Origin of the sequence: Clostridium septicum, from assembly GCF_003606265.1 — a bacterium.
Classification (GTDB): domain Bacteria; phylum Bacillota; class Clostridia; order Clostridiales; family Clostridiaceae; genus Clostridium; species Clostridium septicum.
This window is the reverse complement of the sequence record NZ_CP023671.1, coordinates 3,114,260-3,171,930: the sequence shown is the minus strand read 5'-3', so window position 1 is coordinate 3,171,930 and position 57,671 is coordinate 3,114,260. Positions and strand designations below refer to the sequence as shown.

The following is a 57,671-nucleotide window of genomic DNA, read 5'->3' as shown; positions in this document are numbered from 1 at the left end:
TTCTTATAATAGTTCCTAAGTTACCTGGATCTTGAACCTTGTCACATAAAAGGTAGAAATCACCATTTATTTCCTTAGGCATTTCTCTATTCTTTACTACTGCAACAACACCTTGAGGATGCTCTGTAGAAGTAAGTTGTGATATTAGATTCCCACTAAGAACATATATTTTACTATTTTTATCAATATATTCACTTAAATATTCATTTAACTTATTTTGTGATTCTTCTGATAGAATAATATATTCAACCTGCATATTAGCTTTAAAAGCTTCTTCTATAAGCCTAAACCCTTCGATTATATATTTACCTTCTTTATTTCTATTTTTCTTTTCTTTTAACTTCTTAGTTGCTTTAAATAAAGCATTATCCTTACTTTCTATATAAATCAATTTGCACCTCGTTAATTTAATTTAACAATTACACCTTCTAATTTACTTAAGTCTTCAGCTGAACCAATAGCAACTATTACATCCTTAGCATTAACTTTATCTTGTGCTGATGGTGTTAAATTAATTTCATCACCATTTTTAATAGCCATTACATTTATTCCATATTTACTTCTAAGTCTTAATTCGTCAAGAGTTTTTCCGTCCCACTCATCTAATGCTTGTATTTCCATAATACTATAATCTGGTGAAAGCTCTATATAGTCTACTATACTTGCTGAAACTAAATTGTGTGCAACCCTTACTCCCATATCCTTTTCTGGAAGCACAACTCTGTCTGCACCTATTTTATATAAAACTTTAGCATGTAAATCACTATGACCCTTAGCTATTATATATTTAACACCTAACTCTTTAACTAATAAAGTTGCCATTACACTTGCTTGAATATTTGATCCTATAGTAACTACTGCAACATCAAAATTTCTTAATCCTAAAGATCTTAGGGCATTTTCATCTGTTGCATCCAATTGAACTGCATGAGTTACACTATCTGAGATTTCTTGTACTAAATCTCCATCCATATCTATTGCTAATACGTCATTTCCTAAAGCATATAGAGTTTTTGCTACTGAATGACCAAATCTTCCTAATCCTAATACTACAAATTGTTTATTTGCCATAGTTTTCTCTCCTAACCAATTAAAATCTTTCCTTCTGGATATTTATACCCTGATTTCTTTCTTCTTCTTGTTAATGCTAATGCTACTGTTAATGGACCAACTCTTCCGAAATACATCATTAACATAATTAATACTTTACCTATCTTACTTAAGTTAGGAGTCAACCCCGTAGTTAATCCTACTGTTCCAAAGGCAGAAGTTGTCTCATATAGTAAGTCCATAAATGTTGCTCCTACTTCTGTATAAGATAACATCATAGTTACTACTATTATTAATCCAACACCTATAAATAACAAAGCAAATGCTTTATATACTAACTCTTTAGAAAAGCGTCTTCCAAACACCTCAGTATCTTCTCTTCCCTTTATAACAGAAATTACAGTTAAGATTATTATACCAAATGTTGATGTTTTTAATCCCCCTGCTGTTGAGCCTGGTGATCCTCCAATAAACATAAGTAAAATAGTTAAGAATTTACCTGCCATTGTCATATCTGCAAGTGGAACACTATTAAAACCTGCTGTTCTCGGGCTTACAGATGCAAAAAAAGCGTTTAATACTTTATCTTTAAAATTCATACTTCCTAATGTAGCAGGATTTCTAATTTCAAATATAAACATTAATATTGTTCCGCCAAATATAAGTACTAAAGTCATTAATATTACAATCTTAGCATGTACTGTTAATTTTTTCCCACTTTTATAGTGATATATTTCAAGCCAAACAGTAAATCCTATACCACTGATAATTATTAATGCACTTATAACTAATATTATAACTACATTACTAGAATATCCAACTAGACTATTCCCAAATAAATCAAACCCAGCATTACAAAAGGCTGAAATGGAATGAAATATGCTATAAAATATCCCTGTCTTTAATCCATACTGTGGTATAAACTGTGTTGACATTAAAAGAGCTCCAAAAAGCTGAACTGCAAAAGTAAATCCAAATACATATCTAACCATACTAACAAGCCCTTGAAGGTTAAATGTATTCATAGCCTCTTGCATTACTAATCTTTCTCTTAATGTAATCTTTTTTCCTATCATAATTGCAATTAAAGTAGTAAAGGACATAAATCCTAAACCACCAATTTCAATTAACATCATTATAATAGTTTGACCAAAAGTACTCCAATGAGCGCTAGTATTTAATGTTACAAGACCAGTAACACAAACTGCTGAAGTTGATGTAAATAATGCATCAAGAAAATTAGTGCTTTCTTTACTAGCTGATGAAATTGGTAAGGATAAAATAATACCACCTAATAAAATAAAACTTAAAAAACCTAATGCTAAAATTTGTACTCCATTTAATTTTATCTTTTTCTTTAATTTAAACCGCATATACTCACCTCAAAGGTATTATGTAAATTATTATAGTTATAACTCTTTAACTATTATACACTATTTTGTATAAAGTATAAGGTGTTTTTTGAAATTTTTATAAATAAAAAATGCGACCTTTAGGTCGCATTATTATTACTTGTTTAATTGGCTTTTAGCTACTTCTACTAAGTCAGCAAATGCCTTTGGATCATTTATAGCTATTTCTGATAACATCTTTCTGTTCATATCAATTCCAGCTAATTTGATTCCGTTTATGAATTTTGAATATGAAAGACCATTCATTCTTGTAGCAGCATTTATTCTTGCTATCCAAAGTCTTCTAAAGTCTCTCTTCTTTAATCTTCTTCCAACGTAAGCATTTCTTAAAGCTCTGATTACTGATTCATTAGCAGTCTTAAATAATCTGCTTTTTCCACCGTAATATCCCTTTGCAAGCTTTAAAACTTTTTTATGATTCTTACGAGCGTTTACTGCTCTTTTAACTCTTGCCATATTTTAATCCTCCTGTAAACCTATATTATAGATATGGTAATAATTTCTTCATTGCTTTTTCTTGAGTTGTTGAAACATAAGCAGCTTTTCTTAAGTTTCTCTTTCTCTTAGCACTTTTCTTTGTTAAGATATGGCTCTTAAAAGCTTTAGCTCTCTTAAGTCTTCCAGTACCTGTCTTCTTAAATCTTTTTGCTGCACCTCTATGTGTCTTCATTTTTGGCATGATAAAAATCCTCCTCTCAGATTATGCTTTTTTAGGGCCTAAAATCATTGTCATATTTCTTCCTTCTTGCTTAGCTGACTTTTCAACTATGCAAACATCTTCTAGTTTTGAAGCAAAATTATCAAGGATTTTCTTGCCTAGATGTCCTAATTCTGCTTCTCTACCTCTAAATCTAACAGTAACTTTAACCTTATCCCCGTCTAATAGGAACTTTCTAGCATTTTTAGCTTTAATTGCTATATCGTGTTCTTCGATGTTAAGACTACATCTCACTTCTTTAACACTAGTAATTTTTTGTTTCTTTTTGGCTTCTTTTTCTTTTTTAGATTGCTCATATATAAACTTACCTAAATCCATTACTTTGCATACTGGTGGCTTAGCACTTGGAGAAATCATTACCAAATCTAATTCTCTCTCCTCAGCAATCTTAAGAGCTTCAGTAGTCGCTATAACTCCTAATTGACTTCCATCTGAATCTATAACTCTTACTTCTTTCTCTCTTATATTTTCATTAACAGAATAATTTTTATTAATATTATTCACCTCCGATAAAGTATACCAATGAAAAAACACTGTATAATAAAAAGGACGGCATTCGCCGTCCTCATTATCCTATATAAACTAGATTTATAACTAGTTATCACTCGATAGATAATTACCTTACTAAGCTTTGCCGTAAGGTGAGAAACGGCTGTGTTTCTTCTTGACAAAACTTATTCTATCACCAATTAGTTTTTCTGTCAATATATTTTAAAATTTTATTTTTTCTATACTGCAAAGATTACAACCTTCACAATATTTAACTCTATCAGTAAATACATTAACTATGGTATCTAAAAATTCATTATTAATACAATTTTCCTTACCATGTATAATAATCTTTTTAGGCGCATTGGTTATAAGTCCGCTAATTATAACATCTTCCATTTTTGCATCATTATCTATTTTACACTCTGCCAATTCTTTTAAAAACTCTTGAAATATGTTATTTCCCAAATGATCTGTTATTAAATAACCTCCTCCATCTTTTATAAATATATCTACCTCTTCTAATTTACTTTCTTGAATTTCTACAAAGTATTTTAATAATTTAACAAATTCTTTATACTCTTTTTCTACCATATAATTTTCTATTACTTTATCTATAATATTTTCAATATCCCCCCTTAACTCTTTCATCCTAAAAGTAATAAATCCATCTATGTTTATTTCAAAGTTTTCCTCTAAACATTCTTTAATCTTTTCTATTACCGAATTCATTTTATTCATACAATAAACAAGATTTTCATCATTTACAGCTTCTTCACACAACAATACTTTCATTATTTGATCTTCCACTTCTAATACCTCTTCCTGTTTTAAGAAAAAATAATTATCTATTAGAAAATCAAACATTTCCTTATCTTTATATTTTTCAATTACAATTTTATATAAAATATTACTTATATATAAATTAATAATGTTCTTTATTTTTTCATTATAATCATCGTCATCACAAAGAACCTTAACAATATGAGTATTTAATTCAACACTTTCAACAACTCCAATTGTTACGTCTTTTTTCTTAAGAATAGTCCTTAAATCCTGAATCTCTCTAATAAAATCTAGGTCATCATTATATACAAGCTTTAGTACGATCATGGATTACACTCCCTTCTTAATATTAGTATGTATTAATTTTTTTACTCTATTCAAAATTATTTTTATAAAATAGTTTTATTTCAATTATAAATAGATTAAAATCAAAATATAATATACGTAAGGGGTAATAACATGTTTTGCTTTATAGATTATAGAACTACGAAAATTGAACGTGAAAATCTTCAGCGCTTAGATTTTAATTGTATTGAAATACCTAAATGTAAAAACTTATATCCAGCTATAGATGGTCATGTAGATATACAATTAAATATTTTAAATATAAAATCCAAGGAAGTAATAATACATAAAGATATTGATGAGTCTTTTAAACTAAATCTTTTAAAACAAGGAATTAGCTATATAGAAACTAACAATTCACTTTCTCCTAAATATCCTAATGATGTACTTATAAATGCCTTAATTCTGGATAATTACTTTATACATAATTTAAAATTTACAGACTCTAATCTTTTAAAGACTCAAGATAATAAAATTAAAATACATGTAAAACAAGGTTACACCAAATGCTCATGTCTCCCTATAAATGAAAAAGCACTTATCACTAATGATACATCCATATATAAAGAGCTTACAAAAAATGATTTTGATGTTCTTTTACTTCCACCCGGTGATATCTCTTTGCCTGGTCTAAATTATGGTTTTATAGGTGGAACTGGTGGAATGATTTCTAAAAATACTATAGCCTTTTTTGGAAGCTTAGATAATTATTTATATGGTGAAAAAGTTAAAAGCTTTTTATATAAATATGATGTTTATCCAATATATCTATCAGAAGGAAAGCTTAATGATAGAGGTAGTCTCTTAATACTATAGCTATCTTATATAGTACGTTAATAAATAATAAATGTTGATAAGAAATATTAACTAAAATATTTCTTTTAAACTACATTCTTTTCTTTCTATATAAGATAAAATTTCTTTTATATCTTTATATTGACAATTAGCCTCTTTTTCTATTTTTCCTAATATTGATTTAAGTTCACAAAAGATATTTTTTCTATCTTTTGTGTCTTTATTACCTCTTCCTAATTTATCACAAGTAAATATAAGCATTAAATCTTTTATATTATTAGTATCAATAAGTCCTTTCATATCTCCAAAAGGTAAGTTCTTATCTATATAAATATGATGCATATGAAATTTAACTAACGTCTCTACCCTTAAATTAAACCTTTTATCACTTGATACTAATGAAAGTATATCTCTTACTATGTTAGCGCCTGCTGTATCATGATCATAAGATCTCCATCTTCCTCTAATCCATTTTGTGTTTGTTACCTTACCTACATCATGTAAAAGAGCTGCCCACATAAAACTCCTTTTATCATCAGCAAAATTTGAAACTTCTGCTGCTTTATCTGTAACCATACATGTATGATTCCATACATTTCCTTCTGGATGAAACCTTTTTTCTTGTTCTATCCCTTCTAACTTATTTAATATATTGAATTTGCTTTCTTTAAATTCTTTATCATTTCTAATTGAATTAATAAAATATGATGGAAATTCTTCACATTTTAAAATATTATCTAATTTTTTAAAAACTTCTTCATCATTCATTTTACTACCTCCTCATAAGTTATAATAATATTATTTCATTTAATTTAAAAAATTATTAAAAGTATGTATCAAAATTCTTTAAAAAGCATAAATATATAATATAAACAATTTAATAAATGATTATGGCGCTATAGCCAAGTGGTAAGGCAGAGGTCTGCAAAACCTTTATTCATCAGTTCAAATCTGATTGGCGCCTCCAAAGTAAAAATAGCTAGTGAACTTATCACTAGCTATTTTTCATATATACATCAGCACTTAATATTATATATGTGATGCCTTTCATAATTAATCTTTATTACAATATACTTTCACTATTTTAGTTTTCCTTGTTTAAATAAAGTCTTGCCTTTTTAACTGTATTTTCTGTATTTGTATATATCCACTCATAATCAACATCTGGTATAAATACATCTACTTTACAGGTACTATCATCTAACCACACAATAGCTTCCCCTGTATCTACAACTTTAAACTCTCCCATATCTTCTATATCTAGATAAGAACCATACGGCACGTCTTCTGGCATTGCTATAACATTTTCTCCATGATCCTTTAAAGGAACTCCTATTCTATCATTATGTCCACCTTGAAGTGAGTCATTAATATTTGTATAGTAAGTTATATAAACCGTTATGTCTTTATAATTAGCTTTCTTAGTTTCTTCCTTTACAGTTTCAACCTTTGCTGACATCTCTGATATTACTCTTGGATTTTTAGCTTCGATTTTTTTTGGTGTATTTTCTATAGTACCCGGTGATAAATTAAATAGAAACATTGCTAAAGTAAGTACACCTAAATTCTGTAACATATTATAATTACAACTCCTTTTTTAGTCTTATATATTTAAGAGGTTTATTATTTACATATTTTACTATATATTTCTTTGCTATTACAAACCTCTATATTTTGTATAAAAATAGTTTAAAATCTATATTGCTTATTTTTTACAGTTTTTCTATATTTTATACAATTTTATAAGATATATTTTAATTTAAAGTACATTGCTTTTATCTCTCCTAAGACTTTTTTCGACATCTTTTTTTTACGAGTTCAAATTATAACATATTACTTAGAATTGAAAAGTGGTTATTATAGCTATTAATTAAAATTAAATTTATAAAACTCCCTTTGTTAACGTTTTTTTGAGTTTTTTCTACTAAACTATTTTTATTAATTAAATTTTTTTGCTCTAAATTGTATATTTTCGCAAAATTCAAAGAGTTAGAATTATTTCAAAAAATTAATTCTAACCCTTTAAATATCTATTTTATTTAGTTTTTATTTTCTCTAAAAGATCTCCTATTTCTTCACTTGTAAATTTATAAGATTTATTACAAAAATGACATTTTAATTCTTCTTCTTTTCCATCATTATATATTTCACTTAGTTCCTTTTCACCTATAGATATTAGAGCCCTTTCAACTCTTTCTCTAGAACAATTACATGTGTATTTTGGTTCAATTTCCTCTAAAATCTTTAAATCCATTCCTTCAAAAATGAATTCAAGAACCTTTTTTATATCTCCATGCTCTTCTAACATTTTTGTTATTGATGGTATTTCTTCTAATCTATATGTAATTAAATCTGCTAATAATTCATCTGCATTAGGCATCATTTGAATTATGAATCCACCAGCTACCTTTATTGATAAGTCTCTATCTACCAAAACTCCTAAAGAAACAGCTGAAGGTGTTTGTTCTGATACAGTAAAATAATATGCTAAATCTTCCCCTATTTCTCCTGTTAATATAGGAACTTGCCCAACATATGGATCTTTCATCCCTAAATCTTTAATAACAATAAAATCTCCATCTTTTCCAATGTATCCACCAACATCTAATTTTCCTTTTTCATTTAATGGCAAATTACCATAAGGATTTCCTATAAACCCTTTAACCTTAGCGCCTTCATAAGCAGTTACAGTTATTCCCTTAGCTTCTCCACCACCATTTATTTTTAAAGACATTACTTCTTTTTCAGATTTTAATGTTATTCCCATTAAGGCTCCTGCTGTTAACATCCTTCCTAAAGCTGCTGAAGCAACAGGTGTACATTCGTGAATCTTACTTCCTTCATTTACTAAATTAGTAGTCTCTCCTGCTATAATTCTTACCATTCCATCTTTCGCTGTTGCTCTTATAATTTTATCCATAAAATTTACCTCCAAACATTTCTAATCTTAATTTGTAACTTTTTTTACTACATACATTATTCTTTCACTTTTATCTGATACATTCTCTTTAGAATATCCAGAACATTTCTCTAAAACTTGTAAACCTACCATACTTAATATAGATTCTAAATAAGATTCCTTATAAGCTCTTTCTAAATGCTCCTCTTCAAATCTTTCATAAAACTCTCCCTTTTTTACGAAAAAAGTTAAAAACATACTTAATAAATTATCTTCAAATGTATTTTCCCAAGTATAGAACACTTCTTCTTCACTATATGTATAAATATTATTCCCTAATATTTCTGATAATTTATAATAAGAATTTATATCAAATATAAAAATTCCTTCATCGCTTAAATGTTCTTTTACTCCTTTGAAATAATTTATTAAACTTTCTTCTTCTATTATATAGTTTGTTGAATCTAATACTGAAGTTATTAAATCGAACTTTCTATTTAAGCTAAGTTCAGCCATATCTTGACATATAACTTTGCACTTTACTCTTTTTTCTTTAAACTTGTCGAAAGCCTCTCTTAACATGTCTTCTGAAAGGTCTACTGCATAATTATCTTTAAAGTATTTTGCAAGTCTTACAGTAACATTCCCAGTTCCACATGCAATATCTAAATAATTAGTAAAATCTACATTATATTTAGAGCAAACCTCAATAATTCTATTAACCATTTCATCATAATTAATATCCTCATTAATTAGTTCATCATATATTTTAGCAAATTCTCCGTATGCCATATCTCTCCCCCGTGAACTATTTTTATTTCTATTTATATCAATTTCTACAATTATATTAAAGGTAAATTTTACTTTAGTCAAATAATTATTTTCTTCCTAATATTTCATCATTAGTTGGAATCTTTAATTCTTTTTTTCGTTTAGTCATAATTCCACCAATACGCCCTGTTTCTTCTGCTGTAAGGCTTCCCCATCCATATTCATCAACCTTATCCTTTAAACCAAGCTCATCTGCAATTTCATACTTTATCTTTTCTCTAAGTATCTCTGCTGCTGATAATTCTTTATTGGATTTTAATTTAGATTTTATTATTTTTTTTAATGGTGTTTTACTCATAATATATACCCCCTAAAAATTAATATTTATATTTTTCCCAAAAGAGCATCTATTATACATCCCATTAATTTTTATAACATTTAACAAAATCTTAGACTTTTTCTACTTTTTGTATATATTAATAGTAAAGTATTGAACTTTTTCAGATATTTATCTATAGTAATAGTATGGATAATTTGTAATATTAATACTATTAACACAATTAATGATTGGGGGAATTAATAATGTACAATGTTGCAATTGTAGGGGCTACAGGCAATGTAGGTAGAAAATTTTTAGAGATTCTAGAGGAAAGAAATTTTCCTATAAAAAATTTATATCTTTTTGCCTCAAAAAAATCTGCAGGATCAACACTTAAATTTAAAGATAAAAATTTACTAGTTGAAGAAACCTGTGATGAAAATATTAAAAATAAAAAAGTGGATTTTGCTTTATTTTCTGCTGGTGGCAGTGTCAGCTTAGAATTTGCTCCAAAATTCGCTTCTTACGGTGCTATAGTAATAGATAATTCCAGTGCTTGGAGAATGGACAATGATGTACCTTTAGTTGTTCCTGAAGTCAATCCCGAAGATGTTAAATGGCACAAAGGAATTATAGCAAACCCAAACTGCTCTACCATACAAGCTATGGTTCCATTAAAAGTACTTTTGGATAATTACGGAATAAAGAGAATTATTTACTCTACTTATCAAGCTGTATCAGGTGCTGGAGTACAAGGAATAGCTGATTTACAAGATGGTTTAAAAGGAACGCCACCTAAAAAATTTCCTTATACTATAGCTGGAAACTGTCTTCCTCATATAGACGTATTTTTAGATAATGGCTATACTAAAGAAGAAATTAAAATGATTGAAGAAACAAGAAAAATTTTTCATAATCCAAACTTAAAAATTACAGCTACTACAGTTAGAGTTCCTGTATTAAATAGTCATAGTGAAAGTATTAACATTGAACTAGATAAAGAATATCAATTAAAGGATGTTTTTAAATTATTTAAAAATACTAAAGGTCTTACCGTATATGATGATGCTAAAAACTTAAAATATCCTACACCTATTATGGTTTCAGGTAAAGATGAGGTCTTTGTTGGAAGAATTAGACGAGATTTTAGTGTTAATAATGGAATTAACCTTTGGGTAGTTGCTGATAATATCAGAAAAGGTGCTGCCCTTAATGCAGTTCAAATAGCTGAATTACTTATTAAAAACAGCTAAAATCTTCATATATATTAAGGAGGGTTTTTAATGACAATTTTTAAAGGATCTGCAGTAGCTATTATAACACCATTTAATAATAATGGTGATGTTAATTATAAAAAGCTTGAGGAATTATTAGAATGGCATATTTCTGAAAAAACAGATGCAATAGTTATTTGTGGTACTACAGGAGAAGCTACTACTATGTCAGATGAAGAAAAAAAAGAAGTTATTAAATTTACTGTTAATATCATCAATAAACGTATTCCTGTTATAGCTGGAACTGGTAGTAACAATACAAAAGCTGCTATAGAAATGACTAAATACGCTGAAAACGTTGGTGTTGATGGAGCTTTAATTATTACCCCATATTATAATAAAACCACTAACAAAGGGTTAATTAAACATTTTACAGCTATTAATAATGAAGTAAATATTCCTATTATACTTTATAATGTACCATCTAGAACTGGAGTAAATATTACTCCAAATCAACTTCTAGAACTTTCTAGGCTTAATAATGTCGTTGCTATAAAGGAAGCTAGTGGAAATATTAGCCAAGTAATTAAAATGAAATCATTATGTAAAGATAATATAGATATATATTCAGGAAATGATGATCAAATAATTCCTATATTATCAGTAGGTGGTTTAGGGGTAATTTCTGTATTAGCTAATATTATTCCTAATACAGTTCACAATATGACACACTCTTATCTTAATGGTGATGTAAAAAAAGCTTTAGAACTTCAATTAGATTCATTAGATTTATGTAATAGTTTATTTATAGAAACTAACCCTGTTCCTATCAAAACAGCTTTAAATCTAATAGGAATGGATGTTGGACAACTTAGACTCCCTTTATGTGAAATGGATTCTAGTAATGAAGAAACTCTAAAAAAATCACTAAAATTTTATAATTTATTATAAGGAGATTATATGATAGAAATTATTTTAAATGGTTGCTGTGGTAAAATGGGAAAAGTTATCACTGAATGTTCCAAAGAATTTGATAATTTGAAAATTATAGGGGGAATAGATAAATATCCTTCTAATGCTCCCTACCCAATTTTTAAATCAGTAGCTGATGTTAGTTTAAAATATGATGTTTTGCTAGACTTTTCTAGATCAGATGCTTTAAGAGACTTATTAGAGATAACAAAAAAGACTAAAAAACCTTTAATTTTGTGTTCAACTGGTTATGATGAAGAAGACTTAAAATTAATAAATGAAAAAAGTAAAACTCTTCCTATATTTAGATCTGCTAATATGTCTCTTGGAATAAACCTTATAAATTGTTTGTTAAGAAAAGTAACACCTTTATTGTACGAAAATTATGATATAGAAATTATCGAAAAACATCATAACCAAAAATTAGATTCACCAAGCGGTACTGCAATTTTACTTGCTAATACAATTAAAGAATCTATAAAAGAAGAAACATCTTTTATAAATGGAAGAAATGGTCATAAAAAAAGAGAAAAAAATGAAGTTGGAATCCATGCAGTAAGAGGTGGATCTATAGTTGGAGATCATGATGTTATTTTTGCAGGTACTGGAGAGGTTATAGAAATTAATCATAAAGCAATTTCAAGAGAAGTATTTGCAATAGGAGCCTTAAAAGCTTGCTCTTATATGGGAAACATCTCAAAACCTGGTCTTTATAACATGGATAATCTTTTAGGATTGTAATAGAAAACTAGAGTCTAAAAATAGACTCTAGTTTCAGATTGTAGACAAAAAGCATTTTCTCAAGTTGGAGAAAATGCTTTTTGTTATTATATTTAAAATTAAAGAGTATATTTTTATAATACAGTTACTAAGTTTTCTATCGGAGCGATAGCTAGCACGCCTTTTCCATAATCGATTTGCCATTTTCTTCAAATTAATGCATGCATAAATAAGCGTGACCTCCATAGTAATTTTAGCCAAGCTTCTTAAATGTGTATAACGCATACCATGCTTTTCTTTAGCATCTGCAAAAACTCTCTCTATTGTTTCTTTACGAGACTTATATACAGATTTTACATATTTATCATGTCTAAGATGATTTGCCTCATCTATAAACTCTTGCCAAATATGATGTGTAATAACCTTTTGATGATTTTTACTATTAGTACATTTGTTTAAATAAGGACATTTACTACATTCACATGGATTTGATTTATATTCTCTATATCCATCTCGGTTTGTAGTACAATATTTTAAGATTTTAAAATTGTGACATATATAACAATCATTAAATTCATCATATACATAGTCATGTTTTTTGAAAAAGCCTTCTTTAGTCATAGGACGTTTGTAAGGAAGTGATGGTAATATATTATCCTTGAATAACTGTCTACAAATATATGGCGTAATATATCCCGCATCCATAGCTATAGCTATGATCTCGTCAGTAGAAAATCTATCTTTTAAATTCTCATATAATTCAATAAAGCCAACACTATCATGAATATTACCAGCTGTAACATCAAACTCTAATATATAGTTATTTTTGTCGCAAGCTGTGTGAGCAGAGTAAGTAAAACATTTCTATTTTTCATTTTTAAAAAACATACCACTATCCGGGTCAGTATTACTTTCAGTAACACCTTTCGTTTCGGCCACTTTTGTTTCTTTTTTTAAGGGTTTTTTTCCATGTTTTTTTCTATCTTCATCTATTTCTTTTTCTAATTCTTCTTGGTACTTTTTTGCCTCAATATCAATCTCTTTTTTAGTATACTTTTTCTTATTTGCACTTGCTTTTATATGTGTAGAATCTATAAATATTTCTGATAAATCTATAAATCCATATTTATTAGCTTCTTCTAAGATTTTAGTGAATATGTTATTAAATAAATTAGTATTTTTAAATCTTCTTTCATAGTTCTTATTAAAAGTAGAGAAATGTGGTATCTTTTCTGTAAATGAATATCCTATAAACCACCTATAGGCTATATTTACTTCAATTTCTCTTATAGTTTGTCTCATCGACGGTATTCCAAATAAATATTGAATCAGAACAATTTTTATTAAAACCACTGGATCAATGCTTGGTGCTCCGGACGCAGAGTATAACTCTGCAACTTCATCATATATAAAATTAAAGTCTATAGCTCTATCAATTTTTCTAACTAGATACTCTTTTGGAACTAATGCATCTACACTATTAAATTCAATTTGTAATCTATTATCTACATCTTTTTTTTGTCATCATAAAATATCACCCATAATATTTTACCAAGAAAACGAAAGGGTGTCGACTTTGTCGACACCCTGAAACTAGAGTCTAAAAATAGACTCTAGTTTTTTAGTTATATTATAAGTATTATTGAGAATACTATTTTAGTAATATAAAATTTAAGGAGGTATTTTTATGCCAAAAGATAGTCAACCTGATAATAAAAAAGCTAGAATGGAAAAATGTAATTATCAAACTCCTATTACTGAAGAAGCTCAAAACCATAATAAAAATGCTAAGAAGCATTCTATTAAAAGAGAAGGGCATCAAAGTCAACATATTAATTAAATCTATTCTTTTTTATTTTATCTTCAGTTTGTTGAAAAACCTCTGTTAAAAAACAGAGGGTTTTTCTATTATTAATTATGAATAAAACTTATATTTAAAATATCATCCAAAATAATACGAATAAAATCTAAAAGTAGCAAAGATAGTCTTGTTGCTATCTTTTTCATATTCTGCATCTAAACCAAGATATTTTGGCTTTATACTAAATACTTATTTAATTCTATCTATTCTATTTAGTATTGGCTCGCTATCGCTGACATTACCAGGGGTAACATGTACATCCATAATAATATTATTTTTACTATCTACAGTTCTATGATCTAAATAAAAGAATCCTTCTGGTTTATTATCTCTCATCATATATCCACTATCAGGATCTGTAGTACTTTTCTTAATTTGCTTTGTTTCTTCTTTTTCTTTTCTTGGTTTTAAAGGTTTTTTATTATGATTTTCTCTATCTAAATTCACATCAATATCTAGTTGTTCTATATACTCTTTAGGTGTTACTTGTACTTCAATTTTTTCAAACTTACGCTTATTAGCATTAGCTTTTATATGTGTTGAATCAGAGTAAAGAATCTTACCACCAACTAATCCTTTTTCCATAGCTTGAAGAACTATATTATCAAATATTTTTTGTGGAATATCAGTACCTTTAAATCTTCTAATTCTATTTTGACTTATTGTAGATGAATCTGGAATTTTTTCAGTAATTGAATAACCTAAAAACCATCTATATGCTAAGTTTACTTCTATGTCTTTAACTAGTTGCCTTTCGGAGCGGATGCCATAAAGATATCCTATAAATAACATTTTAAATAGTACTACTGGATCAACAGCTGGTCGACCATTTGTATGGCAATACAAATCATTAGTTAACTCTCTAATAAATGAAAAATCTATGTATTTATCAATTTTTCTTAATAAATGGTCTTTCGGAACTAATTGTTCTAGCATAACCACTTCCATTTCATTTTGCGCTTGTCTTCTTTCGTTTATCATCACCAAAACCTCTATGTAATAAATTAATATATTTTAAATTATATTACATATTTGTATAAAATTAAAGACTGCTGACACTTTGTCAGCAGTCTGAGATAAAATAAAAAAGAGTCAAAATGACTCTTTTTTATTTTATCTTATTCTTCTATATATGCTTGATCAAAGAAAACTTGACCTAATGTTGAAACTCTAAATCCTTTAACCTTAGGATCAACACCTTTTACTTTAGTATAATAGTAAAGAGGAATTAATGCACCTTCATCCATAAGGATATCTTCAGCTTTTCTGAACAATTCAGCTCTCTTAGCTGGATCTGATTCACCTTTTGCTGCCTTTATAGTTGCATCATACTCATCATTCTTTAACCCAACATCATTACTTCCACTTACTGAAGTCCACATATCTAAGAATGTCATTGGATCAACATAGTCTCCTGACCAACCATGTCTTGCAATTTGGAAGTTACCTTCATTTCTTGTAGTTTGGAATACTTGCCATTCTTGGTTTTGTATCTCAACATCAACACCTATCTTTTTCCAAGTATCTTGAAGATATTGAGCTATATTTTTATGTCCAGTTCCTTCAGAATTTATTAATATAGTCATCTTAGGGAAACCTTCTCCATTTGGATATCCAGCTTCAGCAAGTAAAGCCTTCGCCTTTTCTAAATCACCATTTACATCATAGTACTTCTTATCAGCAAAATCTTTTCCTGCTACTACTTCAATACCTTGTGGAACAAAGCTATATGCAGGTACTTGACCAGCTTTAGTAATATTATCAACTATTGCTTGTCTATTAACAGCTATTGATAATGCTTGTCTTACCTTCTTATTTCCTAAAGCTTTCTTCACTTCTTGATTTTCTATCTTATCCACATTGTTTCCAACATTAAAGCAGAAGAAATAAGTAGCAAGATTTGAATATTGTTGATATAAACCATCCTTTTTAGCTTGTTCCATTTCTTCTACTGGAATTGTATCAGTCATATGGAAATTTCCTGCTTTAAGTTCAGCATAAGCTGATACTTCATCAGTTCCTAATCTTACATCAAGAGTATCTAATTTAACAGAATCCTTATTCCAATAATTTTCATTCTTTTCGAAAACTATCTTTTCTTTCATAGCCCATTCTTTCATTTTGAAAGGTCCATTTGATATATAAGTTTCTGGTGATTGAGTCCATGCATCACCACTTGCTTCAACAATGTCTTGTCTTATTGGCATATAAGTTGGGAAAGCCATAAGTTCTAAGAAATATGGAGTAACATTTTCTAAAGTTACTTCTAAAGTTTTTTCATCTACAACTTTAATTCCTAAATTTTCTACTTCTCCCTTTCCTGTATTATAAGCCTCTGCTCCTTTTATATAATATAATTGATAAGCATATGCTGCTGCTGTTTTTGGATCTAATGCTCTTTTCCAAGCATATTCAAAATCTTTAGCAGTTACAAGTTGACCATCTGACCATTTAGCATCATCCCTTAAAGTAAATGTATAAACTAAACCATCATCCGAAATTTTCCATTCCTTTGCAACTCCTGGAATTGCCTTTTCATTTTCATCTAATCTACATAACCCCTCAAAAGCATTACTTATAATTGTAGAACCATCAACAGCTTCATTTAAAGCTGGATCAATAGTTTTTGGATCTGCTCCTAAATTGTAGATTAATGTTTTACCTGTGTCGCCTTTATCACCGCCACAGCCAGCAAGTACTGTCATCCCTAACGCAAGTGTTAGAGCAACAGCGCAAATCTTTTTAAGTTTGCTTGATTTCATTGTATTATCCCCCTTTATTTCATTTATATATATATATCATTTGCTCATAGCAAAATATAACTAATCAAAAAGATGACATGCTACAAAGTGTCCTGGCTCTACTTCCTTAAGCTCTGGATCTACTTCACCACATATAGGTTTTGCATATCTACACCTTCCTTTAAATCTACACCCTGGTGGTGGATCTATAGGAGATGGAATATCACCTTCTAATACTATTCTCTTATTTGACTTTGCAACATCTGGATCTGGAATTGGCACAGCTGATAAAAGAGCTTTTGTATATGGATGCTGTGGATTTGTATAAACATCATTACTTGGCCCCTTTTCAACCATTCTACCAAGATACATAACCCCAATATGAGTTGATATATGCTTAACCATTGAAAGATCATGAGCTATAAATAGATAAGTTAACCCAAATTCTTCTTGTAATTCTTCTAGCATATTTATTACTTGTGCCTGAATCGAAACATCAAGTGCTGAAATAGGCTCATCACAAACTATAAAGTCTGGTTCAACAGCTAATGCTCTTGCTATACCTATTCTCTGTCTTTGACCACCTGAAAATTCATGAGCATATCTATTTATATGGTCTCCATTTAAACCAACTTTATTTAAGAGATATCTTATTCTCTCAGTTCTTTCTTTTCCCTTCATAATTCCATGAATATCTATAGCTTCTCCTATTATATCCCCTACAGTCATTCTTGGATTTAAAGATGCATATGGATCTTGAAATATCATTTGCATTCTTTTTCTTAAAGGAAGCATTTCCTTTGGAGAATATTTAGTAATATCTTTTCCCTCAAATATAATTTGTCCTGCTGTTGCTTCATATAAATTTAGTACAGTTCTTCCTGTTGTAGTTTTTCCGCAACCAGATTCTCCAACTAAACCTAATGTTTCTCCTTTATTTATAGTAAAAGATACCCTATCCACTGCTTTAACGTAACTTTTTTTACCTAACAATCCTTTATTTGCAGGGAAGTACTTACAAAGATCCTTTACTTCTAAAAGCACTTTCTTATCTTCCATTACTCTTCCCTCCTAATTGATGATTCTACTTTTGGAGCATTTTCATGACATAACCAACATGCTGCTTTATGTCCCTCCGCTATATCAAATAATGGTGGTTGTTTTTGTAAACATACCTTCATTGCATATTTACATCTTGCTGCAAATGGACATCCAACTGGTGGTTTTAAAAGATCTGGTGGTTGTCCTTCTATTGGTTGTAACTTTTCTTTAACATCACTTTTAGGATTTGGTACACTATTTAAAAGCCCCCAAGTATAAGGATGTCTTCCTCTATAAAAAATATCTTCTGTAGTTCCAGTTTCTACAACTATTCCTCCATACATAACGTTAATTCTAGTACAAAGATCTGCAACAACCCCCAGATCATGTGTTATTAATATTATAGAAGTATTTAATTTTTCTTTTAAATCCTTCATTAAATCTAATATTTGAGCTTGAATTGTAACATCAAGAGCTGTAGTTGGTTCATCGGCTATTATAAGCTTTGGTTCACATATTAAACTCATAGCTATCATAACTCTTTGTCTCATACCACCTGAAAACTCATGTGGATATTGCTTCATTCTATTTTCAGGGCTTGGAATTCCAACTAATTCAAGCATTTTTATAGCTTGATTCCAAGCTTCTTTTTTACTTACTTTTCTATGCTTCATAAGAGGTTCCACAAGTTGATCTCCAACAGTAAATACTGGATTTAAAGATGTCATAGGATCTTGGAATATCATTCCAATATCATTTCCTCTTATTGATTCCATTTCTTTTTCTTTAGCAGTAGAAAGATCCTTGCCATTAAAATAAATCTCTCCACTTACAAGTTTTCCGTTATCTGATAATAATCTCATTATAGACATCATAGTTACCGATTTACCGCAACCTGATTCTCCAACTATCCCTAAAGCTTCCCCTCTATCTAAGTGGAAAGTAACTCCCCTTACCGCTTGTACTTCTCCAGCATGTGTTGAAAAGGAGGTTCTTAAATCTTTAACTTCTAACAATTTACTCATTCTCTATTCCCCCTTATCTTTTATGTTTTGGATCTAAAGCTTCTGTTAATCCATCACCAAGCAAATTAAATGATAATATAATTAAACATATTGCTGCTGCTGGGAATATTAATTGATATGGATGAACATATATAGCTCCCATTGCATCATTTGCTAATGTTCCTAGTGATGCAAGTGGCGGATTAATTCCTAATCCTATAAAGCTTAAGAAAGCTTCTGTAAATACTGCTTGAGGAACTAATAATGTCATTGTAACTATAATTGATCCTATACAGTTTGGTATTAGATGTTTAAATAATATTCTAAACTTTGATGCTCCTAATGTTCTGGCTGCTAAAACAAATTCTTGTTGTTTTAGTTGAAGAATATCACCTCTAACTATTCTAGCCATTCCAACCCAATAAGATATTGAAAGAGCTAGTATAATAGTTGATATTCCACTCTTACCACTAGTAGGATCATAAAATGCAGCCATTATTAAAACTACATATATAAGAGTAGGTATTGAATAAAGAACATCAACTATTCTCATCATTAAGTTATCTACCCTTCCACCAACAAACCCTGCAACTCCACCATAAATTACACCTATTACTAAGTTAATTACTGTTGCTGCAAAAGCTATTATTAAAGAATATCTAGCTCCATACATTACTCTTACAAATAAATCTCTTCCTAAAGCATCTGTTCCAAACCAATGAATACTGTCCGGCTTCATATTAGTCTTTCCTAAATCTGTTGCATCATATGCAAACTTTGACATACTAGGTACTACAATTGCTGCTAAAATTATTAATACAATCACTATTAAAGAAACTAAAGCTACTTTATTTCTTTTAAGTCTTGTCCATGCATCTTTCCAATAACCAACACTCGGCCTTACTACCTGCTCAAAGTTCTTCTCATCTTCGCTTAAAGGAGTAAAAAGTGCTTTATCCATTTCAAAATTATTTTCCATAAATTTTACCCCCTTTTAGCCTTCTAATTTTATTCTTGGATCTATTATTACATATAATATATCTACAACTAAGTTTGCTACTACTATTAATGTACTATAAAATACTAACACCCCTAAAAGCGCACTATAATCTCTATTTATAACTGTTAGTGTAAATTCGTTTCCAAGTCCTGGAATAACAAATATCTTTTCTATAACGAAACTACCAGTTAATACACCTGCAACTAAAGGTCCTAAATAAGTAACAATTGGAATTAATGAGTTTCTTAAAGCATGTTTAAATATAACTGTTCTTCCACTTAAACCTTTAGCCTTAGCTGTTCTTATATAATCTGATTTTAAAACATCAATTAATTTACTTCTTGTTAATCTTGTTATAAATGCCATTGATGATAATGATAATGCAATAACTGGCATAATATAATTTTTCCAACTACTTAATCCAGTGGCTGGCAACAATCTTAATTTAACAGTGAAAATATATATTAACACTGCCCCTATTACGAAACTTGGTATTGTTATACCTAATGTTGCTAAAACCATACATAATCTATCTGGCCATTTACCAGCATTTAAAGCTGAAATAATTCCTAGAATAACTCCTGCTGCTAATGAAACAAGTATTGCTACTACTCCTACTTTTGCGGATTTAGGTGCTGAATACTTAATAGTATTCTTTACTTGCCTTCCTTTAAAAATCATAGACTCTCCTAAATCTCCTTTTAAAAGATTCTTCATATACATTGTGTATTGTTCACCTATTGGTTTGTCCAATCCATATTTAGCATTTAAGTTGGCCTTTATTTCTGGCGTCATTTTGTCAGTATTAAAAGGTCCCCCTGGCATCATACGAATTAGGAAAAAGGTTAAGGTAACAACTACCCATATTGTTAAAATACTAGTTAAAATTCTTTTACCTATGTACTTTACCATTTGTCGATAACCCCCATTCATCGTTTCCATCTAATTTGCATTTAATTGTTATTAATAATTATAGTATATAATTATTTTTTGTCAATTGACTCTATTAATTTTATATTCTATATTTTGATAAATCGTTAATCATCAAGGGATTTTTTTATATTTTATCAATTTTCCACCACTTTTTTAGTAAACGGTTACATTAGCATTTTTAGTAGCTTTATGCAGGAATATTTATTCATCTTGCATTTTTCTTATTATTATAATTTTTTTTTTTTGATAACTTATAAAATCAGTTATTTTTCTAAATATACGGACATTTTCGAAAATTTGTACGCATTAGATAGACATTCTTTTTTAATTTTTAGGTATAATTATTATAAAATCTTTGTATTTTATTTAGAAATGTTATGAATTTCTATGCTTTTTATTATACATAGTAAAAGTTATCTCAATATTATACATAAAAGAACTAATATTTGAATTCATTTTTTCTTAAACTTTCAATTTTCAATAAAAATAAATAAAGCTAAGGAATTTCCTTAGCTTTATTTATTAAAAATGCTTAATTTTAAACTGCACCTTCCTCACCAATAATTTCTTCTGAATCAACTTGTTCTTCATTTGCTACTCTTTCCATTTTAGAAATTGAAACTTCATAAGCAATTTTTCTAATTACTTCTGTATCACTAATCTTTTTTTGATATTCTCTACTTTGTAACCTTCCCCAAACTCTAATATTATCTCCAACTTCAAGAGTTTGACAGAATCTTGAATTTCTTCCCCATGCTATAGTAGGTATATAATCTGATTTATTATAAGCTCTATTAACAGCTAATAAAACATCTGCAATTTCCCTACCAAAAGGAGTTGTTCTATAAACAGGTTCCTTACAAATGTACCCATCCAAAAATATTTCATTTGGATTTTTACTTTTTTCAATACATGGCTCTATATTTCTTGCAAATACTGTTAGTATAAGCTTATTAGAACCATCTACAAACTTATTGTAAGATCTAAGTTGTCCTTCGATAATAATTTCTTTATCTATTGATAAATCCATATTTGATATTAATCTTTCTGAAACAGTTATATTTAAAATATCAACTGAATCACTTAACCTGGTTACCTCCACCGCAAATGTATAAAAACCCTCTCCATACATTTCATGACTAAATTCTAATTCCGAAATAACTTTTCCCTCTAAATAAATTTTGTTATTTAACATCAAGTTGTCCATCATAACCCCTCTCTCCCTTAGTATTTAAATTTTAATCGATTCCACCATATAATCCCCACACGGTATATTTCCATTATAATACAATACATGCTCTTTTTTCAATATTTTTTAATATTTTTATTTTTTTCTTTGCTCTCCCTGCTCATTTATATAATAATCTTCGTTATAAATCAGCTCTCCTACAGGCATAAATGTATATCCTGCTTTTTGTAATTCAGGAATTATTCTATCTAAATTATCTGATGTGTACTTTGCATTATTATGAAATAAGATAATTGACCCAGGCTTAACCTTTTTCATTACCCTATTATACTCTATTTCTGCACCACTTTCTTTCCAATCAACAGAATCTACATCCCATTGAATAGGTACATATCCTAAAGAGGATACTGTATTATAAGCTTTTTCATTAAAATCACCACTTGGGAATCTAAATACTTTCGGCTTTACACCTACTGTACCTTCTACTATTTTATCTGTCTTTTCTAATTCTTCTTTTATTCTGCCATCATTTATTTTAGAAAACATTGGATGTACATAGCTGTGGTTACCTATTTCATGCCCTCCTTCCTTTATTTTTATTAACTTTTCCTTGTTTCCTTCAGGATAATTAACCCATTTTCCCATAATAAAGAATGTAGCTTTTACATTATATTTATCTAGAACATTTAATATGTCTATTAAATGTTCTTCTTCTGCCCAATTTACATCAAATGTTATTGAAATTGCTTTATCCTCTCTATCTACTCTAAAAATTGGTTGTTCTTTAGTCATATATGAAAAAACTAATTTTTCATTATTTCTAAAAAATATTGACGTTATCATTGATACAACTAATAACCCCATTACTACAAGTATATGATTTCTTCTTCTCACTTTTTATTACCCCTTCTATATAATGTTATTAATTTATATTCCTTTATAACAATATTAATGACTATATTATTCCACTTTCTAAATTTTATGATATAATTATATAGACACTTTCTAAAATGGAGGTTTAAAAGATGTACGAAAACTCAACTGAATTAGCAGAAAACAAACTTCTAGTATTATATGTTATAAAATCTTTAAAGCAACCAATTACTAATACTCAATTAACGGAAATAATACTTGAAAACAATTTCATAAATTATTTTACACTTCAACAATATATAAGTGAACTTATATCATCCGAATTTTTAAAATATGTATTAGTTAATGATAAAAACCTTATTGATATTACTGAAAAAGGTATTAATGTACTTTCATTTTTTACTGATAGAATATCTCCAATAAAAAAGAAGATAATCGATGACTATCTTCTAACAATAATTGATTCAATAAAAAAAGAACTTACTATACATAGTGATTACACACTTGGAAAAAATGATTCATTTTTAGTAGATCTTCAAGCATTAGAAGATGAATCTCTTCTAATGGAACTTAAAGTATCTGTTCCATCAAAAAAGCAAGCTGTTTCTCTTTGTAATAGATGGAAAGAAAATCCTTCTGAAATTTATACAAAAATAATTAATACATTATTTACTGATGAAGATTAATATAAAGTCATGGCATTAGGTTCTTTTCCTACTGCTATGGCTTTTGTTTCTTTTGTTTTTAAATTTAATGAAAGAATCCTTCCCTTTAAATAATCTCCTATATATAATTTGTCTTTATAGCGAATTATTCCTTTTGGCATGCTACCTACATTTATTCTTTTTATTTCTTTTAGAGTATCTACATCTATAATACTTATAGTTCCATCACTAAAATTAGATACATATAAGAAATTACCATCATCCCACATGTCAACTGGCGATTTTCCAACTTTTATTCTTTTTAATGTACATAAATTCTTTATAGAAAATACTTCTACATATCCAAAAGTATCTTCTCCTATATAACTTTCACACACATAAATTTTACTTTTATCCTTTGATACTAATATTTTAGTTGGATATTCTAAAGTATCTATTTTTTTTATAACTTTGTTATCTATTCCATCAATAATTGATATGGAATTACCTTCTAAATTTGATACAAATATCATTTCTGCTTCTTTATAAATTTCTATGCTATGAGGCCATTTATCAATTGGAATTTCAAATAATATTTTTTTCTCTACTAAATCATAAACAATTATTGCATTTGATTCTCCGCATGAAATATAAAGTTTATTCTTTAATGTAGCAACATCGTTTGGATAAGGTCCTATATATATAGAATCTTCTTCTTTAAAGGTAACACCATTAATTATAGATACTGAATTACTATAATTATTAGCTGTGTATATTTTTTTATCACTTATATAGATCCCATGGGGCCCTATAGGTTTTTCTCCAAAATCTAAGGGCAAATTTTCTACAGTTAAATCTGAAATATTGACTTTTGAAATCGAATCACTTCCAGTATTGCATACTAATATAGAATTCATTTTGCACCTCCTTTTAGAAAAACCTTATTTTTAAAATTTAAGGGTCTAAAAATCACTTGATATATAATTATAATATATGCTTATTAGTATTAAATGGGACACTTTTTTATGTTTTAATTCAAAATTCCACATTTATGCTTCATTTATATTAATAAAGTATATATAATAAATAATGGAATATTTTTTGGAGGTATAGTTTATGTTTGTTTATAAAACAAAAGGAGTTTGTTCAACAGAGATTCATGTAGATGTTGAAGATAATAAAATAAAAAATGTAGAATTTGTAAAAGGTTGTCCAGGAAATCTATTTGGAATTTCAAGCTTAGTTAAGGGAATGGATATTGATTCTGCAATTGAAAAGTTGAAAGGGATAAAATGTGGAAATAAAGATACTTCTTGTCCTGATCAACTTGCTAAAGCATTAGAGGAAATTAAAAATTCATAATAATAATGCAAAATAAATAGACTCACAATATTGTGAGTCTATTTATTTTGCATCCATAAGCTTTCCATTATAAACTTTCATAGGATGTATTTTTATATTAAATTCTCTTTCATATACTCTAATACCTGCTAAATCCTTTCCAGTGGCAATTGATATTGCAACTCCTGAATTCTCTCCTCTAGCCGTTCTACCGGCTCTATGTAAGTAATCATTAGCATTAACAGGAAAATCTAAATTAAATATATGCGTAACATCAGGAACATCTAACCCTCTTGCTGAAAGATCTGATGAAACTAATATATTTATTTTACCATTTCTAAAATCTTGAAGAGATTTTTGTCTTGCTTCTTTTGATATATGAGAAGATATATTAAAGGCTGGTTTTCCATGATAATTTAACTTTTGAGTTATAATATCTATATCAGTATTATTGTTAACAAATACAATAGACTTATTAGGATTTATTGCAGCTATAAGTTTTCTTAATATTTCAAACTTATCCCTTCTATCTCCTTCTATATACATATGAGTTATTTTAGGATTTAAAGCTGGTTTTCCAGTAGCTTTAATTACAACTGGCTCTTTCATTAACTCTTTAGAAATCTTCATAGTATTATCACTTATTGTAGCTGAAAATACCATAAGCTGTCTATCTCTCATAGTTGTCTTTATTATATCTAATATTATTTTATAATTATTTTTATCTAACAAATTATCAGCCTCATCTATAACTATAGTTTTTATTGTATGAGCTGTAATCTTCTTTTTTCTTATAAGGTCTAATACTCTTCCTGGAGAACCAACTATTATATGTGGTTTCACTTCTTTAATCTTTTTTATTTGCCTATCAATATTTACATCACCAATTACAGTTAAAGAAGTTATATTAGATTTTGAATTCTTTGATAAAAGCTTAATTTCTTCCTCTATCTGCCTAACTAGCTCATGAGTTGGTGCTAAAATTATACTTTGCATTTCTCTTTTTTCACTATTTATTTTTTCAAATATAGGTAATAAATATGCTAAGGTTTTTCCACTGCCTGTATGAGATTCACCTATTAAATCTTTATTTTTAAGAAGTTCTGGTATAGCCTTACTTTGTATTTCTGTAGGTTCTGTAATACCTTGAATTTTTAAAGCTTCAACTATATTAGGTTTTAAACTAAGTTCATTAAAATTATTCATATTTTTCTCCTTTGCTTTTAACTCTACATTTCATTATATACTTTATATAAAGTTAATTCTAGTTAAATAAAATTCTAAATTAAATTACTAACTATTCTAACAATGGTGTAATCCTATTTTCTTCTATATTAAACTCCTTTATTCCTTTAATAACTTTCCTAGCCATAGACTCTATGGGAAAATTTTCTCCTGGACAAAGAGTATTCCACGCATCTTTATGACCAATTATTTTATATATGTCATATTTTAATGATATATAAACCGATAACTCATAAAGACTTTCAACCTGCTCTAATGTTAATCTATCCTCTTCAAAGTTCCCTTCTAAACATATACCAATAGATTCTTTATTTTGACCTTTTGTATGTGCTCCTTCAGCTTTTTCTGGGCGTCCTTTATATATTACACCATCTTTTCTAATATAATAGTGATATCCAATTCCATTCCACCCCTTATTCTTATGTGCCTCATGAATATTTTCAGATGTCCAACCATTATTTGCAGAATGATGATATATTATTTTTCTTGGGTTATTTATATACTCTAATTCACCGTCCCAATTATAATCTATTTCCTTAATATTAAGTTCATCTCTTATTTCATTTAACTTTTTTTCATCTAATTTTTTCCCATATATATTTCTATAACTAACTTTGTAAAAATTCATAATATCATACTTAAAATATGTTATACTACATGTAACACAGGTAATTATCATAGCTATGAATAAATAAAGCCATATTTTATCTTTAACTAATAAGTTTCTCTTTTTTTTAGCCACTCTTCCCTCCTATTTTCTCGTTCCATTTTTTACCATTATATCATAATAATATTTTTTTGAACAAGTACATACTATAGGGATTATTTAGATATTTATTTACATAAAAATTTAACTTTATTTATTATTATGCTATTAATTAGTTTACTCCTCAAATTTTAAGTTTATAATTAATCTATCTTTAGCTATAATTGTATTTTTAAATACTTCTTTTGCATTATTTATATATTCATCTGGATTCATCATTGCTGGAGTAAAGTGAGTTAATAATAAAGTTTTAACACTTCCATCTTTAGCTAAAGTTGCTGCCTCTCTAAAAGTCATATGTCTATTTTTTATAGCTTTTTCTATATCTTCATCTTTTCCATAAGTACCTTCACATATAAATAAATCGCTATATTTAACAAAATCCTTTATTGATTCTATAGGTCTTGTATCTGTTATCACACTTATATAAATCCCTTTTCTCTCTTCTCCTAACACCATATCACTTAAATACTCAATTCCATTTAAACATGCTTTCTCTTCCTTTTGTAATTTACTCCATAATATCTTTGGAACATTATTTTCAATTGCTTTCTCTACATTAAATTTTCTATTTCTTTTAAAATATATTTTATATCCTAAGCAAGGTGCTGAATGCTCTAAATCTAAAGTACTTAAAGTTATATCACCACTTTCTGATACCTCTAATCCATTATTAGTTAATTTAAAATTAACCTCTCTTGGATACTCTATTATTTCTAACTCATATGGTAAATATTCAACTATTACACGTAATCCATTTACTACTTTATTAATTCCTTTTGGTCCTATAATTGTAAGTTTTTCAGTTCTACCACTATTACCTATAGTTGATAATAATCCAGTTAATCCAATTATATGATCCCCATGTACATGTGTTATACATATTATATCTATAGATTTAAATCCCCAACCTATCATCCTCATAGACACTTGTGTGCCTTCACCACAATCTATTAATATTTTTCTTCCTTTATAACTTATTAAAGTTGCTGATAAGCCTCTAAAAGGCATTGGCATTCCGCCCCCAGTCCCTAATAAACATATATCCAACATCTAAATTCACCTCAAATTTCTATAACTATATAGTTATTTTATATTTTAGTTTCTACAAATAATAAAAAGCAGTTTTTAAAACTGCTTTTTTAAAATTAGTAATTATTTTGCTAATTCAAGTGCAATTTCCATCATATCCGTAAAACTTTCCTGCCTTTCTTCAGGTGTTGTCTCTATTCCTTTAAAGATATGATCTGAAATTGTTAAAATTGATAAAGCCTCTACTCCATATTTAGCAGCTACTGTATATAACTCTGCCGATTCCATCTCTACTGCTAAACATCCATAATCAGCCCAAAGATTAATTCCTACATCTGTATCATCATAAAAAAGATCTGATGATAATACATTTCCCACTTTTATGTTTACTCCTTTTTCTATACCTTTATTATATGCTTCTAATAAAAGTTCAAAGTTTGCAGTTGGTGCATAATCCATTCCTTTAAATCTTCTTTTATTTATACCTGAATTAGTTGAAACACTTTGTGCTAAAACTATATCTCTAACATTAACATTTTCGTTTATTGACCCTGCTGAACCTATCCTTATAAGTCTTTTAGCCCCATAAAATCTTATTAGTTCGTTTACATAAATAGAATGAGAAGGTAATCCCATTCCTGTACCTTGCACTGAAACCCTTTTCCCATTATATGTACCAGTATAACCGTACATACCTCTAACATTATTGTAACATACTGGATTTTCGAGATAAGTTTCTGCTATAAACTTTGCTCTTAGAGGATCTCCAGGAAGTAAAACCGTTTCTGCGATATCTCCTTCTTTTGCCATTATGTGTAAATGTTTTGCCATAAAAAAACCTCCCTTATATATACTAAATTAATATTATCATATTAATTTCTATAAATAAATAATTTATCTCAAGAATCGTCCTCCATATTTTAACCTTTTTTTACATATTTCTTTAAGATTATGTATAACACAACATTTTTTTATAATATTCTACTTAACTTTTATAAATTTATTTGTAATTATTTTTCTCATGTCAGCAATCATATATAAAGAACCTGATGCTATTATTAAATCTTCTTCTGTTGCATCTTTTAAAGAACTATTTAATGCTTCCTCATAATCCTCATATGCATAACAATTAGAATTATACTTTAAAATCTCTTTTTTTAAATCTTCACTTAACTCTGCTCTTAAAGAATTAGGTGTAACTGAATATACCTTTTTAGCCATAGGCGTAATTTCTTTTACCATTCTTTCCACATCTTTATCAGCCAATATTCCTAAGATTAAATATAAGTTTCTATATTCAAAATATTTTTTTATATTACTTTTCAGCGTTGTTATCCCTTGTATATTATGAGCTCCATCTATAACAACTAGTGGATTTACATTCATAACTTCTAATCTACCTTTCCAAACAACTGATTCTAATGATTTTTTTATTATCTCCTTGGAAATTTTTAGAAACCCATTTTTTTCTAATATCTCTATAGCTTTAAGAGCTACTGATAAATTTAATATTTGATGTTCTCCAAGTAAAGGAAAATTAACTTCTAATTCCTCTTTATTATACTTTACTCTAATCTTTTGATATATACCATCTTCTCTAACTACATCTATAAACTCCCAATCATTTTCGTCTATAACATATAACGATGCATTTTCCTCTTCACACTTTTTCTTTATTATATCAAAAGCGTCTTTCTTTTGTGGAAATATAACAACTGGAACTTTATTTTTTATTATTCCTGACTTTTCATTAGCTATTTCCTTCAATGAATTCCCTAAAATATTAACATGATCTAAACTAATTGATGTAATAACTGAAAGTATTGGCGTTATTACATTGGTAGAATCTAACCTTCCCCCAAGTCCAACTTCAATTACCCCGAAATCTACATTTTCAATATAAAAATACAAATACATTAAACATGTTATTATCTCAAACTCCGTTGGATGATTATACCCCTCTTCAATTACCTTATCTACAGCTTTTTTTACTTTTTCCATAAGATCAGCTAATTTTTCCTTTGGTATGTTCATACCATTTATTTGTATTCTTTCTTCAAATTCCTCTAAAAAAGGTGATGTGTACATTCCAACTTTATATCCATGCCCTTGAAGTATTCTACTAATTATAGCAGTTGTAGACCCCTTTCCATTTGTTCCTGCAATATGAATTAAATTTATTTTTTCTTGCGGATTATCTAAAAGCTCTAACAACCTATAAGTTCTCTCTAAACCATAATTTGAACCAAAATTACCTACTTCTGTTATGTATTTCATCGCATCTTCGTATTTCATTTTAAACTCCCCTTATTCTTCATAAGCATTTATATTTTCTTTATTATATAACAAATTTATGCTCATTGTCTAAATATAAAATTCTAATAATAGGTAAAGTAAAATATTTTATTTTACTACTTTTCATATCTATATACATACTTTTAAATATGTTATATTATCATTAAAAAAACTTTTAGGAGAATATATATGAATAATTTAAATGCTGCTTTAAACTTAAACTTAAATAATATTTCTATTATGGATATAAATGAAGAAAATCTAATATTATTAAAATCTGAAGATTACTATATTCAAAGTAATTTTTATTTTTGGCTTATTAATACTATAAATGAACTTGAAGAGATAAATAAAATAGAAGAATTAGCATATGCTAACTATTTAATGTCTTACTTTGTATTTATAATACTTACACCTTTATGTTACGAAGAAATAGCCTTTAATCATATAAAAAAATCTATTAAATTAAGTAAAAAAATTAAATTTAAAGAATGGCTATTAATTTTCTCAACTACTTCTAAACCATTTTTATCTACTTATGACTCAATAAAAATTGCTGAAGAAGTTCTTTCTGAAAATCCAAATAGTACATTAGCTAAAACAATTATTGAAATGTATTAATTTTTTTCTTATATACACTAAGGGCTCTAGTTAAAACTAGAGCCCTTAATGCCTTTTATCCTTTTATCCTTTTATCTTAAACATTATTTATATAATATCATAAAAACACATAAATGTATCTATTTTGTAAAAATATATTAATTTTAATTGCTCAAATAAATTTTTGTTTTATATCTATATCATTTAAATAACTTCTAAACTAAATATTTCACTAGCAACTTTTTTATTGTATAAAAAACTACTAATGATATTATTTAAAACTTTATTTTAAAGCCTCTATTCTTACTAAAACTGCATCAAGCATTTCTTGATATTTTACTCTCTTTTCTTTTTCTCCATTAATTACAGCTTCTGGAGCTTTTGATACAAAGCCTTGATTTGAAAGTTTCTTATCTATTCTTTCTACTTCACCTTGAAGCTTTTTCATTTCTTTATTTAATCTATCTAATTCTTTTTCCTTATCAACTAAGTCTAAAAGTGGCATAAATAATTCTCCACCTTTAACAACCAGAGATACTGCATTTTCTGGAACTAAAGATTTATCTTCTATAAACACAACTTCTAATGCTGATGCTAATTTTTCTATATAACTTGCACCTGATATAAAGGCATCCTTAGCTTCTTCAGTTATATAACTAATTACTTTAGCTTTTCTTGAAGGTGGTACATTCATTTCAGCTCTTACATTTCTTAATCCTTTAATTGCTTCTATAATATATGACATATCTTTTTCTGCATTTTCATTATTTAAAGCTTTATCAAATTCTGGCCAAGATGAAATTGTTATTGTTTCACCATCTGTTAAAGTAGTATAAATTTCTTCTGTAATAAATGGCATTACTGGATGAAGTAACTTAAGTCCTGTGCTAAGAACATTATAAATAACATTGTAAACTATTCCCTTTTGCTTTTCGTCATCACCATATAAAACCGGCTTAACAAGTTCTATATACCAATCACAGAATTCAGTCCACATAAAGTCATAAACCTTTTGAAGAGCAATTCCTAGTTCATACTTATCCATATTCTCTGTTACTTCTTTAACTAATGTATTTAAATGTGATAATATCCATTTATCAGCTAAACTGTAGTCTTTATCATCTTTGTATTTATCCATTAATTCTCTATCAAGATTCATCATAACAAATCTTGATGCATTCCAAATTTTATTTGCAAAGTTTCTTGCAGCTTCAACTCTTTCTGGGAAATATCTTATGTCATTTCCCGGAGCATTACCTGTAACTAACATAAATCTTAAAGCATCTGCGCCATAAGTGTCTATAACTTCTAAAGGATCTACTCCATTACCAAGAGATTTACTCATTTTTCTACCTTGTGAATCTCTTATAATTCCGTGAATTAAAACTGTATCAAATGGTGTTTTCTCCATATTATGAAGACCTGAGAATATCATTCTAGCTACCCAGAAGAATATAATATCATAACCTGTTACTAATACATTTGTTGGATAGAAGTATTCTAAATCCTCTGTTTTATTTGGCCAACCTAATGTTGAGAAAGGCCATAAAGCTGATGAGAACCATGTATCTAAAACATCAGTTTCTTGTCTTAAATTCTTTGATGAACATTTTGGGCAACTACATGGTGTTTTTTCTGAAACTATTATTTCTTGACATTCATTACAGTACCAAACTGGAATTCTATGTCCCCACCATAATTGTCTTGATATACACCAGTCTTGAATATTTTCCATCCAGTTAAAATATGTTTTTTCAAATCTTTCTGGAACAAATTTAGTTTCTTTGTTTCTTACAACATCAATAGCAGGTTTTGCTAAAGATTCCATTTTTACATACCATTGTTTAGATATTATTGGTTCTATAACAGTACCACATCTATCATGAGTTCCCACATTATGAACATGTGGTTTAACCTTAACTAATAACCCTTGTTCTTCTAAATCCTTAACCATTTCACGTCTAGCTTCATATCTATCTAAACCTTGATATTTTCCACCTAATTCGTTAATAACCCCATGATCATCCATTACTTTTATTTCTTTTAAACCATGTCTCTTACCAACTTCATAATCATTAGGATCATGAGCTGGTGTTATCTTAACAGCCCCTGTTCCAAATTCTATATCTACATAGTCATCTGCAACTATTGGAATTTCTCTATCTGTTAGTGGCAGTTTTAATGTTTTTCCAATTAAATGTTTAAATCTATCATCATTTGGATTAACTGCCACAGCTGTATCTCCAAGTAATGTTTCTGGTCTTGTTGTAGCTATTTCTAAATAGCCACTTCCATCAGTTAATGGATAATTTATATGCCAGAAGTTACCTTCTTGTTCTTGATATTCTATTTCTGCATCTGATAAAGCTGTTGTACATTTTGGACACCAGTTAGTTATTCTATTACCTTGATAAATAAGTCCTTCATTATATAGTTTGACAAATACATGTTTAACAGCTTTATCTAGATTTTCATCCATTGTAAAAGCTTCTCTAGTAAAGTCTGCAGAACATCCCATCTTTTTAAGCTGAGTTCTTATTCTATCCCTGTATTCATCAGTCCATTCCCATACTTTTTCTAGAAATGCTTCTCTTCCCATTTCCTTTTTAACTAATCCTTTTTTTAGAAGCTCATTTTCAACTTTAACTTCTGTAGCTATACTTGCATGGTCTTGTCCTGGAAGCCATAGTGTACAATAACCTTGCATTCTCTTAAATCTTATTAACATGTCTTGTAATGTATTATCTAAGGCATGCCCTAAGTGAAGCTTACCTGTTATATTTGGTGGTGGCATAACTATTGAAAAAGGTTTCTTATTTTTATCAACTACAGGAGTAAAATATTTTTTTTCTTCCCAAGTTTTATAAATTCTTTCTTCAAACTCTTTAGGATCATATGTTGTTGCTAAATTTTTCTTTTCAGTCATTTTATTCCTCCCTTTCTAAATTTAAAGCAATTACTAGTAACTTTATATATATTATAAAAGATTGGTGATATTTAATTTGAAGGTTTCATATAATTAACTTATAATTATGTAAATTAATAATATGGTTGAAGGTTCATATATTAATTTAAATCTTAATTTTAAATAAAATAAAAAAAGCCTTCATCACAAAAGGACGAAGACTCGCGGTACCACCTTTTTTCCTAAATTTATAATAAATTTAGGCTCTTTACATAATAACGACTAAGAAAGCCGCCTTTGCCTACTTAAGTTCAACAAAGATACTCAAAAGCTACCTTCAGGATATCCTGTATAGAAGGCTTTCAGCCAAGACCTTCTTCTCTTTTTATACTTAATATTCCCTACTCCTCTTTTTCACTGCTTTTAAAATATTAGATTTTGTAAGGATATAGTATAATATAATAGTTTATTTGTCAATATTCTATTAGTTATTTAGCCATTCATAAGTTTTATTTGGATTTTTAGAATGATCATAAGCGCCTATTTTTTCTCCATCTATAATACCTAAATCCGAATTATCTTTAGGGTGCATTTTCCTTTCTTTTGCCTTTGATTTAGGTCTATCTTTAAGTCTATTTTTATTATTATCCATTTTTATTTCACCCCTTTAAATTTTAAAGTCTTTTCTATCATGTTCCTTTGCCTTTGGTTCCCCAAAGCATGCTTTAACACTTTCTACTTGTGGATTATGATTTACATGTTTTTTATGACTATTTTTACTTTTAGAATTCATTTATTTCACCTCATCTACTAAGATTTATAATAATAAAACAATAAAATTGCTTCATTTATAGAATGTGCTAAAAGTTAATATTTATTTTATATAAAGTAACACAATAAAGTAAAAAAGTGGCTTAAGCCACTTTTTTAAAAATCTTCTCTCCATTTAATTGTTTTAATAAACTCTTTTACATATTCTTCACTCATATTAGGATTAATATTTTCTTCATGAGATATAGTAATTACAGACATTGCAATAGCATACTTTACTGTTTCCTTTAAAGAAATTCCATTCATATATCCATATCCGATTCCAGCTACAAATGAATCTCCTGCTCCTGTAACATTTTTAACTTCTACTTTAGATGATGCTATTCTGCCTTCTTCTTTAGAATTTTTATAATAAATTCCATCTTCATCAAGACTTATAAAGATATTTTCAACGCCTAATTTAGTAAAATATTCACCGGCTTTATGTAAATCTTCAGTACCTTCTATCTTAAAACCACATAACATTTCTGTTTCTAGTCTATTTGGTTTTATTGTATGAAAATATTTTATTAAATGCTTTATTTTAGCCGCTTTACTTGCTGATACTGGATCTAAAATAAATTTAGTTTTTCCATTAAATTTTTCTAAAATATATTTCATTAGCTCAGGATTATCAGCGTCTAATATAGTGTACTCTGAATTCATTATTATTTCTTCTTTAGAATCAATAAATGATGTATCCATCTTTTCAATACTTTCCATATCAACTATAGCTGATTCCATTTCTCCAGACTCATTTAAAATTGCCATATATGTAGGTGTATATTCATCTTTTAATATTAAAGAATGTTCCATGCTATATCCTATTTCTTTTGCATTGGTTAATATATTTCTTCCTTGTTCATCATCTCCTAATATAGAAATAAACTCAGTGTTAACATTAACCCTTGCTAAATTTTCTGAAATATTTCTGCACACACCGCCTAAAGATATCTTTATATTTCCTGGAATTGAATCTTTTGGGTTATACTTTTTTCTGCTAAACCCTATAATATCTACTATGGATGCTCCTAATACTAATATATAAGGACTATTTTTTATCATACTATCTCTCCCGCTCATTAAATTCCGTTACATTAATAGAAACATAAGTATATTATATTAGAGAACTGCTAAAAAATAAAGGGGAATTTAAAAACTTTGTCGAAAACCTTTACTTGAGGAGATATTTAAAGCTGTATAGATTTAAATTAAAGAATACATTATAATTTATTCTTTAATTTAAAAATATTTTACTGAATATATTTTTAATATATAGTCTATAATTAAAATATATAAAATATTTTTTCCTATATTTGGAGGTTTGTAGTGGATTATTTTAATGAAGGTAATAGATTTTATAACTTAAAAGAATATAAAAATGCTATAGATTGTTATAAATTATCTATTGATAAATATGAAAATGTAGCTTGCTCTTTATATAATTCTGGTGTTTGCTACATAAAATTAAAAGATTTTAATAATGCTATTTCTATGATAAAAAAAGCTCTTGAACTTCAAAAAGAAAGTAAATATTTTTTTAATTTAGCTTATTGTTATGCTATGCTTGAAGATACTAATAAAGCTTTAATTTATTTTAATATAGCATGGTCATTAGATGATAGTGATAACGACTGTGAAAAAGCAATTAAATTAATTATGTCTAAAAAAAAGAAAGCCCTATAATAAGGCTTTTTTTATTTCCATTCTCCTGCTATAGATTCCTTTATATGCTCTTTATCAAAATCTATGGTGTCAAAATAATCTCCTGATTTATAAAATGTTGGATCAACCTTTATCCATTTGCCCTCATCTTTCAAATAAACTTCATTCCATGCATGAGGACCAAAGTTTTTGCCATCAAATCCTTGACCTGTAACAAGCCTAACTCCTAGATTTGCTTTTTTTGCCATTGCTACATAAAGACATGCATAATCAAAACATATGCCTACTCTACTTTCAAAAGCCTCTTTAGCTCCACTTTTTGAAAGCTTTTCATTGTTTAAAGCCTTTTCTGCTTTATAAAAATCATACTCTATGTTGCTTCCAATCCAAGAATATATATTCTTTGCTTTTTCTCTATCTGTTTTAGCATTAGAAGTTAATTCAATAGCTTTATTATCAATTTCCTTTGTTGATTTTATTCCTTCCTCTAGGGTAACTCCATTATAGTAAACAATAAAATTTGAATTTACTGATGCATAATCTTTTATATCATTATTTAAAATTATTGGTCTATTTGCCGAAATAAGCTTTTCTAATTTGCAATACGCACTTATATCACTAAAAAGATTAAGCTTAATTCCTCTATTTATAGTATTATTAAAAGTTATTACTGCAACAAATAATATAAGTATAATTACAAAACCTTTCAAAATACCAAATATAAATGAGGATGCTATTACTTTAACTAATCCTCCTGAAAGTAACTTTGAATACCCTTTAACAAGAGGACTAGATAAAAACTTTAAAAATTGATATATTATAATCTGTATTAAGAAAAAAATCATTGCTAAAGCAACAATATTAAATAACTTATTATTAATATTACCTATATGTAGATAGTTATTTTGTATCTCTAATATTTTAATAATAAGTCTATCTAAATTTAACATCAATATTATAAGTGAAATAAATATTGAAAAATAATAAATCAGTCTATCTAAAGCATATTTAGAGTTTTTTTCTTGAAGTGATGCACTAGTACTCCCCTTAATTGCCCATATAATTATAAAAAGGCATAGCCCATAAGCTAAATAAGTACTCATGTATATCCTCCTTAATATATTTCTTCGTTATTTACAATTTTCTTAACTATTTCTGATACAATATCATATTCATATCCTTTTGAAATTAAAAATCTATATAATTTTTGAGATAATTTATACTTATCTCCTTCTCTTTTTTTTAATATACTGTATTTCTTTTCAGCAAGTAAATATGCAACTTCTTTTTCTGAATCCTTATCAATATTTGATATTTGATCTTTTATTAATTCTTCACTAACACCTTTTTTAGTAAGTTCATATTTTATTTTATTAGCACCTTGCTTTTTTATTTTATCACTTACATACATTCTTGTATAATTCTTATCATCTATAAAATTGTATTCCTCTAAAAATTCTATAGTTCTATCTATTGTATTTTCATCATAACCCTTTAAAAACAATTTATCTTTAATCTCTTTCTGAGTTTTATAAGTTTTTTCAACTATTCTAAGTGCTGCCTCCTTGCATTTAATATAACTATCTTCTTTTGCCACTTTTTTTATTTTATCTATATCTATTGTTTGTTTTAACTTTAAACCTTCTTTATATACTAGTTCTGAACTTAATGAAAAGGCATATTCTTCATTTATATATATATTTACTCTATCTTTATTTCTCTTTTGCACCTCAATTTTTGTTATAACATTCATAATTATTCCCACCTTATTAAGATTTTAAAATATGAATTGTTGGTTTTTCTAAAACTTTATTTGCAACATCATAAATTTTATTTATATCTAATTCATTAAGTTTATCCATATCATTAACAAATTCATATAAATCTTCTTCATCTAAAGCTTGATGTAACATGTAATTACAAAGTTCTGCTGGATCTTCAAGTGTAGTAATTACTGCAGTTTTATGAATCTTTTTCATAAGATTTAAGTCACGCTCACCAATTTCTATACTTCCATTTTTAACACCTAAAATAGTTTCATCAATTGCTTCTAAAGCACTTTCTATATCTTCTTCACTTACTGCTGTATATATAGAAAATGTTTTTACACCTTTTGTCATGTCTAAATTAGTATATATATCATATGCAAGTCCTCTTTTTTCTCTAACTTCTCTAAATAATAAAGAGTTTGCACTTTCACCTAATCTATGATTTAAAATTCTAAAAGGTAATTCTAGATTTCTATCTAGTCCATAAAAAGTATATAAATAAGTTATTGTACTTTGCTCAATATTTTCTTTATTTGTTACAAATTTTATTGGATTATTTTCTTCTTCTATTACCTTCAGTTTTTCTACATCTCCTTTTTTCCAATTACCAAATCTTTTTTTTACTTCTAAAAGAGCTTCTTCATGCTCAAATGAAGATACTATTGTAATTACTGAATTATTAGCCACATAATATTTATTATAATACTCTATTAAATCATTTCTTATAAACTTCTTAACTGTTTTATCTAATCCTGCAACATCATACCTCAAAGGACTTTTTTTAAAAGCAATTTCATTAGTTTTTTTAAAACTAAAATCTTCTACATCATCTTTTCCAGTCCTTATTTCAGCTAATATTACTCCTCTTTCTTTTTCAACTTCTTCTTCACTAAATGTTGATGCTACTATCATATCTCCTAATATTTCTATAGCATTCTTTATTTCTTCCTCTAAACAACTTATAGTATAAACTGTTACTGCATAATCTGTATATGCATTATACTCTCCACCTAAAAATTCTAATGCTTCATTAATTTCTTCATTACTTCTATTTTTAGTGCCCTTAAAAAGCATGTGTTCAATAAAATGAGATATTCCTTTCTCATCACCATTTTCATAAAGTGATCCCACTTTAATCCCTACATTTATTGCTGCTATTTTTGTATCCTTTTTTATTGTAATTACTTCTAACCCATTATCTAAAAGATGTCTTTTAACATCAAAATTCAGTTTTAACATATATCCTTGCACCTATTCCTTACTCTTTAACTAATATTATGATTATATATTATTTCTTATACTTTATAAACAGATTTCTTGTTATAAAACTTTATATGTTAAAATATATTCATAGATCCTAAAAGTAACATATCCTATCATGTATTGGATTCTGATTTTCTTCAAATACGCGAATACATTATTAAAATTTATTAAAAGACTGTCATTGAATAGAATTTCTATGGATTATAATAATTTCAACCTACAATCTTATTCAATAGATGAATTAAAATAATATTCATAATCCTAAAAATAGAAGTTTATTTCTATTTTTAGGATTATTTACTCTTTACCCTTTTTAATTTGGGAATTATAATTATAATAAATAAAATTTTAAAGGAGTATATCATGCAAAAAAACATTCTAATTGTTGAAGACGAATTAAGAATAAGATTTCTACTTAGAGATTATTTCCTTAAAGAAGGATTTCATATAATAGAAGCTAGCGATGGAGACGAAGGAATAAATGCTTTTTCTAATAATAAAATTGATTTAGTTATATTAGATATTATGATGCCTAAAGTTGATGGTATAACAGTCCTAGAAATTATAAGAAAGTCTTCTGATGTTCCTGTAATACTTCTTACTGCTAAAGGTCAAGAAGAAGATAAGCTTTTTGGATACGAAATGGGAGCTGATGATTATATAACTAAACCTTTCTCCCCTAAAGTTCTTATTGCTAAAGTTAAAGCATTACTTAAAAGAACTTCTGAAATATCAGATACAAACAATAAAAATTTTAGTGGATTAACAATAAATAGACTTTCCCATGAAGTTAAAATAAATGGAAACTTAGTTAACCTTTCTCCTAAAGAATTCGAACTTATAACATATCTTGCTGACAATGAAGGCATTGCTCTTTCGAGAGATAATATTTTAGATCATGTTTGGGGTATAGATTATTACGGTGATATACGAACTGTAGATACAAATGTCAAAAGACTTAGAGAAAAACTTGGAGATAAAGCTAATCTTATTGTTACTGTTAGAGGAAGTGGTTATCGTTTTGAAAGTAAACATGAATAAAACTATATCAAAAAAACTATTTACAATTACTTTCGGACTAATTCTTTTAGTTATACTCTCTAGTGTATTTTTTCAAGTAACATTTTTTGAACAATATTATTTAAAACATAAAACTAGAGATTTAGCTAATGAAGTAAATAAATTTAAAGAGTTATATTCATTTCAGATATATAGTGAAGAAACACTTAAATCTGCTTTATCTAGATATGAACAGGAAAATAACTCTAGAATAGCTATATTCTCTGTAAATGGTGAACTTAGCTATTTATCAGATTATAGAAAAGGAGTTGATGATTTAAGAACATTAACTCAATTCTGTGCTGAGCTTATTAATAATAAAGAACTTATTTATGATGTTATTTCTACTGGAGAAACTAAACAAACTATTTTTGAAAATGAAAGTAGTGGATCTAAAAAAATAGGTATAGTATCTCCTATGTCATTAAAATATAAAAATGATTCCATTATTATTTCTGTGTCTTCTATACAACCTATTCAAGAAGCTGGATTAGTTATAAAAGATTTTTATAAATATTTAGTTGTAGGCTTCAGTATAATAGGGATAATTTTATCCTCAATTTATGTAAATTTAATTACAAAGCCCCTTGTCAAAATTAATAAAGTAGCAAAGAAGATGTCTTCAATGGATTTTAGTGTTAAATGTGAGGTTAATTCAGAAGATGAAATTGGTAACCTTGCTAAAACATTAAATTTCTTATCCTCTAACCTTAATAATGCATTGGAAGACCTAAAACAAAAAAATAAACAATTAGAAAAAGATATAGAAAAAGAAAGAAAACTTGAGACTTTACGAAAGGACTTTGTAGCTGGAGTTTCTCATGAATTAAAGACTCCTATTGGTATTATTGAAGGATATGCTGAAGGATTAAAAGACGGTATTGTAGAAGGTGAAAATGCTATAGTATATTTAGATACAATAATAGATGAATCAAAAAAAATGAGTAAACTTGTTTCTAATATGCTTGAACTTTCTAAATTAGAGTCCGAAACTATTGAACTTCATTTAGAAGATTTTAATATAATAAGATTAATTAAAAAAGTTACAAAAAGTTTGTCTTTAGAATTCCAATCCAAATCTATAGATGTTATATTTGAAAACACTTTGCCTTACGCTTATGTAACTGGTGATATATTTCAATTAGAGCAGGTTTTTACCAACTTATTAACTAATGCTTTTAAGTATAGTCCAGCTAATGAAAAGGTAATTATTTCTCTTAATAAAAATGATAATAAATATATTATTTCTATAGAAAACACAGGTTCCCATATTCCAGAAGATGAACTTGAAAATATTTATGCAAAATTTTATAGGTTAGATAAAGCAAGAACAAGAACAGATAATAGCAATGGCCTTGGATTAGCCATTGTTAAAAGAATACTTATAAACCATAAAAGTAAATATTTAATAGAAAATACCCTTTCTGGAGTTAAATTTACTTTTTCTCTTAATGAATCTAAAGAAGAACTAGAAGATTTTTAATAAAAAAGTAGTAGATTTTTTAAATCTACTACTTTTTCTTATCCTTCCACATAATTAAAATTCTCCACTTTCTTTATATTTTTACACTCTGGACACATAACTAAACTATTTTTTTCTGTACTGTTTAAAATATGTCCACACTTATTACATTGAAAAGATAAATTATTTTTTGCCATTAATATCACTCTCCTAAATTATTTTTTATAGTAACAATTTCAATACTTATTCATTTTACCACATGTTTTGTAATTTTATACCATTTTTTTAGTTTTTATTAAATTTATTTCTAATTTTATTAATTAAATCATTTAGCCTTCTCTAAATACTTCTCTGCTGTTAGTTTAATCCCAATTGCTCCTATAGGTGCAGTTATTAAAACACTTAAAATTGCTATAGCCTGCATTACATCTCCTCCCAATACTCCCATTTGAAGAGGAATTCCAGCTTTTGCAGATTGAACCGTAGCCTTAGGTAAATATGCAATTATACAAAATAATTTTTCCTTTTTGTTAAGATTTGTGCCTATAAGTGATATTAATACACCTAATGATCTAATACTTAAAGAAAAGATTAACATTATAACTCCAATTATAAAAAAATTCCCTACTAATTTAGGGTTAATTGCCATTCCTACAAAAGTAAATAGATATATTTTCCCTATAGCCCATATTTTATTCATTATATTAAGTATCTCTTTTGAAATCTCTTCTACATAATTTCTTAGAAAAAATCCATAAATCATAATAGTCAATAAAGAATTAAAAATCTCTATTTTAAAATTTTGTTCAATAACTCTCATAATAATGCATATAAAATATGCTATCAAAACCTTTATAAAAGATTTACTTATATTTTTGAAAATATATGATGTTAATTTAGCTAATATCCATCCAATTAATATACTTAATATTATTGTAATAGGTATAAAACTTAATTGTTTCACTATAGAAATATTTTTTCCATTTATCCCTTGTAAATATACGCCTAAAAATGTTGTAAATAATGTAATTGCAATTGTATCATCTGCTGATGCACCAACTAATAACATTTGTGGAATTGATTTGTTTTCACCAAGTTTTCTATTTATAAGAGATATCATAGATGGTACTAATACTGCTGGACTTACTGCTGCAATTATAAAACCTAGAATTGCTCCTTGTATAAAAGTAAAATTTAGAAAATATCTTGATAATAAAGCTATTGTAATTCCCTCTAAAGTTGCCGGAATTATGCTTAATAAAATAGCTGGACGTCCTATTTCTTTCATTTGATTTAAACTTATTCCAAGACCCCCAATAAACAATACTGTTACTAATGCTATATCCTTTATTGCTGGTGAAATATTTATTACTTCTTTTGGTATTATATTTAAAAATGATGGTCCTAAAATCATTCCTGATATCATCATTCCTATTAACGAAGGTAATTTTATTTTCTCTATAATCTGTCCACTTAATGATGATAAAATACCAATAAATATTAAACTTAAAATAATAATTATAATTGTCATATCTCTACTCCTTTTTATTTATATTTCTTATATTTTGCAAAAAAATAGACTCCTACTCTTTAATAAAGAGTAGGAGTCATTAGCTTCTTAAGCATTTAAAGGCGAACTCCATCACCTATTTATAATAAATTAATTATACTATATTTATGTATCAATGTAAATTGTATAATATTTACATTAAATAACCAATAAATACTGTTGCTAAGCCTAGGAAGAAGAAAAATCCTAATACATCTGTAAATGTAGTAACAAACACTGATGATGCTAAGGCTGGGTCTACTTTAAGTTTCTTTAATATAACAGGTACTAGGAAACCTGAAATAGTTGCAATAATCATATTTAAAAGCATGGCAATTCCTATTACAACTCCAAATATAACTTTTCCTTCCCATATATATCCTAGAATTGCAATTAACAATCCTATTACTAGTCCAGTAATAACACCAATTCCAATTTCTTTAAATAAAACACGTTTTACATTTTTATAATTTAACTCTCCTAAAGCTAATCCTCTAACTATTATTGTTAAAGTTTGAGTACCAGCATTTCCTCCCATACCTGCAACTATAGGCATAAATGTTGCTAATGAAACAACTTTTTCAATAGTTCCTTCAAATATTCCAACTATTGAAGAAGCTAGTATAGCAGTTAAAAGATTTATAAATAACCATGGCAATCTACTTTTAACAGATTCTGATAATGTTCCATTAATTTTTTCACCTTCTGCTACGCCTCCAAGACGATGAATATCTTCTGTATTTTCATCCCTTAAAATTTGCATTACATCATCTACTGTTACTATACCTAAAAGTCTATTAAAAGTATCTACAACTGGAATTGTTAAATAACCATATTTTTCAAATATATGTCCAACTTCTTCTTGATCCATATCATAAGGAATACTTACTAAATTTTCTTGAACTATATCTGAAATTAAAGTGTCAAAATTACTAGTAACTATATCTCTTAGTGAAACTACACCTTTTAACTTATCTAAAGAATCAATTACATATAAATCATATATATTTTCTGCTTCTTTAGATGTTTCTTGCAAATATTTTAAAGTTTCTCTAACTGTCATATTATCTTTTACTGATATAAACTCTGTAGCCATTATACCTGCAGCTGTATCTGGATCATAGCTTAAAAGTTGGCGAACCATTCTTGCATCTTCTGCTGTCATTTTAGCTAAAATTTTATTTGCTTGACTTTCATCTAATATTCCAAGTAAATCAGTTAATTCATCTGATGACATTTCTTCAACAATATTTTTCTGCTTATTTTCTGAAAATTCCATAAGTATATGATATTTTTCTTCTGCATCAGCTTCATCTATAATAGATGCTATAAATTTCTCTGATAATCTATTTAATATATCTTTTCTTTCATCTATATTTTCTCTTAATACATCTAGTATATCTACTGGATGAGCACCTTCTATATATTTCATAACCTTATCTTGAGGTGCATGTAATAAAAATCTTCTTAATTCATTCTTATTCATTTCTAATTTCATAACTTTTCCCCTTTTTAGTATAGGGATATTAAATTATACGTGGTATAAATAGATTCTCCCCAATATTTAATTGTCTTTAAAATTTTCCCCAGATACGAATCCATTAATACCACCTCCTTAGAAATTCAAATAAAAAAAGACTTTTTGCTCTACACAAAAAGTCTTGTAACTTCTTTTTAACTCGTAGAGCTTTAGCACTATAAAGCGTAGACAAAATGTCAGTTACATTAAAAATCACCTTAGCGATGATTTCTGTTAACCCATTGGAATCTCTAGATTTTTCTGGGCAGCAACATATTTCCTTATAGGAGCCTCACCTAACAATTTTTATTTTATTGACTAACTAATCTTACACAACTAAATATAATATGTCAATATATTTTTTACTTTAAATTTTTTAAAAGATCTGCAAATGGATTATTTATATCCTCTTCTGCTTCCTTCTTCATTTTTCTCATTATATTATTAACTTCTCTTTTATTCATTTTATCTGATTTTTTATCAAATCGCTTATTAAATACTGATGCCTTTTCTCTAAACGTGCAATTAGTATTTGGACATACATATATTTGACCGTCTCCATGTCCTCTAAGTTCTAATTTCTTTTTACATTCAGGACATCTTGCATTAGTATTTCTACTTACACTTTCTCTATATCCACACTCTCTATCTTGGCAGACATTCATTATTCCATTTTTCCCTTTTACTTCAAGAAGGTATTTACCGCAATTTGGACATTTCTTTCCTGTTTTATTATCATGAACAAATTTGCTATTAGCTATTTTTACATCTTCAACTAAAGCTTTTGAATAATTTCTCATTTCTTTTATAAATTGATATGAATCAGCTTTTCCCTTACTTATTTCATCTAATCTTTTTTCCCATTTAGCTGTTAATAATGGTGATTTTAAGTCATTTGGAACTAATTCTATCAATTGCTTTCCTTTTGAAGTTGGATATATCTCCTTTCCTCTTTTCTCTATAACAAAAGAATTAAATAGCTTTTCTATTATGTCAGCTCTTGTTGCAACTGTTCCAAGTCCCCCTGTTTCGTTTAATGTTTTAGCTGAGGCTTTATCTACATTAACATACTTTTGTGGATTTTCCATTGCTGAAAGTAATGTAGCTTCATTAAATCTAGATGGTGCTGTTGTAAAGTTCTTTTTAACTTCTACATTTTTAATTTTTAAAACTTCTCCTTTATTTATAACAGGAAGAGTTTGCTCTTTTATATCATCTGAAGATTCATCTTCATCTACTTTATCATAAAGTCTCTTCCATCCCTTATCCTTTTCTACCTTTCCTTTAGCTAAAAGTCTTTCTCCATTAGCTTCACCTTCTAAAGTAGTTTCCACATAAACATAAGCTGACATAAGGTGGCTTAAAAATCTTTTTACTACTAATTCATAAACCTTTCTTTCTTCTGAGCTTAAAAGAGCTAAGTTTCCTCTTTCTTCTGTTGGAATTATAGCATGGTGATCAGACACTTTTGAATTATCTACAAAACTCTTATTTCCTTTGATATCTTTCTTTAAAAGATTTTCACAAATTCCTCTATATTCTCCAATCCCTACTGCTTTTATTCTATCTTTTAAGGTTCCTACTATATCTGTTGTAATATATCTTGAATCTGTTCTTGGATATGTTAAAACCTTATAATTTTCATATAACCTTTGCATTACATTTAAAGTTTGTTTTGCAGAAAATCCCCAAAGTCTATTACAATCTCTTTGAAGTTCTGTTAAATCATAAAGTGGTTTAGGATAAACTTTTTTATCCTTGCTATTAACATTTACTATATTTACATCTGCATCTTTAAGTTTAGCTTCAACCTTTTTACTAAATTCTAAGTCGAAAATTCTTCCATTATTATCTTTATTAACCCACGTAAATTTACATTTATCTGTTTTTACATTTATAGTATTATATTCTTTAGGTTTAAAGTTTTTTATTTCTTCTTCTCTTTGAACTATCATTGCTAAAGTAGGAGATTGTACTCTTCCTGCTGAAAGTTGTGCATTATATTTACATGTTAATGCTCTTGTTACATTAAGTCCTACAAACCAATCTGCTTCTGCTCTACATACTGCTGCTTTATAAAGATTTTCATATGCCTTTCCTGGCTTTAAATTTTTAAAGCCATCCAAAATAGCTTTATTAGTTTGTGATGATATCCATAATCTCTTAATTGGCTTTTTACATCCAACTTTCTCTATAATCCAACGTGCTACAAGTTCCCCTTCTCTTCCCGCATCTGTTGCTATAACAATTTCGTCAATATCACCTCTAGTCATTACCTTTTTTACTTCATGAAATTGCTTTGATGTTTTTTTTAGAATAGTTAATTTCATGTATTTCGGCAACATGGGTAATGTTTCCATACTCCAAGTTTTATATTTATTATCATAGCCTTCTGGGTCTTGAAGTCCAACTAAATGACCTAATGCCCATGTAATTATATATTTATTTCCTTCAATATATGAACCCTTATTTTGATTGCAATTTAAAACCTTAGCAATATCTCTACCAACACTTGGCTTCTCTGCTAAAACTAATGTCTTTCCCATAAAAATTCCTTTCTTATTTCAACTAGAAATACTCTTGTTTATATTTTATTAATTATATACTTCATAGTACTATGTAAAATCATTTTTATCAACTTTTTCTAATTTTATATAAAAAAGCCATAGCATTTTTTGGCTACAGCTTTTCTATTAATTATTCAATTTTCCTAATTTATCTTTTATATCTTGTAATTTATCTAAAGTTATCTTATTTTTGTCTATATCTTTAACCTTAGATACTACATCATCAACAGAGCTCTTTAAATTATCAATATTATCTTTTATAGAGCTATCTATTGCCCCTTCTTTCTTAGCCGTTTCTTTTAATGATTCAATAGTTTCGGTTATATTATTTATCTCATCTTCTATTTTCTCTTTGTCTTGTGAATCTTTAAAATCACCAACACTTTTTTTAACATCATCTAGTTTATTTTTTAACTCATCTATATTGTACCTATCTTTATAACTATTTAATTCATTTTCATTTTTATTATTTTCATTTTTAAGTTCTTCTTTTTTTTCTGATATTTTATCACTATCTATTATTTCATTTACTTTTTTAAATATATCATTATCACTTGATGATTCTTCCTTTTTAGATGTTTCTTCTGGTGCATTTATAGGACCTGTTGAACAAGAAACTAATCCAAATGAAACTAACGATATTATTGTTGAAATAACTATTACTTTTATATTCTTCATTTATGCTACTCCCCCTAGAATTACTATTTAATAGAATTATTATACTCTCTTAAACTAATTATTCAATCTAAAAGACTTCAATTATTCTACTATATATAACAATGTAAATGTTAATATTATTAAATCCCTCTATATTTCTCGTATTTTATATTAAAATTCTTTAGGCTTTACATATTCTCCATCATTTCTAGACCTTTTTAATTCATCTTCAGTATAAAGTTTATACTTTCCTAAATAATCTATTTTATATGTTCTAAATATTTTACTATTAATAATCTTCTCAATAATTTTTCCTCCCAAAATTCAACTTTTATACTATTTATTATCCCTGAAAAAATTTTTATTATTAATAAAAGACTGTAGACCTAAATAAAATTCTTGTCTACAGCCTTATTAAAAATTTAATCTTCATTATAAATATAATCAGTAACATCGTCATCTAAACCTAGTTTTTTCTCTATTAAATCCTCAATATCAACTTTATCATCTATATCATCAATACCTAACTTTTCTTCAATTATATCCTCTAATTCATCATATGTTTTCCATTCATTATCCTTTATTCCTAATTTATTTTTTGCTTGTTCTAAAATCTTTATTTCTATTTTATATTCTATTTCATCCTCTAAATCTTCTATATAATTTTTATTTAACTCACTATTATTTTTTTCATTTGATAAAGCATTTACTCCAACTACTCCTCCACCAATAATGATTGCTCCTAATAACAATGCTATTAATCCATTTTTCATAATGCTTCCTCCTAAATTAATATATTAATTTATAACTTTCTTAACTTTCACTATATAATACAAACTATTAAGTAGCTTTAGGTACTTTTTTATAATTTATCTGAAAATTTTTATTAAAATCTAAAAAAAGTCAAGAAGTAAACAAATTTACCTCCTGACTTTTCATTAATCTAAATCCTTCAAATCATCATCTTTATTATCATCATTACTTTGCTTTTCATTTTCTTCTAAATCGTCATCAGCTTTATCCTTTGAATCTTTATCTTCTTCAAATCTATCTTCTAGTTCATCCATCATTTCTTCTTGTAATTCTGCATTCCAAAAAATATATTTATCTTTATTTTTTATTGCATCTAATATTTCATCAACAGTTAAATTTTCAATGATTTCTTCTAGTTTATTATCATCAAAATCTAAAGATGCTGAATATCTTCCTAATGAAATTCCTTTTTTATCAGAATCACTTATACTATTACTATCTCCTTTAATAAAAGCAACGTCATTATCATTAAATGTATTTTTTATAACTCTTTTGACACGATCCTCATACTGAATATTTTCGGAAGTATCTACAAAAGCAAATCCAAATAACAATGATTTACCTCTTAAAATATAATTTTTCTCTACTAATCTTTGTTTTATTTCTAAAATTCCATCATTTATATTTTTACCCTTTATTCCTGTGAAATCAATACTACTACCATCCTTATTAATTCCTTTTATATCTATTATATTTTGATTTTCATCTAATTCTATTTTAATACTAGGATTAACATCTAAACTAACCTCTGCATATGGGGAGATAGATTTAAAATTAAAATATACCAATATTGATATCATAAGTAAAGCAACAATACCCATAAATGGTTTATAATTAAATTGTTTGACTTTTTTATTAATAATATCTTCTTTTAAATATATTATTTTATCCCCCACATTAATGCCATTTTTAAATCTAATTCTAACCATTGATCCATCATCATTCATTACTATAACTATGTTATCTTTTATTTCCATTACTAAACATTTAAACATAAATATCCCCCTTATTTTTTTATCCATAACTTTAAATTTCTAAAGTTTTTATAATAAATAATAATACCTGTAGTAATAAACTTTTTACTTCTTTTTATTACTTTTTCTGTTACAGTAAACCTTAAGGATATTTTTTTTATAGGTAATCTTTTCTTCTCAAATAAATGATCTGTCAATTCTTTTACTTTACTTACCTTTTCAGATAACTTTAAAGCATTCCTTCTAGTATCTTCATGTTTTGGTGCTTCCTCTACTAAATCATCTAGTGTAAACCCAAACTCCCCTATTTCACTTTTAAGAATATTTATTTCCCTTAAAAGCTCCTCTTTATCTTCTCCAACATTGGTGTGATCTTCTTTTATCTCTATACCTTGTGCAATTAATTCTTCGAAAGATACTTTATTATTTTCCTTGTTTTCTCTTTTTAAATAATTTTTTATTCTACTTGAAATAACTAATTTACAAAAAGATAAAAATCCACCTCTATTATCCTCATATTTTTCTACAGCTTCATTAAAGGCTAATAATCCAACACTTAATTCCTCACTATTTTCTAAAGAAACATATTTACCAGTAGTTTCCGATATAGATTTAATAATAAAAGGCATATATTCTTCAATTAAAAAATTAATATCTCCCCTATAGTCTTTGCCTAAACTTCTCTCTACATCATTAATCATTATAATAATATCCACCTTTTTGTTTTCTAATATAATGTACAACTGTAAATATTATTTTAGGGACTATATATAATACTATTTAAAATAAATTTATTAAATTGCTATAAAATTTATATTAATCCACCGTCAATTCTTATTATTTGACCAGTTAAATATTTACATTCATCATTACATAAAAATAATACTGCTTTTGCTATTTCAGATGTTTTTCCAAATCTTCCAGCAGGTATTTCCTCTTCTAATTGTCTTACATCATCATCTTCTAAAAAAGAATTCATTTCTGTATCAATTACTCCTGGAGCTATAGCATTTACTCTTATTCCCATTGGTGCTACTTCCTTTGCAAGTGATTTTGTAAATAAATTTATTCCTCCCTTACTTGTTGAATACATAACTTCACAGGAAGCTCCAACCTCTCCCCACATTGATGAAATATTTATTATGTTTCCCTGTCCTTTACTTATCATATGTGGAAGTGCAAACTTACTTAAATACATTGCTCCTAGCATATTAATTCCTATTAAATTATTTATTTCTTCACATGATGAATCCATAAATAATCCTATTTTAGATATTCCAGCATTATTTATAATAATATCTATTTTTCCAAAGTTTTTAATAATATCATCAATTATATTTTTACAAGTTTCAAAAGAAGAAATATCTCCTTTTGAAAGCTTGCCATAACCACCATTTGCTATTATTTCTGCTAAAGTTAATTCTGCTCCATTATCATCTTTTGAATAATTTACTATCACTGATGCTCCACTTTTAGCAAGCTGTAGTGCTATTTCCTTTCCAATTCCTCTTGATGCTCCTGTAACTAATGCTACTTTTCCTTGTAAGTTAATCATTTTATTCTCCTAATCTCTATAAACACTCTTTAATTACTCTTTTTACATTTCCAAAAAATATTTTATCTATTTCACTTTCTTTAAATCCTTCTTTTATTAAAGCTTGTGAAAGCTTTCCTATTTCACCTATATTTTTAATTTCAACTTCATTTTCTATTCCATCAAAATCAGTTCCTAATGCTAAAACATCTATTCCACCTACATTTTTAACATGTTTTAAATGAGCTATCATTTCAAGCATATCTGGAATTTCTTTATCTCCTAAAAATGGAGCACAAAAATTTAATCCCATTACTCCCCCTTTATTAGAAAGCTTAACTATCATATCATCAGTTAAATTTCTGGGGTGATTTGTTACAGCTCTTGCATTTGAATGTGTTGCTATAAAAGGTTTTTTACAAATATTAACCAAATCATAAAATCCCCCATCTGATAAATGTGAGCAATCTGGAATAATACCTAATCTTTCCATTTCATTAACTATTTCTTTTCCTTTTTCGGTTAATCCCTTATCTTTATATTTATAATCACCATTAGGATATCCTATACTATTTTTAAAATTCCATGTTAATGTTATAAACCTTATTCCTAGATTATACATTTCCTTAACTCTCTCTACTTTACCCTCTAGTACTTCACCTTCTTCAATGGCTAAAAATGCTCCTATTTTCCCATTAGCATTAGCATTTTCTAGCTCACTTAAATTTCTAACAATAACTATATTCTTTGCATTTTTATCTATTTCACCTATAAAATTGTTATACATTTTCTTAAATTCTTCATATGGATTATCTACTATATTAAGTTCTATAAAATTTGCAAAAACTTGTGCTAATGCTTTAGATTTCCTAAGCTTTTCTATATCTACTTTACATATACTTTTGTTTAAACTTAAATTTTCATATAATAATCTACTAGCTGTATCACAATGTAAATCAATGCTTGTCATTTCTAAAAACTCCTACTTTCTTTTATTATTTTTAATTTCTTCAGCTTCTCTAAGCATTCTATTTCTTTCTTCCCTAGTCCAAAGTAAATATTCCTCTATATTTAAAGGTCCGTAAATAACTTTTCTTCTTACCCATAAAACTCCAGCCTCTTGCACCTCTACACTCCATTTTATTAAAGATATTTTACCATTTTCAACTTCTATAGCTGTCATGGCATAAGGTAATACACAACACCCATCATTAAAATAAGGCGGATCTCCTTTTCCTGGTAATCTACTATTATGAGTATGACCACAAAGAATCATTTTCTTTCTTTCTTTTGCCCACCTTAAGAGTTCTCTATCAACTTTGCTTCCTCTAGTATTACTTCTAGCTGGACTTGTTGGATCTTTAAAACCAGCTATTCCATTTAAAAATTTCCATACATATCTTACTAAAAATCTAGAAATCATCCATAGCTGAGAATTAATAAAATCTACTTGATGTCCATGAATAACTAAAAATTTTTCATCTACTGGAGAGTATCTAAAATTTATAGCCTCATAAAATTTTAAATCTTTTATAAAATTTAAAAATTCTTTCCCATAATCATCTCCGCACTTTTTTAAAGATTTATATTGCTTAGAATAAAAGCTATCTCTTCCTTTTATTATATCATGATTTCCATAAAGCATAAAAAGCCTATTATTTTCTTTGAATTTATTTAATAATTTAAAAATATCTTCATAGCAGTATGCAATATCACTATAATTTTTATTTTTCCAAAGTTCATCACCATCTCCTACTTCAACATATGTAAAGCCTTTTTTATAGTAATGATATAATGCTGCTTTATATATATTTTTATTTGGTAATTGTGCATCATAATACGTTCCATCACCTCTATGAACATCTGATATAAAAACTAATTTAGAACTATTATCAAAATTTATCTCTTTTGCTTTATCATATAAAAAATCTAATTTTTTAAACATAAAAACCCCTTAAATATTTATATTATAATATTTTATTATCTAAGAAGTTTCATTGTGATTTATAAAAAATATTTTTTATTACATATAATCTAAATCATTTTGTACAAACTAACACTATAAAAAATTTTTTAAATAAAGGAGAGAATATTGTGGCTAAAAAGTTTAAACTATTACCATTTTTAATATTAATAACCTTAATTTCATCACCTGTTTCTAAAGTTATAGCTTATACAGAAAAAGAATCTTCTAGTTTTACTAAAGATGAAATTAAAACTTTAGAAAGCTCATCTGGAACTGGTACTTCTGAAAAGGTTAAAGCTGAATTTAAAGGATTACTTGAAAAATTATTTTCTGAAAGAAATGAAGCTGTAGTCTGTGGTGACTGTGAACTTCTAAAAAATTTTTATGACTTAAATATAAAAGTAAGTTTATGGGCATATGAAAGTGAAGCTAAAAAAACCCAGTATTTAATAAATTGGTCTGAAAAACAATATGTTCAATTTAAAGACTTAAAATCTAATGTTAAAATTAGAAAAGTTGTTGAAAAAGAACCTGGACTTTTTGGTATTATATGTGATGTGGCTACTGATTTTAATTATTATTATTTAGACTCCCCTGACGTAATAAATCATTTTAGGCTTGGAACCAATCATTATATAAATTTAAAGAAAAATGGAGATAAATATATAATAACAAAAGAATGGTACACAGATCCTTTTGCTGATTCCTTAGATATGGATAATATAAAATCTGATGAAATTAAAGACTATATTATATCAAGAAATGCTCCTGAGTTTAACCCTAATGAAAGACTTCAAAATGCAATAAACTATGCTCATAAATATTGCGGTGTTTCTGAAGATGAAGAATTTACTTTTAAATATAATTCTAAATATAAAAATCATAATCCTGATGGAGGTGATTGTGCAAATTTTGCATCTCAAATTCTTCATGAAGGTGGTAATTTTAAAAAAAATGGTGCTTGGAATTATGATGGAAAAGATGGAACTAAAGCTTGGCTTAACGCACAAGGATTTAAAAACTATATGTTAGGTAGTGGTAGAGCATCTTATATAGCTAAAGGAAATTACAATAAAGTATATAAAGCAGCATTTAATATGCGTCCTGGTGATTTTGTAGCTTATGAGAAAAAAGGAAGAATAACTCATATATCAACTGTAACAGGATTTGATTCTAAAGGATATCCCTTAGTAACTTGCCATAATACAGATAGATTGCTAGTTCCTTATGATTTAGGTTGGAGTAATTCCAATATTAAATTTCATTTAATACATGTACATTATTAATAAGAAAAGAGTAATAAAATTTTATTACTCTTTTCTTATTAATAGCTATTAATTTTTCTAAATTTAGCTATAAAAAATCCTTCAAATATTTCATTTGGAATAATTCTAATAGAATTTTTTAAATCTTTCCTATAAAACTTATCTTCATATCTTGTTATTCCTCTTATTACATTAGGTAAATCTAAATTTATCTTTTCAAGTTTTAAATCCTTATGCTTATTTAATATATACTCAACAATTTCTTCATTTTCAAATGGATTTAATGTACATGTAGAATATATCATAACACCATTTTCCTTTAACGCATTATAAGCACTTTCTATTAATTGCTTTTGTAACTTAACGCAATTCCTTACTCTTTTTTCTGTCCATCCATTAAATTTTCTAAAATTTCTTATATGAATTATTCCTTCGCCTGAACAAGGGGCATCTAAAAGTATTCTATCAAAATAATCATTTAAACGTTTACCTATAGTTCTACCATCTGTTCCTAAAATTATAATTGATTCTGCCCCCTGCTTTTCAGCATTATAATTTAGTCTTTCTCTTCTTATTTCATTTATATCATTTGCAAATATTGTTGCTTTATTAGATGTCATATCAGCCATAAGAAGACTTTTTCCACCTGGTGCAGCACACATATCTAATATAGTTTGTCCTTCTTTCACATCTAAAAATAAAGGAGGTAACATTGAAGAAATATTTTGAAGATATATCTTTCCCTCATTATATATCTTAAGTTTCTTTAAGCTACTCTCCTTACTCCCTTTTATAATAAAAGTATTATTTAATTTTGAATAATTAACAGCCTTTATTCTATGGCTACTTAACTCATCCATAACTTCTTTAGTATTTCCTTTAAGTTTATTAACTCTAAAGGTAGTACTTCTTCCATTTTCATAACTTTTGTAAATTGTATCTAACTGACATCTAGTAAATATTTTCTCTAAAATTTTTATAAAATCATCTGGTAACCTATATTGAATTTCTTTTATAGACACAACTTCACCCCTGTAGTTTAATTACATTCTAGTATACTAATCAGTATATGCTTTTATGCAACTTTAACTACTGTTTTATTTGTACTAAATAAAACTTTCATATCTTTAAAATAATTTTCACTATCTATATCAGAATATAATTTAGTTTTAATACTATTCATTTCTTCTAAAGAGATATTATTATTTTCATCATTTAAAATAAAATTAATTTCTATTTTTACACTTCTTCCTATTTTTAATACCTTTGTTACTGCTTGTATAAAATTATATTCTTTTTTTATAACTTGAACTTGTTTCTCCACTTCAACACTAATTTCTTCCGGAATTCTTGCTCCAATAATTTCTTTAAAACTACTTTTAAGTATTTTAATTGGTGCTTTTAAGAAAAATATTGATGTTACCATAACCATTAAAGGATCTATATAGTTAGCTAATGATGCCATTGGAGTTTTTAATATTATAATAGCAATAATAAATCCTATAAGTACTGCTGCACTTAATATTCCATCCATAAGCCATTGCATACTTTGAGTTTTTATAAGTTCTGAATTACTTTCATTTTCTACTTTTTTAATTAATAAATAAAACAATCCACATCCTACAACAGAAATAATAGAGTACATAATTGCTGAACCAGCATTTATTGGATTTCCTCCAGAAATTAAAGCATTATAAGCTTCATATAAAGAGTATAAACACATTATAATTAATACTATTGAATTAATGCATATAACTAATGGTTCTAATATATATTTACCAAAAGGAAAATCTTTATTATCTTTTTCTTTTATTATATTACATACAACTAAAGCTGCTAATGATAATATTACACTTATAAAAGAATATATTCCATCGAACATTATCATTTCAGATTTAATCAGTCAACCCCACGTAACTCCTAAAACAGCAAAAAACATTGTACTTATTACCGATAATTTTAATATTTTACTTTCTTTATTATTATTCTTCATAATTTCACCTCAAAAATTCTTTCTCGTTCACTTTACTAATATGATAATATATAAAGCTCTCTTTTGTAATTTCTATTAATGTTGTAATTTAAAGCACATTAACTGCTTTCTTATATAAAGTTAAATTTATCCAATAACATAAATGTGCATTTTTATTTCAATATTAGTACAAAAAAATAGAGTTTTAAAAACTCTATTCTAAAAATAATATTATTTTAATTGTAATTCAACAGGACAATGATCTGATCCTAACACACTTGTATGTATATCAGCACCAACTAGTCTATCTTTAAGTTTATTTGATACTAAAAAATAATCAATTCTCCATCCTGCATTATTTTTTCTTGCATTAAATCTATAAGACCACCAAGAATATATTCCTTCAACATCTGGGTTAAAATGTCTAAATGAATCTATGAATCCTACGTTTAATAGTTCAGTAAGTTTACTTCTTTCTTCATCTGTAAAACCTGCATTTCTTCTATTATTTTTAGGATTTTTAAGATCAATTTCATTATGTGCAACATTTAGGTCTCCGCATACAATAACAGGTTTAATTAAATCTAATTGTTTTAAATATTCTCTAAAAGCATCTTCCCATTCCATTCTATAATTTAATCTTGCAAGTTCATTTTGTGAGTTTGGTGTATAAACTGTTATCATATAAAAATCTTCAAACTCTAATGTGATTACTCTTCCTTCATTATCATGTTCCTCAATTCCTAGCCCATATTTAACATTTAATGGTCTTTTCTTAGTAAATATTGCAGTTCCTGAATATCCCTTTTTCTTAGCATAATTCCAATATTGATAATATCCTTTTAAATCTAAGTCTATTTGTCCTTC

At 27.3% G+C, this 57,671-nt stretch carries 59 protein-coding genes, 1 tRNA gene, 2 pseudogenes, 2 riboswitches and 1 other annotated feature (2 of these 65 running past the window's edge); of the genes and pseudogenes, 13 read left to right on the top strand and 49 right to left on the bottom strand.

Annotated features, from left to right (window positions below; genetic code table 11):
• The 7 genes from CP523_RS14625 to ytxC form a co-directional block, all read right to left on the bottom strand.
• Window positions 1-391, bottom strand: partial view of a TrmH family RNA methyltransferase gene (locus CP523_RS14625; protein ID WP_066678668.1) — the beginning only. It extends 392 nt beyond the left edge of the window; the window shows 391 of its 783 coding nt (coding positions 1-391); its start codon is at window positions 389-391; its stop codon lies off the left edge, out of view.
• A gap of 11 nt (window positions 392-402) precedes the next feature.
• Entirely contained in the window at window positions 403-1,071 is a 669-nt protein-coding gene (locus CP523_RS14620) for a potassium channel family protein (RefSeq protein ID WP_066678669.1), read from the bottom strand.
• Window positions 1,072-1,082: 11 nt separating this feature from the next.
• Window positions 1,083-2,423, bottom strand: coding sequence for a TrkH family potassium uptake protein (locus CP523_RS14615; protein WP_066678670.1), 1,341 nt, complete (start codon window positions 2,421-2,423; stop codon window positions 1,083-1,085).
• A 135-nt stretch (window positions 2,424-2,558) separates the two neighbouring features.
• Window positions 2,559-2,918 carry a 50S ribosomal protein L20 gene (gene rplT, locus CP523_RS14610; protein ID WP_021875897.1) on the bottom strand — a complete coding sequence of 120 codons (360 nt, stop codon included), beginning with the start codon at window positions 2,916-2,918 and terminating at the stop codon, window positions 2,559-2,561.
• A gap of 25 nt (window positions 2,919-2,943) precedes the next feature.
• Window positions 2,944-3,141 (bottom strand): 50S ribosomal protein L35, encoded by a 198-nt coding sequence (gene rpmI, locus CP523_RS14605; RefSeq protein WP_066678671.1) that lies wholly within the window; start codon window positions 3,139-3,141, stop codon window positions 2,944-2,946.
• 21 nt (window positions 3,142-3,162) lie between these two features.
• The gene (infC, locus tag CP523_RS14600; RefSeq protein ID WP_066678684.1) at window positions 3,163-3,684 is read right to left on the bottom strand and encodes a translation initiation factor IF-3; all 522 of its coding nucleotides are present in this window, start codon (window positions 3,682-3,684) and stop codon (window positions 3,163-3,165) included.
• Between the two features lie 207 nt (window positions 3,685-3,891).
• Window positions 3,892-4,782, bottom strand: coding sequence for a putative sporulation protein YtxC (gene ytxC, locus CP523_RS14595; RefSeq protein ID WP_066678672.1), 891 nt, complete (start codon window positions 4,780-4,782; stop codon window positions 3,892-3,894).
• Between the two features lie 132 nt (window positions 4,783-4,914).
• Here ytxC and CP523_RS14590 point away from each other — a divergent pair, with 132 nt between their 5' ends.
• The gene (locus tag CP523_RS14590; RefSeq protein ID WP_066678674.1) at window positions 4,915-5,616 is read left to right on the top strand and encodes a DUF6873 family GME fold protein; all 702 of its coding nucleotides are present in this window, start codon (window positions 4,915-4,917) and stop codon (window positions 5,614-5,616) included.
• A 51-nt stretch (window positions 5,617-5,667) separates the two neighbouring features.
• On the opposite strand, the gene CP523_RS14585 is transcribed toward CP523_RS14590, so the two are convergent.
• Window positions 5,668-6,363, bottom strand: a complete 696-nt coding sequence (locus CP523_RS14585; RefSeq protein WP_066678676.1) for an HDIG domain-containing metalloprotein — start codon at window positions 6,361-6,363, stop codon at window positions 5,668-5,670.
• 124 nt (window positions 6,364-6,487) lie between these two features.
• Here CP523_RS14585 and CP523_RS14580 point away from each other — a divergent pair.
• Window positions 6,488-6,562 (top strand) — tRNA-Cys (locus CP523_RS14580).
• A gap of 117 nt (window positions 6,563-6,679) precedes the next feature.
• On the opposite strand, the gene CP523_RS14575 is transcribed toward CP523_RS14580, so the two are convergent.
• From CP523_RS14575 to CP523_RS14560, 4 genes are all read right to left on the bottom strand, one after another.
• Complete coding sequence (locus tag CP523_RS14575; protein ID WP_066678677.1) at window positions 6,680-7,171, bottom strand: hypothetical protein; 492 nt, start codon at window positions 7,169-7,171, stop codon at window positions 6,680-6,682.
• Between the two features lie 459 nt (window positions 7,172-7,630).
• The gene (gene hslO, locus CP523_RS14570; protein WP_066678678.1) at window positions 7,631-8,515 is read right to left on the bottom strand and encodes an Hsp33 family molecular chaperone HslO; all 885 of its coding nucleotides are present in this window, start codon (window positions 8,513-8,515) and stop codon (window positions 7,631-7,633) included.
• A gap of 27 nt (window positions 8,516-8,542) precedes the next feature.
• On the bottom strand, window positions 8,543-9,286 hold the full coding sequence (locus CP523_RS14565; protein ID WP_066678686.1) for a class I SAM-dependent DNA methyltransferase: 744 nt from the start codon (window positions 9,284-9,286) through the stop codon (window positions 8,543-8,545).
• Window positions 9,287-9,371: 85 nt separating this feature from the next.
• On the bottom strand, window positions 9,372-9,623 hold the full coding sequence (locus CP523_RS14560) for an alpha/beta-type small acid-soluble spore protein (RefSeq protein ID WP_066678679.1): 252 nt from the start codon (window positions 9,621-9,623) through the stop codon (window positions 9,372-9,374).
• Window positions 9,624-9,847: 224 nt separating this feature from the next.
• On the opposite strand from CP523_RS14560, the gene CP523_RS14555 reads away from it, so the two are divergent.
• The 3 genes from CP523_RS14555 to dapB are packed head-to-tail and all read left to right on the top strand — an operon-like array spanning window position 9,848 to window position 12,511.
• Complete coding sequence (locus tag CP523_RS14555) at window positions 9,848-10,837, top strand: aspartate-semialdehyde dehydrogenase (RefSeq protein WP_066678680.1); 990 nt, start codon at window positions 9,848-9,850, stop codon at window positions 10,835-10,837.
• 30 nt (window positions 10,838-10,867) lie between these two features.
• Complete coding sequence (gene dapA, locus CP523_RS14550) at window positions 10,868-11,749, top strand: 4-hydroxy-tetrahydrodipicolinate synthase (protein ID WP_120140995.1); 882 nt, start codon at window positions 10,868-10,870, stop codon at window positions 11,747-11,749.
• Window positions 11,750-11,758: 9 nt separating this feature from the next.
• Entirely contained in the window at window positions 11,759-12,511 is a 753-nt protein-coding gene (gene dapB, locus CP523_RS14545; RefSeq protein WP_120140994.1) for a 4-hydroxy-tetrahydrodipicolinate reductase, read from the top strand.
• Window positions 12,512-12,544: 33 nt separating this feature from the next.
• Here the strand turns inward: dapB and CP523_RS14540 are convergent.
• A pseudogene (locus CP523_RS14540) lies at window positions 12,545-13,981 on the bottom strand (IS1182 family transposase).
• A gap of 196 nt (window positions 13,982-14,177) precedes the next feature.
• Here CP523_RS14540 and CP523_RS16080 point away from each other — a divergent pair.
• Entirely contained in the window at window positions 14,178-14,330 is a 153-nt protein-coding gene (locus CP523_RS16080) for a hypothetical protein (protein WP_162926002.1), read from the top strand.
• A 213-nt stretch (window positions 14,331-14,543) separates the two neighbouring features.
• Here the strand turns inward: CP523_RS16080 and CP523_RS14535 are convergent.
• The 8 genes and pseudogenes from CP523_RS14535 to CP523_RS14500 all read right to left on the bottom strand — a co-directional run.
• Window positions 14,544-15,332: pseudogene (locus CP523_RS14535) on the bottom strand (IS1182 family transposase); the annotation flags it as partial.
• Between the two features lie 137 nt (window positions 15,333-15,469).
• Entirely contained in the window at window positions 15,470-17,113 is a 1,644-nt protein-coding gene (locus CP523_RS14530; protein WP_120140993.1) for a peptide ABC transporter substrate-binding protein, read from the bottom strand.
• Window positions 17,114-17,173: 60 nt separating this feature from the next.
• Window positions 17,174-18,151, bottom strand: coding sequence for an ABC transporter ATP-binding protein (locus tag CP523_RS14525; protein WP_066676844.1), 978 nt, complete (start codon window positions 18,149-18,151; stop codon window positions 17,174-17,176).
• Window positions 18,151-19,158 (bottom strand): ABC transporter ATP-binding protein, encoded by a 1,008-nt coding sequence (locus CP523_RS14520; protein WP_066676842.1) that lies wholly within the window; start codon window positions 19,156-19,158, stop codon window positions 18,151-18,153. The genes CP523_RS14525 and CP523_RS14520 overlap by 1 nt, the downstream gene beginning before the upstream one ends.
• A gap of 13 nt (window positions 19,159-19,171) precedes the next feature.
• Window positions 19,172-20,116, bottom strand: coding sequence for an ABC transporter permease (locus CP523_RS14515; protein ID WP_066676840.1), 945 nt, complete (start codon window positions 20,114-20,116; stop codon window positions 19,172-19,174).
• Window positions 20,117-20,131: 15 nt separating this feature from the next.
• On the bottom strand, window positions 20,132-21,049 hold the full coding sequence (locus CP523_RS14510; protein ID WP_066676837.1) for an ABC transporter permease: 918 nt from the start codon (window positions 21,047-21,049) through the stop codon (window positions 20,132-20,134).
• Between the two features lie 559 nt (window positions 21,050-21,608).
• Window positions 21,609-22,277 (bottom strand): single-stranded DNA-binding protein, encoded by a 669-nt coding sequence (locus CP523_RS14505; RefSeq protein WP_066676835.1) that lies wholly within the window; start codon window positions 22,275-22,277, stop codon window positions 21,609-21,611.
• Window positions 22,278-22,394: 117 nt separating this feature from the next.
• Entirely contained in the window at window positions 22,395-23,102 is a 708-nt protein-coding gene (locus CP523_RS14500) for a polysaccharide deacetylase family protein (protein WP_227909609.1), read from the bottom strand.
• A 182-nt stretch (window positions 23,103-23,284) separates the two neighbouring features.
• Between CP523_RS14500 and CP523_RS14495 the strand changes: the two genes are divergently transcribed.
• A complete protein-coding gene (locus CP523_RS14495) occupies window positions 23,285-23,818 on the top strand; it encodes a DUF4364 family protein (RefSeq protein WP_066676834.1) in 534 nt (177 codons plus the stop codon).
• On the opposite strand, the gene CP523_RS14490 is transcribed toward CP523_RS14495, so the two are convergent.
• Window positions 23,815-24,693, bottom strand: a complete 879-nt coding sequence (locus tag CP523_RS14490) for a YncE family protein (RefSeq protein ID WP_066676828.1) — start codon at window positions 24,691-24,693, stop codon at window positions 23,815-23,817. The two genes, CP523_RS14495 and CP523_RS14490, sit on opposite strands and share 4 nt — an antisense overlap.
• Before the next feature lie 199 nt (window positions 24,694-24,892).
• On the opposite strand from CP523_RS14490, the gene CP523_RS14485 reads away from it, so the two are divergent.
• Window positions 24,893-25,138 carry a TIGR03905 family TSCPD domain-containing protein gene (locus tag CP523_RS14485; protein ID WP_066676826.1) on the top strand — a complete coding sequence of 82 codons (246 nt, stop codon included), beginning with the start codon at window positions 24,893-24,895 and terminating at the stop codon, window positions 25,136-25,138.
• Window positions 25,139-25,180: 42 nt separating this feature from the next.
• On the opposite strand, the gene CP523_RS14480 is transcribed toward CP523_RS14485, so the two are convergent.
• The 5 genes from CP523_RS14480 to CP523_RS14460 all read right to left on the bottom strand — a co-directional run bounded on the left by CP523_RS14480 (window position 25,181) and on the right by CP523_RS14460 (window position 30,455).
• The gene (locus tag CP523_RS14480) at window positions 25,181-26,323 is read right to left on the bottom strand and encodes a DEAD/DEAH box helicase (RefSeq protein ID WP_066676824.1); all 1,143 of its coding nucleotides are present in this window, start codon (window positions 26,321-26,323) and stop codon (window positions 25,181-25,183) included.
• A gap of 91 nt (window positions 26,324-26,414) precedes the next feature.
• Window positions 26,415-27,104: an N-acetylmuramoyl-L-alanine amidase gene (locus CP523_RS14475; protein WP_066676822.1), complete on the bottom strand. Its 690-nt coding sequence runs from the start codon at window positions 27,102-27,104 to the stop codon at window positions 26,415-26,417.
• A 141-nt stretch (window positions 27,105-27,245) separates the two neighbouring features.
• Window positions 27,246-28,181, bottom strand: coding sequence for a ribonuclease Z (locus CP523_RS14470; RefSeq protein WP_066676821.1), 936 nt, complete (start codon window positions 28,179-28,181; stop codon window positions 27,246-27,248).
• Window positions 28,182-28,283: 102 nt separating this feature from the next.
• Entirely contained in the window at window positions 28,284-28,991 is a 708-nt protein-coding gene (gene deoD / locus CP523_RS14465; protein WP_066676820.1) for a purine-nucleoside phosphorylase, read from the bottom strand.
• Between the two features lie 150 nt (window positions 28,992-29,141).
• On the bottom strand, window positions 29,142-30,455 hold the full coding sequence (locus CP523_RS14460; RefSeq protein ID WP_066676818.1) for a bifunctional folylpolyglutamate synthase/dihydrofolate synthase: 1,314 nt from the start codon (window positions 30,453-30,455) through the stop codon (window positions 29,142-29,144).
• A gap of 189 nt (window positions 30,456-30,644) precedes the next feature.
• On the opposite strand from CP523_RS14460, the gene CP523_RS14455 reads away from it, so the two are divergent.
• On the top strand, window positions 30,645-31,076 hold the full coding sequence (locus tag CP523_RS14455; protein ID WP_066676817.1) for a hypothetical protein: 432 nt from the start codon (window positions 30,645-30,647) through the stop codon (window positions 31,074-31,076).
• Window positions 31,077-31,338: 262 nt separating this feature from the next.
• On the opposite strand, the gene CP523_RS14450 is transcribed toward CP523_RS14455, so the two are convergent.
• From CP523_RS14450 to CP523_RS14445, 4 genes are all read right to left on the bottom strand, one after another.
• Window positions 31,339-33,981, bottom strand: a complete 2,643-nt coding sequence (locus tag CP523_RS14450; protein ID WP_066676815.1) for a valine--tRNA ligase — start codon at window positions 33,979-33,981, stop codon at window positions 31,339-31,341.
• Between the two features lie 186 nt (window positions 33,982-34,167).
• Window positions 34,168-34,387 (bottom strand) — a binding site (T-box leader).
• A 57-nt stretch (window positions 34,388-34,444) separates the two neighbouring features.
• The gene (locus CP523_RS16075) at window positions 34,445-34,612 is read right to left on the bottom strand and encodes a hypothetical protein (protein WP_162926001.1); all 168 of its coding nucleotides are present in this window, start codon (window positions 34,610-34,612) and stop codon (window positions 34,445-34,447) included.
• A gap of 15 nt (window positions 34,613-34,627) precedes the next feature.
• The gene (locus tag CP523_RS16550; protein WP_252655308.1) at window positions 34,628-34,753 is read right to left on the bottom strand and encodes a CPC_1213 family protein; all 126 of its coding nucleotides are present in this window, start codon (window positions 34,751-34,753) and stop codon (window positions 34,628-34,630) included.
• Between the two features lie 134 nt (window positions 34,754-34,887).
• On the bottom strand, window positions 34,888-35,835 hold the full coding sequence (locus tag CP523_RS14445) for a carbohydrate kinase family protein (RefSeq protein ID WP_066676813.1): 948 nt from the start codon (window positions 35,833-35,835) through the stop codon (window positions 34,888-34,890).
• A 264-nt stretch (window positions 35,836-36,099) separates the two neighbouring features.
• Here CP523_RS14445 and CP523_RS14440 point away from each other — a divergent pair, with 264 nt between their 5' ends.
• Entirely contained in the window at window positions 36,100-36,456 is a 357-nt protein-coding gene (locus tag CP523_RS14440) for a tetratricopeptide repeat protein (RefSeq protein WP_066676811.1), read from the top strand.
• An 11-nt stretch (window positions 36,457-36,467) separates the two neighbouring features.
• On the opposite strand, the gene CP523_RS14435 is transcribed toward CP523_RS14440, so the two are convergent.
• The 3 genes from CP523_RS14435 to CP523_RS14425 are packed head-to-tail and all read right to left on the bottom strand — an operon-like array spanning window position 36,468 to window position 39,443.
• Window positions 36,468-37,538: a transglutaminase-like domain-containing protein gene (locus tag CP523_RS14435; RefSeq protein ID WP_066676809.1), complete on the bottom strand. Its 1,071-nt coding sequence runs from the start codon at window positions 37,536-37,538 to the stop codon at window positions 36,468-36,470.
• 11 nt (window positions 37,539-37,549) lie between these two features.
• Window positions 37,550-38,188, bottom strand: coding sequence for a recombination regulator RecX (gene recX / locus CP523_RS14430; RefSeq protein ID WP_066676807.1), 639 nt, complete (start codon window positions 38,186-38,188; stop codon window positions 37,550-37,552).
• Window positions 38,189-38,204: 16 nt separating this feature from the next.
• The gene (locus CP523_RS14425; RefSeq protein WP_066676805.1) at window positions 38,205-39,443 is read right to left on the bottom strand and encodes a M16 family metallopeptidase; all 1,239 of its coding nucleotides are present in this window, start codon (window positions 39,441-39,443) and stop codon (window positions 38,205-38,207) included.
• A 387-nt stretch (window positions 39,444-39,830) separates the two neighbouring features.
• Between CP523_RS14425 and CP523_RS14420 the strand changes: the two genes are divergently transcribed.
• Together CP523_RS14420 and CP523_RS14415 are read left to right on the top strand one after the other, a co-directional pair.
• A complete protein-coding gene (locus tag CP523_RS14420) occupies window positions 39,831-40,508 on the top strand; it encodes a response regulator transcription factor (protein WP_066676803.1) in 678 nt (225 codons plus the stop codon).
• Complete coding sequence (locus CP523_RS14415; RefSeq protein ID WP_066676850.1) at window positions 40,501-42,009, top strand: HAMP domain-containing sensor histidine kinase; 1,509 nt, start codon at window positions 40,501-40,503, stop codon at window positions 42,007-42,009. Before CP523_RS14420 ends, CP523_RS14415 begins: the two co-directional genes overlap by 8 nt.
• Window positions 42,010-42,047: 38 nt before the next feature.
• Here CP523_RS14415 and CP523_RS16070 read toward each other — a convergent pair whose 3' ends face one another.
• The 12 genes from CP523_RS16070 to CP523_RS14365 all read right to left on the bottom strand — a co-directional run bounded on the left by CP523_RS16070 (window position 42,048) and on the right by CP523_RS14365 (window position 53,546).
• Window positions 42,048-42,185 carry a hypothetical protein gene (locus CP523_RS16070; protein WP_162926000.1) on the bottom strand — a complete coding sequence of 46 codons (138 nt, stop codon included), beginning with the start codon at window positions 42,183-42,185 and terminating at the stop codon, window positions 42,048-42,050.
• Window positions 42,186-42,313: 128 nt separating this feature from the next.
• The gene (locus CP523_RS14410; protein WP_066676801.1) at window positions 42,314-43,519 is read right to left on the bottom strand and encodes a cation:proton antiporter domain-containing protein; all 1,206 of its coding nucleotides are present in this window, start codon (window positions 43,517-43,519) and stop codon (window positions 42,314-42,316) included.
• A 63-nt stretch (window positions 43,520-43,582) separates the two neighbouring features.
• A riboswitch (Fluoride riboswitch) is annotated at window positions 43,583-43,644 on the bottom strand.
• A gap of 47 nt (window positions 43,645-43,691) precedes the next feature.
• The gene (gene mgtE / locus CP523_RS14405) at window positions 43,692-45,035 is read right to left on the bottom strand and encodes a magnesium transporter (RefSeq protein WP_066676799.1); all 1,344 of its coding nucleotides are present in this window, start codon (window positions 45,033-45,035) and stop codon (window positions 43,692-43,694) included.
• Between the two features lie 172 nt (window positions 45,036-45,207).
• A riboswitch (M-box (ykoK) riboswitch) is annotated at window positions 45,208-45,367 on the bottom strand.
• Between the two features lie 51 nt (window positions 45,368-45,418).
• A complete protein-coding gene (locus CP523_RS14400) occupies window positions 45,419-47,602 on the bottom strand; it encodes a DNA topoisomerase III (RefSeq protein WP_066676797.1) in 2,184 nt (727 codons plus the stop codon).
• Between the two features lie 147 nt (window positions 47,603-47,749).
• Entirely contained in the window at window positions 47,750-48,301 is a 552-nt protein-coding gene (locus CP523_RS14395) for a hypothetical protein (RefSeq protein ID WP_066676795.1), read from the bottom strand.
• Window positions 48,302-48,451: 150 nt separating this feature from the next.
• Window positions 48,452-48,601: a hypothetical protein gene (locus CP523_RS16065; protein WP_162925999.1), complete on the bottom strand. Its 150-nt coding sequence runs from the start codon at window positions 48,599-48,601 to the stop codon at window positions 48,452-48,454.
• 101 nt (window positions 48,602-48,702) lie between these two features.
• Window positions 48,703-49,053 (bottom strand): hypothetical protein, encoded by a 351-nt coding sequence (locus tag CP523_RS14390; protein ID WP_120140992.1) that lies wholly within the window; start codon window positions 49,051-49,053, stop codon window positions 48,703-48,705.
• A 165-nt stretch (window positions 49,054-49,218) separates the two neighbouring features.
• Window positions 49,219-50,088: an anti-sigma factor domain-containing protein gene (locus CP523_RS14385; protein ID WP_162925998.1), complete on the bottom strand. Its 870-nt coding sequence runs from the start codon at window positions 50,086-50,088 to the stop codon at window positions 49,219-49,221.
• Between the two features lie 11 nt (window positions 50,089-50,099).
• On the bottom strand, window positions 50,100-50,768 hold the full coding sequence (locus CP523_RS14380) for an RNA polymerase subunit sigma (protein ID WP_120140990.1): 669 nt from the start codon (window positions 50,766-50,768) through the stop codon (window positions 50,100-50,102).
• Window positions 50,769-50,878: 110 nt separating this feature from the next.
• Window positions 50,879-51,622 (bottom strand): elongation factor P 5-aminopentanone reductase, encoded by a 744-nt coding sequence (gene ymfI / locus CP523_RS14375; RefSeq protein ID WP_120140989.1) that lies wholly within the window; start codon window positions 51,620-51,622, stop codon window positions 50,879-50,881.
• A 16-nt stretch (window positions 51,623-51,638) separates the two neighbouring features.
• A complete protein-coding gene (locus CP523_RS14370; RefSeq protein WP_066676788.1) occupies window positions 51,639-52,571 on the bottom strand; it encodes a dipeptidase in 933 nt (310 codons plus the stop codon).
• 12 nt (window positions 52,572-52,583) lie between these two features.
• Window positions 52,584-53,546: a metallophosphoesterase gene (locus CP523_RS14365; protein WP_066676786.1), complete on the bottom strand. Its 963-nt coding sequence runs from the start codon at window positions 53,544-53,546 to the stop codon at window positions 52,584-52,586.
• Window positions 53,547-53,695: 149 nt separating this feature from the next.
• On the opposite strand from CP523_RS14365, the gene CP523_RS14360 reads away from it, so the two are divergent.
• Window positions 53,696-54,853, top strand: coding sequence for an amidase domain-containing protein (locus CP523_RS14360; protein ID WP_066676784.1), 1,158 nt, complete (start codon window positions 53,696-53,698; stop codon window positions 54,851-54,853).
• 38 nt (window positions 54,854-54,891) lie between these two features.
• On the opposite strand, the gene CP523_RS14355 is transcribed toward CP523_RS14360, so the two are convergent.
• The 3 genes from CP523_RS14355 to CP523_RS14345 all read right to left on the bottom strand — a co-directional run.
• Window positions 54,892-55,854 (bottom strand): RsmB/NOP family class I SAM-dependent RNA methyltransferase, encoded by a 963-nt coding sequence (locus CP523_RS14355; protein ID WP_066676782.1) that lies wholly within the window; start codon window positions 55,852-55,854, stop codon window positions 54,892-54,894.
• A gap of 53 nt (window positions 55,855-55,907) precedes the next feature.
• Window positions 55,908-56,720: a cation diffusion facilitator family transporter gene (locus CP523_RS14350; protein WP_066676780.1), complete on the bottom strand. Its 813-nt coding sequence runs from the start codon at window positions 56,718-56,720 to the stop codon at window positions 55,908-55,910.
• Window positions 56,721-57,035: 315 nt separating this feature from the next.
• Window positions 57,036-57,671: the 3' portion of an exodeoxyribonuclease III gene (locus CP523_RS14345; RefSeq protein ID WP_066676779.1), read on the bottom strand. Its footprint extends 117 nt past the window's final position; the window shows 636 of its 753 coding nt (coding positions 118-753); its start codon lies off the right edge, out of view; the stop codon is at window positions 57,036-57,038.

Coding starts and splice junctions, on each gene's coding strand:
- CP523_RS14515 (WP_066676840.1), bottom strand. CDS start 20,116: ATGGAAAATAATTTTGAAATGGATAAAGCACTTTTTACTCCTTTAAGC.
- CP523_RS14490 (WP_066676828.1), bottom strand. CDS start 24,693: ATGAATTCTATATTAGTATGCAATACTGGAAGTGATTCGATTTCAAAA.
- CP523_RS14530 (WP_120140993.1), bottom strand. CDS start 17,113: ATGAAATCAAGCAAACTTAAAAAGATTTGCGCTGTTGCTCTAACACTT.
- CP523_RS14380 (WP_120140990.1), bottom strand. CDS start 50,768: ATGATTAATGATGTAGAGAGAAGTTTAGGCAAAGACTATAGGGGAGAT.
- CP523_RS14425 (WP_066676805.1), bottom strand. CDS start 39,443: ATGTTAAAACTGAATTTTGATGTTAAAAGACATCTTTTAGATAATGGG.
- CP523_RS14385 (WP_162925998.1), bottom strand. CDS start 50,088: ATGTTTAAATGTTTAGTAATGGAAATAAAAGATAACATAGTTATAGTA.
- CP523_RS14525 (WP_066676844.1), bottom strand. CDS start 18,151: ATGGAAGATAAGAAAGTGCTTTTAGAAGTAAAGGATCTTTGTAAGTAC.
- CP523_RS14585 (WP_066678676.1), bottom strand. CDS start 6,363: ATGAATGATGAAGAAGTTTTTAAAAAATTAGATAATATTTTAAAATGT.
- CP523_RS14390 (WP_120140992.1), bottom strand. CDS start 49,053: ATGAAAAATGGATTAATAGCATTGTTATTAGGAGCAATCATTATTGGT.
- CP523_RS14500 (WP_227909609.1), bottom strand. CDS start 23,102: ATGATAACGTCAATATTTTTTAGAAATAATGAAAAATTAGTTTTTTCA.
- rplT (WP_021875897.1), bottom strand. CDS start 2,918: ATGGCAAGAGTTAAAAGAGCAGTAAACGCTCGTAAGAATCATAAAAAA.
- CP523_RS14415 (WP_066676850.1), top strand. CDS start 40,501: ATGAATAAAACTATATCAAAAAAACTATTTACAATTACTTTCGGACTA.
- CP523_RS14470 (WP_066676821.1), bottom strand. CDS start 28,181: ATGTTGGATATATGTTTATTAGGGACTGGGGGCGGAATGCCAATGCCT.
- CP523_RS14435 (WP_066676809.1), bottom strand. CDS start 37,538: ATGAGTACTTATTTAGCTTATGGGCTATGCCTTTTTATAATTATATGG.
- CP523_RS14370 (WP_066676788.1), bottom strand. CDS start 52,571: ATGACAAGCATTGATTTACATTGTGATACAGCTAGTAGATTATTATAT.
- CP523_RS14510 (WP_066676837.1), bottom strand. CDS start 21,049: ATGGTAAAGTACATAGGTAAAAGAATTTTAACTAGTATTTTAACAATA.
- CP523_RS14395 (WP_066676795.1), bottom strand. CDS start 48,301: ATGAAGAATATAAAAGTAATAGTTATTTCAACAATAATATCGTTAGTT.
- CP523_RS14455 (WP_066676817.1), top strand. CDS start 30,645: ATGAATAATTTAAATGCTGCTTTAAACTTAAACTTAAATAATATTTCT.
- deoD (WP_066676820.1), bottom strand. CDS start 28,991: ATGGCAAAACATTTACACATAATGGCAAAAGAAGGAGATATCGCAGAA.
- CP523_RS14575 (WP_066678677.1), bottom strand. CDS start 7,171: ATGTTACAGAATTTAGGTGTACTTACTTTAGCAATGTTTCTATTTAAT.
- hslO (WP_066678678.1), bottom strand. CDS start 8,515: ATGGATAAAATTATAAGAGCAACAGCGAAAGATGGAATGGTAAGAATT.
- CP523_RS14565 (WP_066678686.1), bottom strand. CDS start 9,286: ATGGCATACGGAGAATTTGCTAAAATATATGATGAACTAATTAATGAG.
- dapB (WP_120140994.1), top strand. CDS start 11,759: ATGATAGAAATTATTTTAAATGGTTGCTGTGGTAAAATGGGAAAAGTT.
- CP523_RS16070 (WP_162926000.1), bottom strand. CDS start 42,185: ATGGCAAAAAATAATTTATCTTTTCAATGTAATAAGTGTGGACATATT.
- CP523_RS14420 (WP_066676803.1), top strand. CDS start 39,831: ATGCAAAAAAACATTCTAATTGTTGAAGACGAATTAAGAATAAGATTT.
- CP523_RS14505 (WP_066676835.1), bottom strand. CDS start 22,277: ATGGACAACTTGATGTTAAATAACAAAATTTATTTAGAGGGAAAAGTT.
- CP523_RS14480 (WP_066676824.1), bottom strand. CDS start 26,323: ATGAATAATTTTAATGAACTTAGTTTAAAACCTAATATAGTTGAAGCT.
- CP523_RS14365 (WP_066676786.1), bottom strand. CDS start 53,546: ATGTTTAAAAAATTAGATTTTTTATATGATAAAGCAAAAGAGATAAAT.
- CP523_RS14445 (WP_066676813.1), bottom strand. CDS start 35,835: ATGATAAAAAATAGTCCTTATATATTAGTATTAGGAGCATCCATAGTA.
- CP523_RS14410 (WP_066676801.1), bottom strand. CDS start 43,519: ATGACAATTATAATTATTATTTTAAGTTTAATATTTATTGGTATTTTA.
- CP523_RS16075 (WP_162926001.1), bottom strand. CDS start 34,612: ATGGATAATAATAAAAATAGACTTAAAGATAGACCTAAATCAAAGGCA.
- CP523_RS14590 (WP_066678674.1), top strand. CDS start 4,915: ATGTTTTGCTTTATAGATTATAGAACTACGAAAATTGAACGTGAAAAT.
- CP523_RS14615 (WP_066678670.1), bottom strand. CDS start 2,423: ATGCGGTTTAAATTAAAGAAAAAGATAAAATTAAATGGAGTACAAATT.
- mgtE (WP_066676799.1), bottom strand. CDS start 45,035: ATGAAATTAGAAATGAATAAGAATGAATTAAGAAGATTTTTATTACAT.
- CP523_RS14620 (WP_066678669.1), bottom strand. CDS start 1,071: ATGGCAAATAAACAATTTGTAGTATTAGGATTAGGAAGATTTGGTCAT.
- ytxC (WP_066678672.1), bottom strand. CDS start 4,782: ATGATCGTACTAAAGCTTGTATATAATGATGACCTAGATTTTATTAGA.
- CP523_RS14485 (WP_066676826.1), top strand. CDS start 24,893: ATGTTTGTTTATAAAACAAAAGGAGTTTGTTCAACAGAGATTCATGTA.
- CP523_RS14400 (WP_066676797.1), bottom strand. CDS start 47,602: ATGGGAAAGACATTAGTTTTAGCAGAGAAGCCAAGTGTTGGTAGAGAT.
- CP523_RS14350 (WP_066676780.1), bottom strand. CDS start 56,720: ATGATAATGTTCGATGGAATATATTCTTTTATAAGTGTAATATTATCA.
- dapA (WP_120140995.1), top strand. CDS start 10,868: ATGACAATTTTTAAAGGATCTGCAGTAGCTATTATAACACCATTTAAT.
- recX (WP_066676807.1), bottom strand. CDS start 38,188: ATGAATGTTATAACAAAAATTGAGGTGCAAAAGAGAAATAAAGATAGA.
- CP523_RS14555 (WP_066678680.1), top strand. CDS start 9,848: ATGTACAATGTTGCAATTGTAGGGGCTACAGGCAATGTAGGTAGAAAA.
- CP523_RS14450 (WP_066676815.1), bottom strand. CDS start 33,981: ATGACTGAAAAGAAAAATTTAGCAACAACATATGATCCTAAAGAGTTT.
- rpmI (WP_066678671.1), bottom strand. CDS start 3,141: ATGCCAAAAATGAAGACACATAGAGGTGCAGCAAAAAGATTTAAGAAG.
- ymfI (WP_120140989.1), bottom strand. CDS start 51,622: ATGATTAACTTACAAGGAAAAGTAGCATTAGTTACAGGAGCATCAAGA.
- CP523_RS16550 (WP_252655308.1), bottom strand. CDS start 34,753: ATGAATTCTAAAAGTAAAAATAGTCATAAAAAACATGTAAATCATAAT.
- CP523_RS14495 (WP_066676834.1), top strand. CDS start 23,285: ATGTACGAAAACTCAACTGAATTAGCAGAAAACAAACTTCTAGTATTA.
- CP523_RS14560 (WP_066678679.1), bottom strand. CDS start 9,623: ATGAGTAAAACACCATTAAAAAAAATAATAAAATCTAAATTAAAATCC.
- CP523_RS16080 (WP_162926002.1), top strand. CDS start 14,178: ATGCCAAAAGATAGTCAACCTGATAATAAAAAAGCTAGAATGGAAAAA.
- CP523_RS14520 (WP_066676842.1), bottom strand. CDS start 19,158: ATGAGTAAATTGTTAGAAGTTAAAGATTTAAGAACCTCCTTTTCAACA.
- CP523_RS14460 (WP_066676818.1), bottom strand. CDS start 30,455: ATGAAATACGAAGATGCGATGAAATACATAACAGAAGTAGGTAATTTT.